The sequence below is a fragment of the Roseivirga sp. genome (assembly GCF_034669765.1).
Lineage (GTDB): Bacteria > Bacteroidota > Bacteroidia > Cytophagales > Cyclobacteriaceae > Roseivirga.
In genome coordinates this window covers 56832-114502 of the sequence record NZ_JAXMOQ010000001.1, presented here as the reverse complement: position 1 = coordinate 114502, position 57671 = coordinate 56832, and the positions used below count along the sequence as shown (strand labels likewise).

Genomic DNA, 57671 nt, shown 5'->3' with positions numbered 1-57671 from the left:
TTACTGCCTTCCAATTGAGCACCCGCTGCCCCTGGGCCAACCAATAGCACATTCTTTAGTTGACTATCCTTTTCAAAGTAGTCACGAATGCCATTTACCAAAGGGTCTTCTGGTCCAACGACTACTAAGTTGATCTGGTTGGTAATTACAAATTCACCAATGGTTTTAAAGTCGGTTACTTTAATATTTACGTTTTCGGCAATGTTTGCTGTGCCCGCATTTCCAGGAGCTACAAACAGTTTATTACATCGTGGGCTTTGCGAAATTTTCCAAGCAAAAGCATGTTCGCGTCCGCCACTGCCCAACACAAGAATATTCATGAATATTTGAAATTTTTGAAGCGCTAAAGGTAATTAATTTGCGTATTCTGAATGGAATTTTATTCTGACCAATCGGAGATCTTCTTCCGAAACATCCTCATCCGCGAACTCTTCCAAGGCCAATTGAATGTCATCACTTTCGGCATTTAAGAAGTAATCAAGAATGTCTTCCTCACGGTCTTCATCCATAATTTCCTCTAAATAGTAGTCGAGATTGAGTTTGGTACCTGCAAAACAGATGATTTCCATTTCGTCCAATAAAGTATCCATCGTCCAACTTTTCATTTCCGCTACTTCTTCCAAGTCAATTTTTCTATCGATTTGTTGAATGATGTAGATTTTGTTTTTGGATTTTGACCCAGAGGATTTTATCACTACCACATCTTCGATATCAATGTCGTTGTCTTCAACATATTTACTGATGACTTTAAGGAACGGTGCTCCAAACTTTTGAACCTTGCCCATTCCAATGCCATTTACATTGCTCAGGGCTTCTTCTGTAGTTGGGTAAGTAGTGGCCATTTCTTGAAGTGATGGTTCCTGAACAATCGCATAAGGAGGTAAATCGTGTTCTTTGGCGACTTTTCTTTGTTCTGCTTTCAGTAAATCGAATAAGGTTTTATCGAAAGACTGTCCTGTTGTTGACTGATGTGTTACTTCATTACCATCATCTTCTCCTAAATCAATATCACTAAAGTCATGATCTTTAGTAAGCTTAAAGGAGTAAGGTTTTTTCAGAAAGTCTTTACCCTTTTGAGAAAGCTTTAAAACGCCAACATTTTCAATGTCTTTGGTTAGAAACTCATAAAGTAAAGTTTGACGAACTACAGATTTCCAAAAGCTTTCTTCTTCCGTTTTACCAGCTCCAAAAACAGGAAGTTTATTGTGCTTATAGCTTTTGATGTATTGGTTTTGAGATCCGCGAATGACATTCACAATATGCCCTAAGCCAAACCTTTCATCGGTTTCTGTTACGGCTTGAATGGTTGTTTTGATATAGTCTTGTGCTTCGTACTCCTCTCGTTCGTATTTACAATTGTCGCACATGCCGCTTTCACGACATTCAGTGTCATCATATTCTTCTCCAAAATAGTGTAGTAGCTGTTTTCTTCTACACACTGTGGACTCGGCATAAAAGCTCATTTCGTCCAACAGAATTTTCGAGTTCTCTTTTTCGGTAACGGGCTTGTCTTTGTTGAATTTCTCCAGCTTCATAATATCTGAATAGCTGTAGAACATAATGCACTGTCCTTTTTGTCCATCTCGGCCAGCACGTCCCGTTTCTTGATAATAGCCTTCCAGTGATTTCGGCACATCGTAGTGAATAACAAATCTCACGTCTGGTTTGTCAATCCCCATTCCGAAGGCAATGGTGGCCACAATTATATCTACTTCTTCGTTCAGAAAATCGTCTTGATTTTTGATTCTAACATCTGGATCGAAGCCTGCGTGATAGGGCTTGGCGTTAAACCCATTTACTTGAAGGAAATTGGCAATTTCTTCTACCTTTTTACGACTTAAGCAATAGATAATTCCTGACTTACCTTTGTTTTCCCTCATGAACTTGATCAATTGTTTTTTGATCGATTTCTTGGGTCTAACTTCGTAATAAAGGTTTTCACGGTTAAAGGACGACTTGAAAAGGTCGGCTTCTTCCATTTGCAAATTCCGCTGAATGTCTAACTGTACCTTTGGAGTAGCCGTAGCCGTCAGTGCAATAATGGGTAAGTTCCCTAACTGGTCGATTATACTTTTAATCCTTCTGTACTCTGGCCTGAAGTCATGCCCCCATTCAGAAATGCAATGAGCCTCGTCAATAGCTGCAAAAGAAATATTTGCCTGCTTAAGAAACTCTACGTTTTCTTCTTTGGTGAGCGACTCTGGTGCAACATATAGTAGTTTCACTTCTCCAGCGAGAACTGCTTTTTTAAGTTTGTTGATTTGACTCTTGGTTAAAGTCGAATTCAAAAAACGGGCGTTAATACCTACAGCATTCATCTGATCTACCTGATTTTTCATCAGGGCAATCAAAGGCGATATTACGATGGCCGTTCCTGGCCTAACAATCGCTGGCAACTGATAACACATTGATTTACCTGCCCCAGTGGGCATAATCACGAAGGTATTTTTACCTGCGAGAATATTTTTTATGACTGGTTCTTGGTTGCCTCTAAAGGTATCGTAACCGAATACTTCCTTTAATTTTTTTCTTAATTCCTCCACACTTCCTATAAATATATCCAGTTTTCAAAAACGTTTGAGCGAATCCTTATCTTTGTCGCGTATGCTTCAAACGCCATTAAGTTGAAATTAGCAAAAAATATTCAAACCACAGCCAAAAATACACTTCTCAAAGAAGCGGATGCAATTCGACAGATTTCTGAATTCATAGACGGGAGCTTCGAAGCGATTGTTTTATTAATCTTAGAATTGAAAGGAAGGGTAGTTATCACAGGGGTAGGAAAAAGTGCAATTGTGGCAAATAAGATTGTAGCGACCCTAAACTCAACGGGAACTCCTTCACTTTTTATGCATGCCGCAGATGCCATTCATGGTGATTTGGGAATGGTGCAGCCAAATGACGTAGTTATTTGTATTTCGAAAAGTGGAAATACCCCTGAAATTAAAGTGTTGGTTCCGCTAATTAAAAGGACAGGAGCCAAACTTATCGCTTTGGTGAGTAACCTAGATTCGGACTTGGCTAAGCAAGCGGATCACGTATTAAATGCAACCATTGACAAAGAAGCAGATCCAAATAATTTAGCCCCTACTACAAGCACTACTGTTCACATGGCATTGGGTGATGCTTTGGCTGTTTGCCTCCTAGAGTGCCGAGGGTTTACCAGCGAGGATTTCGCCAAGTATCATCCAGGAGGTTCATTGGGCAAGCAGCTATACTTGAAAGTAGAAGACATTTATCCTAAGAACGGTTTGCCAATTGTTAAGCAAACAGATTTAGTAAAAGAGAGTATTCTTGAAATTTCGAAAAACCGTTTAGGCGCTACAGCCGTTGTCAATGATACTGGGAAGTTAACAGGGATTTTTACTGACGGGGATATTAGGCGAATGATCGAAAAAGACATGAGCTTTGAGCAAAGGACCGTGGCAGAGGTAATGACTAAGCACCCTAAGACAATACTAAAGGGAGAGTTTGCATTGCGAGCTATGAACCAAATGAGAGAGTATTCAATCAATCATTTGGTGGTTTTAGATAGCGATGAAAATATAGTTGGCTTTATTCATATCCAGGATTTGATTAACGAAGGAATAGTATAGCATGAAACATCATTATGTAGTGATTATGGCTGGCGGCATTGGAAGTCGTTTTTGGCCTTATAGTCGTGCGGAAAAGCCAAAACAATTTTTAGATGTTTTGGGTACTGGGCGTACTTTGCTCCAAATGACATACGATCGTTTTTTGACCATCTGCCCAGAAGAGAATTTCTACATAGTTACGAATAACCGATACCACGATTTAGTCAAAGAGCAGCTTCCTATGCTTTCTGAGGATCAAATCCTTCTAGAGCCAATAGGAAGAAATACTGCTGCTGCTGTAGCTTATCCAGCGTTTAAAATCAAGAAGAAAGACCCTAAGGCAGTCATGGTGGTTGCTCCATCTGACCATGTTGTTTTTAAAGAAAGCTTGTTTACTCAAAACTTGAACACTGCTATAAAAGCAGCAGAAGGCTCAGATAAGTTGATTACGCTAGGGATTGTCCCAACAAGACCAGAGACGGGTTACGGCTATATTCAGTACCATTCTAGCCCTTTGAAAAAGGTAAAAAGAGTAAAAACATTTACTGAAAAACCAGAGCTTGAGTTGGCTCAAAAGTTTGTTGAAAGCGGAGATTTTGTCTGGAATGCGGGGATCTTTATTTGGTCTGTAGAAACCATTATTGCGGCCTTGCATGAGCACCTTACTGATTTAGCAGTGATTTTTGAAGAGGGTAATGATGCCTATTATACCCAAGATGAGCAAAAGTTTATCAATGGCGCTTATGCTCAGTGCAAGAGCATTTCAATTGACTATGGCATTATGGAAAAAGCGAGTAATGTCTTTATGGTGAAAGGTACTTTCGATTGGTCAGACTTAGGGAGTTGGGATTCCTTACATGAGATTAAGGCCAAGGATGATCAAGGAAATGTAGTGGATGGAAAGGCGCTATTGTATAACACTAAGAACTGTTATGTAAAAGGCCCGAGCAATACATTAATTGTGGCTCAAGATCTAGACGGATATCTAATTACTCAAAGCGACAATGTGGTTCTGATCTGTAAGAAAGATGCCGAGAAAAAATTCCGAGAGTTTTTACACGATGCCAAAGCTAAAGGAGAAGAGTTTAGCTAGATTTAAGCACTAAGACCAAACAAAAAGTGGCTACTCTAAATCAGGGTAGCCACTTTTTGCTTTATAGTTGATTTTTTTAGCTGCGCTGTCTCACTACTTCGTATAACACCACTGACGTAGCTACCGAAACATTCAATGATTCTATATTTCCCTTAATAGGAAGTTTACAAAGTTGATCTGCAAGCTTTAGGTACTCAGGCGAAATACCATCTTCTTCCGAACCCATTAGTAAAGCAATAGGCACTGTAAGGTCGTGTTGATAAACCAAATCAGTAGCTTTTTCAGTACAAGCCAGGATAGTAATGCCGTTATCTCGAATTTCTCTCAGGGTGGTTTTTAAATTATCTGCACGGCAAACAGGGATGAAATTTAAAGCGCCTGCAGAAGTTTTCATTGCATCGCTACCTATTTGTGCACTTCCCCTAGATGGAATCACGATACCATGAGCACCAACACATTCGGCAGTTCTGGCAATGGCACCAAAATTTCTCACATCAGTAATACGATCTAACACAATCAATAGTGGCACCTCGCCTTTGCTGTAGGCTTCGGAAATAATGTTGTCTAAAGAAGCATATTCTACAGATGAAATAAAGGCAATTACCCCTTGATGATTCTTTCGCGTAATGCGGTTGAGTTTTTCAATAGGTACTTTTTGCACTGGAATATTAAAGTCGCGCGCTGCGATCAATAGTTCAGTAGTAAGCTCGTTTTTAACGTCCTTTTGTAAAAGCAGCTTATCTATTTCTTTCCCAGCATTTATGGCTTCAATTATTGCTCGACTTCCATAAATGAAGTCCTCTTTCGGTTGGCTTATCATCATTCAATTACTTTTCCACTACGCCAACTGGTCACAGCGTCCATCCACGATTCTTTGTACTTACTTTCTCTTATTAAACTATATTTCAAAAGATTATTTTCTTCTGAAATAATTTCAAAGTTAAAGCGTATTCTCCCTCCATTTGGAGCAGCGAATACCCATAACTCTTGTTCTTCATTACGGAATACCTGTAAGGGATTTCCATAAATCTGATATACCATTCCTCGGTCGGTTTTCCAGCCGTCTTTATTAGAGGTAAAAAGATGTGCCGATTTCCTGACTCTCCCATAATAATATTTCACAAAATCTTGAGCTACTCTTCCTCCATTTGAAATACGGCTGGTTATAAAGTCTTCGAAGCCCATGCGTGAATCAGAAGCTGTTTTCATGGTTCTAAACTCATCGTTTGTACAAATGAAAATCAGCGGTTCAATCATTTTTTCAAACTGCCCAAAATAGGGGTAAAGGGGATCTGTCACTAGAACTCCAAGGCCATTTGATGGTTCTGTAGCATTATTAATAACATAATACCCAGGTGTTGAAAATTTTATAATCTCGTTTTCTACTGGGCTATAGAGCGTATCAATTTCGATTTTAGCGGGCGCTTTTATTTTCGAATCGTCAAAAGTAGGAATGGCTACTGATTGGTTGTTAAGAACCCCTTGAATTTGATATTTACCATTGTTTCCAAAAACATTTACTAATCTAACAGATTGATCTAGGTTAATAAAGCGAGAGAAATAAGGTACATTTCTTTGCGCCTCAAAAATAAGGAAAGGCTGGTTTTTGGTTGTTTTGTTCTTTTCAATTGGAATGTCAATTAAGAACTTTCTATTCCGTAACACATTGTTGACCTCAATCACAATGAGACTTTGGTCGACAGTTTTTTCAAATTCAAATAAGTAAATGAACTCACGAAAGCCAGTTGCAATCAATGCGGCAGAGTCTAGTCTTATAGAAGCATTTACGTGCTTTTCATCAATGTAGCTGTTGCGAATATCATACTGAATTTCGTAATCGCTGATTTTAACCACGCCACTGTTCAGTATAAAACGAAGATATACCTTTACACGGTTGCCATCTTGGGCAAGCCTGTGGTCAATCAGAAATTCATGGTCTTGGTTGTAAAGAAAACTAACATCCGCAGAGCTCATTCTGCTTTGTGAAAACAGCCATTGAGTGCAAATGGTAAGAATTAATGTGAGTACTAGCCTTTTCATGCGAAGCAAAACTGACAACAAATGTAATCAAATTGTAGGGAATGCTGTCCTGATTAGCTCATTGTAAGCTAAATGGTTTATTTTTGGGCAAAAGTTAAGAATGGCTACCTACACTACAGAAATCGCTTCGGACAAAATTGCCTCTGATAACCCAATACATCAAAGATTATTGAGGGCTTATTATTTGGCTATACCTTATGTAAAGGGGGATTTATTAGAGCTGGGCTGTGGCGAGGGACGTGGTGTAGAACTACTAGCGCCTTTGGCAGATAGCTATGTGGCCTTAGATAAAATTCAATCTGTAATTGATGAGCTGAAAAGTAAATATTCTGATCTGGATTTTCGTCAGGCAGTTTTTCCGCCATTCTCTGATTTAACCGATAACAGTTTCGATTCTATCGTTTCTTTTCAAGTGATTGAACATGTAAAGCAGGATAAGGAGTTTTTGAAAGAAATTTATCGTGTTCTAAAGCCAGGGGGCAAAGCCATTTTGACCACTCCGAATATTAAAAAAACACTGACCAGAAACCCATGGCACGTTAGAGAATATACTGCTCAGCAGCTGACAGATTTGGCTTCAGAAATTTTTACTAAAGTGGAAATGAAGGGGGTAACGGGCAATGAAAAAGTAATGGCTTATTACGAAGAGAATAAGCGATCGGTGCAGCGAATTACTCGTTTCGATATTTTCAATTTGCAATACAATTTACCTGCGCCTTTGCTCCGAATTCCCTACGACATTCTAAACAGGCTCAACCGTAATAAGCTGAATGACGGCAACACAAAGCTTGTAAATGAAATCAGTCAGGAAGATTACCTCCTGACTGATGATGCAGATGCTGCATTAGATTTATTTTTGATTTTAGAGAAATAACCGATTCCTCGGTCATCTCAATACTCTCCATTTAGAAATTACTTCGGTCAATGGACAGCATGGTATTCTGTCCATCGAGCATCTCTCTAAGTCTTGCTGCTTGCTCAGGATGACCATATTGACTAAAGATTGATTGCAAGTACTGAAGTCCATTTAAGTACTTTCTGAACTCGTAATCGTATCGCATTTTCTTCTGCTGATATGTAGCCATGTCGTTGAACATTTCTGCAATCTCCATACCCATAGCAAGTGCTTTTTCTTCTTCGCCAATATTCAAATAAGCTTGAACAAAACTCACAGAAGCGATATCATATGGAAGCGATTCTTTTGGCATCACCTCCATACCATAGTCCAAAACAGTTTTGGCCCTGACGGTATCTCCTTCAGTAATTAATGCATCTGCCAAGGTGGTAAACATAGACCTGTGATTTTGAGCAAAACCTCTATAATCTCCATTTAGGTTGGCTTTTGGATTGTCTAATCCCCTGAACTGGAACTTGTTCATCACATTGTCATACATCAAATCTGTATTCACTATTTCTCTCATGCTTCCAGGTTTTTGAACTGGAAGAAGTCGATAGGCCATTCCTTCTTGCACCAAAAAGTCATCCAAATCAAAAGGTATCGAACTCACTGATGTATAATTGAAATAGATTGGTCTTTTCCAGTTGTTGGTGGCAATCAAATCAAGCATCATCAAATGCGCTTTCTCTAAGAAGTTCTCTCCCTGCTTAAAGGTGAAAGTAATACGATTGGTCTCATATTTCTTAAGGCTATTCGGGATAACTCCAAGATTCGATACTTGTGCTGAATCAATATTCAGGAATAATGAACGGGCTGGTACAGTATTGATTATGGTGCCTGAACCAAGCTGTCTCTGGATAGCCGGACTCTTGCGTTGTACCAAAGAAATATAATCTTTAAGACCAATGGCTTTGCCTTTATACTGAGGGCGTTCATCTACATATAAATAGTCATTTGTGCCTTGTCTGTAATTCTCAATCCCCAGAGTGTAAGGGAAGGCATCAGATTCATTCATCTTCACCTTGGTTTGATCTACATACCAATCTGTATTATAATAGCTGAGAACAATTACTCGCACATCGGTTCTAAAGCCTTCTACTTCCTGTACATACCAAAGCGGGAAAGTGTCATTGTCACCCCCAGTAAATAGTATAGCATTTGGAGCACATGAAGCCAAGAAGTTTCTTGCAGAATCTACAGAGAAGAATCTGCCTGTTCTATCATGATCGTCCCAGTTTTCAGAGGCCAATATGATTGGCGAAACTAGGCAAAGCGCCAGAGCACCGTAAGCCAATGCCTTACCACGCTTCATCGCTGCACTGCCAATGGCCAATACAGCAAAACCGATCCAAATGGCAAATGCATAGTATGATCCAGTATAGATATAGTCTCGCTCCCTTGGTTCTATTGGTGGCGAATTCAGGTAGATGACCAACGCCAAGCCTGTTAGAATAAAGAAGAGGAGTGTGGCTGAAAAACGTTTTGGGTCTCGATTAAACTGGAAGAAGAACCCGATTAAGCCAAGAATCAATGGAATCATATAATACTGATTCCGTGATTTATTATTTTTAATAAAGTCGGGAACATCCTTATTGCCATCTAGGGCTGTTAAGTAGTCTGCATCTTGAATATCACTTTCTCTACCTGAAAAATTGAACATAAAATAGCGGACATACATATGGCCAATCTGATGGGAGAACAAGAAAGCCATGTTGTCTAAAAATGTCGGTTTTTCTCCTTCTCTTAGGCCTGTAATAGCCATGTATTTTTGAATATGGGCAGGAGAAGAACTGTACATCCTTGGTAGAAATGTAGACCAAGCATCGTCATAGGTGGTTTCTACTTTATAATCAGAGATTTTATATCCGTCTTCGTCTTTATAATATATTGGAGCCCCCTGTTTCTGCTCTGGCTGTGGGGCATTATAATACTGACCGTATAGAAGTGGTCTGCTACCATATTGCTCTCTTTTTAGGTAAGAGATGAATGTCATTACATTCTCTGGGTTGTTTTGATCAATGGCAGGGTTTTCCTTAGAGCGAATTAGAATTACAGCATAACAAGAATATCCGATCAACACGAAAGTGATTCCTAGCATCAAAGTGTTTAGGGTAACAAATTCTTTTCTTCGCGTCCATTTTAACCCAAATACAATTGCCGCGATCAGCAAGGCAATCATAAATAAGGCGCCTGAACCAAAAGGTAAACCAAGGGTGTTTACAAAGGTTATCTCAAATTTTCCAGCCAAGGTGGGTAAGCCAGGAATGATAAAGGAATTAATCAACATCACTAAAAAGAGTGATATACCCATGGCGGCAAAAGCGCCTTTCCAATTTGGGTTCTCGTATTTCTTGAAATAGTAGATTAAGCCCAGTGCAGGCAAAGTAACCAAACCTAAAAGGTGGGCTCCTGTAGAAAGACCGAGCATGTAAAAGATCAATATGATCCATTTGTTTCTCCCGCTTTCATCTTCCACAATTTCCCATTTGAGCATGGCCCAAAACACAAAAGCGGTAAAGAATGAAGACATTCCGTATACTTCGCCTTCAACAGCAGAGAACCAGAAAGAGTCTGTAAAGGCAAAACTCATTGCCCCCACCACACCCGCTCCAGCAAGTAGTATTTTTTGAATATTGGTTTCGTTACCAAGTTCAGCATTGATTAATTTTCTACCCAACATTACGATGGTCCAATACAGAAAAAGTACGGCAAAAGCACTCGATACCGCACTCACCATATTGATCCAATAGGCCACCTGAGTCACATCACCAAAGGCAAAAAGTGAGAACATACGCCCAATAAGCATATAAAGAGGTGCGCCTGGAGGGTGAGATACTTCAAGTTTATAGGCAATGGCGATAAACTCTCCTGAATCCCAAAAACTAGCGGTTTCTTCGAGGGTCAAGATGTAGACAATCAGCGAAGCTATAAAAACCGCCCATCCGGTGAGATTATTGAATTTCTTAAAGTCTGTCATTTCAGTATTTTTAATGGTAGGTTCATTCCTTAAAAAACAGTAACGAACGGGATACCATGAGCAATTGTAAACCTATTTGCAGGGCGTGAAATTAGTAAAATTTAGATTGAACAAGGGTTAAATTTTATTAATACGGTGAAAGGCGAGTTGCAGTGTTAAATTCTGACAGAAAATCGAAGGAGTTTCTATGACCTTTACTTGTAGACACCTAAGTAAAACCAAAGCCAAAGTAAGAATAGAGGTACATAAGAAGTAAAGACAATGGCATTTGCGATGGATTTCTTTTTTCGTGCAGCAAAGTTCACTCCATAAGTAAGCAATATCCAATAGCCAATCTCAAAAACATTAAGAGAAGAATTTACATACCAATATTTTTCCGCGACTTGTTCATGGTTGAAGAAGTTCATATACGAAAGAGGCTCAAAGGCAAGGAAATCTTGGTAGGTTGGGTCGACATCAATAAAAAAGAACCAGAGAATCGTAAGAATTTCAGGAATAAAAAAGATCATTTCAGCAAACATGGCAATCTGCCAACATTGTTTATAAGTTACCCTGTAGCCCCAAAGAAAACAGCCTGTCCATAAAATGAAACCAGTGACGGTAAACTTCAAGGCAAACATTATTGGTATCCCAAGGTATTTTAGTCCGGAAATTGCCTTTAAAATCATTAGGTCAACCCCGTCCATGAATTTAAATGCGGTAATCTCATATAAAATAAAAGTTTGCTGAATGTATAGAAGCAGAGTAGAGATGATACACATAAGTATAAACACCACCGTTTTATTGATGGAAGTGTACTCCTTCATTTTAGCTTCTAACGGGGTGTATTCTCTTGGCATAGCAAAACAATTTCGACAAATCTACGATTAATGGCTAAATGCAATAATAAAATTAGTTAAGCGTATTGTGAATCGGCTGTGTGGCAGTACTTTTGCACCTCTGTTGCACATAAATCAATTGAAGGGTTTGAAGAAGGTAATTATTGGGGTATTTGTGCTGTTTTTATTCGTGCCTAATGTGGTGAACGCACAGGTACAGAAGGACAAGGTTTTGGGCGATACTGCCAAGTATCTTTTGCTCAACATGAATCTTCAAAAAGAGATTTCAGATGCAGTTGACTACATGTACAACTTCGATTTTCGTAAAGCAGAAGTTGAATTCAATTGGATAAAGTACAACTTTCCGGAACACCCCCTTGGTTACTTTTTATATGGTATCAGTACTTGGTGGCAAATGATGCCCAATTTGGAAAAAGAATCTCCGTTAGGGGAGGAGTTTTTAGCCTACATGGATACCGCCATTACAAAGGCAGAGGCCATGATAGACATTGATAAGGATAATATTGAGGCTAATTTCTTCTTGGCGGGCTCTTATGGCTTTCAAGGCCGATATCATTCTGAAAAAAAGAATTGGGGGCGAGCAACCAACACAGGAAGGTTGGCGCTGAAGTATTTGGAAAGAACACACGGCAACGAAAGCTTTAGCCCAGAAATCCTCTTTGGCGATGCCCTTTTTAATTATTACTCGATTTGGATTAGGGAAGAATACCCTCTTCTGAGGCCTGTTTTGTTTTTCTTCCCTAAAGGAGATAAAAAACTTGGGGTGGAGCAAATGCAGACAGTGGCTACCAATGCATTTTATACCAGAGTAGAAGCTATTTACTTTTTAATGAAAATTAAAGCATTTGAGCTTAACGAAACTTCTGATGCCTTGAGGTGGGCAGAATACATGAATGAACAATACCCAAATAACCCATATTTTCATCGCTTTTATGCTCAAATGTTATACACTACTGGGCAATTTCAAGGTGCTGAGAAAGTCTCGCTGGAAATTATGAACAGAATCAAGGCTGGGGCTGTTGGTTATGAGGAAATGAGCGGAAGGTATGCCAGTTTTTTCTTAGCTGATATTAATAGGAAAAGGAACGAATGGAATAAAGCAGAAGATTATTATCTCCAGACCATTGCCTATTCAAACTCATTAGAACTTGAAGAATCTGGATATTACATCTATTCGTTACTTCACCTCTCAGAATATTACGTTCAAGAACAGCGCTACGATGAGGCTTCACCGATGCTCGATAAGATAAGAGACAACACCAAGCGTAGGGAAGACACAAATAAAAAGGCTAGAGAATTAGAAAAAGAAATTAAGAAGAATAAACGTTGAAAGTACTCCGTTTCAGTAATTTCATATTGTTTTTATTTTAATAAATGCTTAGTATACAGAATATTATTTCGTCAAAAACTTAAAGATGGGTCAGAATATCAAACTTGATAAAATTGACAGAAAAATCTTAGAGATTCTTCAGTCAAATGCAAAAATCACTAATGCTCAACTTTCGAAAGAAATAGGGCTATCTCCAGCGCCAACCTTAGAGCGTGTAAAGAAATTAGAAGTTTCAGGAATCATCAAAAGCTATCATGCAAAGCTTGATACAGATAAGATTGGCCTTGGGGTGAGCACTTTTGTGTATGCTACACTCAAAGGGCATAACAGAGGAAATATTGATATTTTCTTAGAAGAGATTAACAAAATAGATGAGGTAATCGAGTGTCATCACGTGACTGGCTCTGGCGATTTTGTGTTAAAAGTGATTGCTGCTGATATTTCGGCCTATCAAAAACTAATGTTGGAGAAAGTGAGTGACATATCTGTGGTAGATAACTTGCAGTCTATGGTCATACTCTCTACTTTTAAGGATAGCAAAGTAATGCCACTATCCGCTGGGGTGTAGGCAGAAGTTTATGTTGAAAAAGAAAAAGCAGATTCTAGATAAAAGCCAGATTGAACAAAAAATCAGGCGAATGGCCTACGAAATCTATGAGCAGAATCATGAGCTCAATGAGATTGTTTTAGTAGGAGTGGCAGAAAATGGGCAGAAAATTTCTTCAATATTGAAAAGAGAAATTGAGGCAATTTCATCAATTAAGGTGCACATAGCAGCATTAAATGTAGAAAAAGACGCACCAGTTCAGCCTCAGGTAGAGTTTTCGGACTTTCCCAAAATTGAGCAGTTTACCATGGTACTTGTTGATGATGTGATGAATTCAGGGAGAACCATGATCTATGCCCTTGATCCCTTCTTGAAAATGGGGGCAAAAAAAATACAAACTGCGGTATTGGTAAACAGAAGTCACAAACGCTTTCCAATTTCGGTAGATTATAAAGGCCTAGAATTGGCCACCACCATTCAAGAGCACATACAAGTGAATTTGACGGACTCTGATTTTTCCGCACATTTGTATTGATTTTTATTATTAGGGCTAGCCTAATACCAGACGAATTAAACCTTAAACGATTAATAAAAAATATAATGGAATCTGATTTACAAGAAAGTGTAGAAGGTGTATGGGATCTTTTAGTTGGTTATGTGGTAAGCTATGGCCTACAAGTGTTGGGGGCATTAATAACCTTAATAGTTGGAGTTTGGATTATCAAACGACTTGTAAAGCTTGCTCATAAAGCACTCATTAAAAGAGAAACCGATCCGATATTAATTCCTACCCTTGTAGGAGTGGTTAAAGTTGGTTTATATGCTGTTTTGCTTTTTGCAGTTATTGATCAAATTGGAATTGAAACCGCAAGCTTTTTAGCTGTTTTTGGTGCGGCTGGTTTGGCTATTGGTTTAGCCCTTCAAGGCAGTTTGGCCAATTTTGCTGGCGGAATATTGGTCTTAACGCTGAAGCCTTTTAAGGCAGGTGATTATGTAGAAATAGATGGTACAGGGGGCGCAGTAAATGGTGTTTCAATTATGAATACTGTTTTGAAAACACCTGACAATAAAACTATTTTTCTTCCAAACGGGAAAGTGGCGGGAGCCAATATTGTTAACTTTTCTATGGAGGAAAATCGTAGATGGGACAAAGTTTTTGGGATTGGTTATGGAGATGATTTCGAAAAAGCCAAAGGCATTATCCTTAGAATTATTGAAAGCGATAGCCGATTTTTACAAGAGCCAGCACCAATGGTAAGGGTAGGTAATCTTGGGGACAGCAGTGTAGACATTACGGTACGTGCTTGGGTAGAAACTCCAGAATATTGGAACGTGAACTGGGACATGATTGAGAAAGTGAAAAAAGCATTTGATGCCGAAGGAATTTCAATTCCTTTCCCACAAAGAGATGTACACATCTTCAATGAAAAATAACTGTAAGTAGCCATCGCTATTCTTTACAAAACAAGAAGGGGTAAATGTTTATATTTACCCCTTTAATTTTATCGACATGTCAATACACAAATCGGAAATAAAGAAAATTACCACGCACCAGCTTCAAGCCATGAAAGACCGTGGTGAGAAGATCTCCATGCTAACGGCTTATGATTATTCAATGGCCTCTTTGGTGGATGAAGCGGGTATAGATATAATTCTTGTGGGTGATTCAGCCTCTAATGTAATGGCTGGGCACGAAACCACTTTGCCTATCACACTCGATCAAATGATTTATCATGCCAGTTCAGTGGTGAGGGCGGTCAAGCGCGCTTTTGTAGCCGTAGATATTCCCTTTGGTTCGTACCAAGGAAACAGCTCTGAAGCTTTACGTTCTGCCATCAGAATAATGAAAGAGTCTGGTGCGCACAGTGTGAAGATGGAGGGAGGAGCCGAAATCAAAGAGTCAGTGACCAGAATTTTAAGTGCTGGTGTGCCGGTGATGGGGCATTTGGGCTTAACGCCTCAGTCCATTTATAAATTTGGGACTTACTCCGTAAGGGCAAAGGAAGAAGACGAAGCCGATAAGCTCATTGAAGACGCAAAGCTCTTAGAGGCTTGTGGTTGCTATGCAATCGTGCTAGAAAAAATCCCTGCTGAACTCGCCAAACGTGTTTCGGAGGAAATTAATATTCCAACCATCGGTATTGGTGCTGGGCCACATGTTGACGGTCAGGTTTTGGTAATTCACGATATGCTGGGCATAACTACGGAGTTTAAACCACGCTTTTTAAGGCAATATGCCGATTTGGGAACCACTATTAAAAACGCGGTGACAAACTATGTTAAAGATGTAAAAGCTAAAGACTTCCCCAACGAGAAAGAAAGCTATTGAAGCAGCTTAATACAGAGGTTTAGAAATCGTAGGTAAAGTCCAAGTTGAGGAACTTTCAACCTAGATAATTTCTTACCTTAGCACTATTAATTCGAATTACGAATCACATAACCGTTTAACGAAATGAGCGAACAAAAAATAACCATTAGTAACGGGGTTCTAAATGTACCCAACAACCCTATAGTTCCATTTATTGAAGGAGATGGCATTGGTGTAGATATTTGGCCAGCAGCCCAAAAAGTATTGGATAGCGCTGTTGAGAAAGCCTACAATGGTGAAAAAAGTATAGCCTGGAAAGAAGTATTGGCTGGAGAAAAGGCCTTTAACGCAACAGGTGAGTGGATGCCAGCTGCCACGTTAGATGCTTTTAGAGAATATTTAGTAGGGATTAAAGGTCCATTGACCACTCCAGTAGGAGGCGGAATTCGTTCATTGAATGTTGCCCTTCGTCAGGAATTGGATTTATACGCCTGTGTTCGCCCGGTAAGATGGTTCGAAGGAACACCTTCTCCAGTAAAGGAGCCAGGTCTTTGCGACATGGTGATTTTTAGAGAAAACACGGAAGATATTTACGCGGGTATCGAGTTCGAACAGGGAACTGATGATGCTAAGAAAATGAATGACTTTTTAAAGTCAAACTTCCCTAAAAAATTCGCGAAAGTTAGATTTCCAGAGTCTTCAGGTTATGGTTTAAAACCAGTTTCAGAAGAAGGAACACATCGTTTGGTGAAAAGTGCCATCGATTATGCTTTCGAGCAAAAAAGAGATTCAGTTACCCTTGTGCACAAAGGTAACATCATGAAATATACTGAAGGTGCTTTCAAAACTTGGGGCTACGAATTGGCTAAAAATGCCTACGGAGCCAAAGATTACCAAGGTGGCCCTTGGCAAATCATTGAGAAGGATGGACACAAAGTGATCATTAAAGATGTGATTGCTGATGCTTTCCTTCAACAAATTCTTTTAAGGCCAGCTGAGTATTCTGTCATCGCAACATTGAACCTGAATGGTGATTATGTTTCTGATGCTTTGGCTGCCATTGTTGGTGGTATTGGCATTGCTCCTGGGGCAAACATTAACTACCTGACAGGAACTGCAATTTTTGAAGCTACTCATGGTACTGCTCCAAAATATGCTGGTCAAGACAAGGTGAACCCAGGTTCAGTAATTCTTTCTGGTGCTATGATGTTAGAGTATTTTGGCTGGCAAGAAGCTGCTAACTTGATCTACAAAGGACTTGAAGCATCAATTGCTAAAAAACGTGTAACCTACGATTTCGAGCGACTGATGGACGGAGCAACACTCCTTAAATGCTCTGAATTTGGAGATGAAATTATAACGAATATGTAAACAAAATGCCCCGAAAGGGGCTTTTGTTTTTCATACCAACCCATTCAGTAATGGAAGAATTTCTCCCCTTTTTCCCCTTAAAACTTGTCGTTTTTCCTGACGAAAAACTCAACCTTCACGTTTTTGAACCTCGCTATAAACAGCTAATCAGTGAATGTGTGGCCGTAGGTAAAAGTTTTGGGATCCCTGTTTTCGATACAGGTATTATGGAGTTTGGCTCTGAAATGATCGTTGAGAAGGTGGTCAAAACTTACCCCAATGGAGAAATGGACATTGTGGCGCGTTGTACACGGGTTTTTGAACTGGTTACTTTTCAAGAAATGCTGGAGGGAAAACTCTACGCTGGTGGCAAGGTTACTTTTATTGAGAACAATAAAGATGGTGAAGCTGCGCAATGGTCTCGTTTGAAGGAATTAGCTAAACAATTGATTGAGTTGCTTAGAATGGATCACAAACTCAATGTTGCGGATTTGACCGAGGAATATCAACTGGCTCATAAATTGGGCTTATCTTTGGAACAAGAATACGATATGTTGCAGATGGAAAACCAGTCGCAGCGATACGAATATTTGATCAGCCATATGGAACGTGCCATTCCTTTTGTGAAAGAAATGGAGCGCGCCAAGGAACGAATTCAGTTGAATGGTCATTTCCAGCATATCGACCCATTGAAGTTTTAAACTAGAATGATAGAGCCTAACCTTACAGAATTCGGAACGGTATTGATTTTTATTTTGGGTGCCATCACCTTCGTGTCGGTGGGGCTTTTGGTGGCGAGTATTGTTCGTCCTAAAAAACCCAATTACGAAAAACTCACAACCTACGAATCAGGTGAAGAAACCATCGGTAGCGCTTGGGGTCAGTTCAATATCAAGTTTTATATTGTAGCCATTATTTTCCTTCTTTTCGAAGTGGAAATTATCTATCTATTTCCGTGGGCTGTCATTTTTGGCGACAAGGAATTGATTCAAGGTACTGATTATGCCTGGGCTTGGTTTGCGATTACAGAAATGTTCATCTTCATCTTTATATTGGCTTTAGGTTTGGCCTATGCATGGCGAAAAGGTTATTTGGATTGGGTAAAACCTGTCAACCGAGTTTCCGATTTCAAATCGCCAATACCTACAGAAGCATATCAAAAGTATAAAGACTAATGGGGCTTTTAGATCGAAACATACAAAAGGGTGGAATTGTCATTTCAAAATTGGATGACCTCATCAACTGGGCACGACTGTCTTCCATGTGGCCTATGGCTTTCGGGACGGCTTGCTGTGCCATTGAATTTATGGGTGCTCAATCCACGCCCTATGATTTAGATCGATTCGGTATTGTGCCTTTTGCTAGTCCGCGCCAAGCTGATGTAATGATTGTGGCGGGTACCGTAACCTTCAAAATGGCCGACCGTGTAAGAAGACTTTATGAGCAAATGGCCGAACCGCGTTATGTGGTATCCATGGGCTCTTGTTCAAATTGTGGAGGCCCTTATTGGGAACACGGCTACCACGTGGTAAAAGGTGTGGATAGAATAATTCCTGTTGATGTTTATGTGCCGGGTTGCCCACCAAGGCCAGAAGCTTTGATTGGTGGTTTGCTTAAGCTTCAAGAAAAAATAAGACGAGAAACTATTGTGGCGCCAAAAGCCATTGAAAAGTTGTTGGAAGAGAAAGCTAAAGTCGCATGAATTTCGAGCAAATCGTAAGCAATATTAAAACTAGTTTAGGAGAAGAAATCATTCTTTCTACGGATGAGAATGCCTCACCAAAAGCCATTATTATTAATGCTGAAAACTTGGTGGAGGTAATGGGTTTCCTTCAGAAAGACGATCAACTTTATTTCGATTCTCTTTCCTGTATTACTGGCCTAGACAACGGCCCAGAATCAAATACAATGGAAATGATCTATAACCTCTATTCCATTCCTTACGATCACCATTTGATGATGAAGGTAGAATTGTCAAGGGAGAAACCTGTGATCGATTCGCTTTGTAGTTTATGGAAAACGGCCGATTGGCAAGAGAGAGAAGTGTACGATATGTACGGAATCCATTTCAATAATCATCCGGATTTGAGAAGGATTTTAATGCCAGCAGATTGGGACGGTTTCCCGCTCAGAAAAGACTACCAAGAACAAGAATACTATCGCGGAATTAAAGTAGAATATTAAGTGGCGAATCAGGTACAATATATCTTCGATAAGGAGAATTTGCGCAAGTCGGCTCCTCAAAAATTCAAGTCTGAAGATTTGAAAAGAGAGGAGATGATTATCAATATTGGTCCGCAACACCCTTCCACCCACGGGGTACTTCGTTTAGAGGTTTTGGCCAAAGGTGAAGAGGTCATTGAAGTGGTTCCGCACTTGGGTTATTTGCACCGCTGCTTCGAAAAACACGCTGAAAATCTTCCATATAATCAAGTGATTCCTTTTGTGGATCGAATGGATTATTTGGCCGCTATGAATACAGAACATGCTTATGCCATGGGCGTTGAGCGCATGTTGGGCATCGATAAAATTATTCCAAAACGGGTAGAATATATCCGGGTTTTGGTGGCGGAACTGAACCGATTGGCCTCTCACTTTATTGCGCTGGGCTCTTACGGAATGGACATTGGAGCCGTTACCGCATTTTTCTGGATGACCCGAGACAGAGAGCATATTGTTCGCTTATTGGAATGGGCTTCTGGTGCGCGTATGCTCTACAATTACATTTGGGTAGGTGGCTTGTTTTACGATTTGCCCGTAGGTTTCGAAGAAAGATGCCTTGAGTTCACTACCTATTTAAAACCTAAAATTAAGGAGCTAGAAAGGGTAGTTATTGACAATAAAATATTCATTGACAGAACTGCCAATGTGGGTGTTTTACCTGTTGATTTAGCGATTAACTATGGCATCACTGGCCCAATGCTGCGTGGTTCTGGTTTAAAGTATGATCTGCGAAAAGTGGATGGCTATTCAGTTTATCCTGAAATAGATTTTGATATCCCAGTAGGCAAGGGCGAAGCAGGAACCTTAGGTGATTGTTGGGACCGGACTTGGGTGCGTGTGCAAGAGTGTTACGAGTCGATAAAGATTATTGAGCAATGCTTAGAAAAACTGAAGACTGAGCACAAGAGAACCCGTGATTTCGATCCGCGAGCCTTAGCGCCAAAGAAAATCAGACCTAAAGCACAAGATTTCTACATTCGAGCCGAAAATCCAAAAGGTGAAACTGGCTTTTTCTTCCGTGCCGATGGAAGGTCTGATGTGCCTTTCCGTTGCAAGGCACGGGGTGCAAGTTTCGTGAACCTCTCCATTATCAACGAACTCGCCAAGGGCGGTTTGATCTCAGATTTGGTTGCCGTAATCGGTTCAATTGATATTGTTTTGGGAGAAGTAGATCGCTAGACGATCCTTGCAAATTTAAAGTGCAGTTTTAAATTTGCAAGGATGATTTATTCCCCTAAGGCAATTCTTTAAGGTTGTTTTCCCTGATATAAGCCCTGGTGTTTTTCCATTTGATTTCTACCCAAATGTCTTTCTGACCCACAATTTCTACTTTGTGGCCTTCTCCAGTGATTTCGATTAAATCGGCACCAGCCGAAGGGCCGCTCATTAAATAAGCATTGGCCGAAGTGATAATTCCTTTGGTAGCCAATTGCGAAAAATTAAGCAAATAGACGGCAAGCAGAAGGGTGAATACCAAGCCTATGGTCAGCCCAGCCGATTTTTCCTCTAGCTTTTTCTTCCTTTTTAAAATCATGCTGAGAATAAGAACGCCCAGTGCAATAGACACCAACACAAAGTAATTTCGGTTTTCATCGAAGAACTTTAAAAAGAGGTTGAAGTCATTTGTGTCATAACCTTCCAGATTATTTTGCTGCGCCATTTCATTCATTTTGACCAGCACTTTTTTATCCGAAGTGAGTTTGTAATAGTTGTTCAAAGTGTAAAGTGCATTCCCTAAATCCTCCAAACTTTCGTATACAAATGCCATCTTTAAGAGCATTGCAGGTGATGCTACCTGTTCTTCGCGTGCTATTCTTTCGTAGAGCGTGAGTGATTGCGTATATAGTTTCTTTTGAAACAAAGAATCTGCACTTTTTAAGTCATTTGTAACCCCTTGAGAATAAGAGGGTTCTTGGATGCATAAAAGTCCCAGAAAAATGAATATCAGAATTTTAAAATTTCGTTCTTGCATTTAATTATTTACCTCTTACCTTTGCAGTCGCAATTAAGGAAAACGTCCTTAATACAACAAGAAAAACATTTTGATTTGGTAGCTCAGTTGGTAGAGCATCTCCCTTTTAAGGAGAGGGTCCTGGGTTCGAGCCCCAGCCAGATCACTTTCCAAAGTCTCAGCGAAAGTTGAGACTTTTTTTATGCCTCTACTTTTTTGCTTCACACTCGTGTTTTTTCCATGATTTAGCATCCATAAAGATACTAAGGTCAAACGGCAGTCTACTCGCCTTTCACATTATTTAACGGCAGGTAAAAAAATAAATGCACGGATTCGCTCATTCTGAAAAGCCAATAATAATTTAGTGCTGCTGCGTTAAGTTTTTATTCGAAACAAATACCTTAGCAGTTATACATGACAAAAAATCAACCCATAGGAATTTTTGATAGCGGAATGGGAGGCCTTACCGTAGCGCATGCGGTAAAAAACCTGCTTCCGAATGAGCAACTCATCTATTTTGGTGACAGTGCTCATTTACCTTATGGTGATAAATCTGCGGCTACCATTCAGGCCTATTCTGTCAAAATTTGCGATGTATTATTGCAGCAAGGCTGTAAGGTGATTTTGATCGCCTGTAATTCGGCTTCTGCGGCCGCTTATGAGCTTGTTAAAGCTTATGTGGGCAGCAAGGCTCAAGTGCTTAATGTTATCGACCCTGTGGTGGCTTATGTGGCTGAAAAATACAGTACTGATGCAAACATTGGTTTGATAGGTACAAAGCAGACGGTGGGTTCTGGCGTTTATGAACGAAAACTAAAAAACGAAAACCCGAAGATCAATTTTGGAGCCTTAGCAACCCCGCTTTTGGTGCCCATGATCGAAGAGGGCTTTTACAAAAATGATATTTCAGAGCAAATCATCAATCAGTACTTAGGAAGGGAAGAACTTGAAGGTATCGAAGCATTGATTTTAGGCTGCACACATTATCCTTTGATCAAAAAACAGGTGTCGGCATTTTTCCAGGATAAAATCGAAGTGATTGATTCTTCCACCATAGTTGCTCATGCTTTGCAAACTATGCTTCTGGAAAGCGATTTACTTGCCACTGAGCGTTCAGGAAAGAACAGGTTCTTAGTTTCTGATTTTACTCCTTCTTTTCAGGCCGCTGCCGAACTCTTCTTTCAAGAAGAAATTAAATTGGAGAAACACGTTTTGTGGGAGTAACTGGGCTAAATACTCCTTTGAGTTACTTTCGTTTCAAACTGACACACTTTATCCTACACAACTTGTAGACTTTACTTTACGAGTTAACGAATTATATACTTTCTTTGCAGTGAACAAGGGAAATTCGGATCGTGTACGCATTTTTATTCTTTTTAAATTTTGTGCTCATCTATACCATTTTTGCGGTGTATGCGGAAAGAAAAATCTCTGCATTCATTCAGGACAGGTATGGCCCAATGGAAACAGGCCCTTATGGTTTACTTCAAACCGTGGCCGATTTGCTCAAACTGCTTCAAAAAGAAGATATCGTTCCCTTAGCAGCCGATAAAAGGATCTTCAAAGTAGCTCCACTCATTATTTTTACTTCGGTATTTGCTGGTTTTGCCGTGCTTCCACTCACTTCGGATTTTGGCGGTTCTCAAATCGAAACGGGAATTTTCTACCTATTAGCCATCGTTTCGCTAGATGTGATTGGTATTTTGATGGCAGGATGGGGTTCTAACAGTAAATATGCCTTGCTGGGTGCCATGCGTTCTGTGGCCCAAATTATTTCTTATGAAATCCCGTTGGGACTGTCCGTGGTTTGCGTCATCATGGTTTCACAGTCGCTGAACTTACAAGAGATTGTTTATCAGCAAGGGATATTTATCAATGCCATCGACCCGAATGCTCAGAACTTCCTTTTCGGCATTAAGGCTTTGGGAATTGAAACCACCAACATTGGCGGCTTCCTGACTTGGAACATATTCAGAATTCCATTTTTCTTCTTGGCTTATCTGATCTTTTTCATTGCCTCTTTGGCCGAAGCCAACCGTGCTCCATTTGATATTCCGATTGCAGAATCGGAATTGGTCGCTGGTTTCCATGTAGAATATTCAGGCTTCAGATGGGCCATGATCATGCTCTCAGAATATGGCATGATGCTCTTGATTTCATTTTTAGGAGCGATACTGTTTTGGGGTGGTTGGAATACTCCACTACCCAACATTGGTTCGGTAGCTTTGGCCGATTGGACCAGTGGTGAACCGGGTACGATTGCAGGGCATTTATGGGGTGCATTTTGGTTGGTGTCGAAAGCTTTGCTTACCGTTGGTTTGCAGATTTGGATTCGTTGGACCTACCCTAGATTAAGGCTAGATCAGCTCATGAATTTGAGCTGGAAATACCTGACTCCGGGCGCTATAATTTTGGTTTTGGTGAGTGCTTTGTGGAGATTGCTGATGATATGAGTAAGTACTGGAAAAATATCGCCATTGCTACAAAAACCCTGAAAGAAGGGCTCAAGGTTACTTTTGAGCATATGAAGGATGCTACTACTCAGCGCGATCCATTGTATGTGGACGATGAAAATTACTTCGAGAAACAGAACGGAATTTTTGCCACACAATACCCTAAAGAAATTATTCCTGTGCCAGACAATGGGCGCTATAAGCTTCACAATGAAATTGAAGACTGTATTGTCTGTGACAAGTGCGCTAAAATTTGCCCAGTAGACTGTATTGACATTGAGCCAGTGAGGGCAGTAGAAGAGATTGGAAAAACATCCGATGGCACCCCAAAACGGATTCATGCCGCCAAGTTTGATATCGATATGGCGAAATGCTGCTTCTGTGGTTTGTGTACTACTGTTTGCCCTACGGAATGCCTGACCATGACCAAGGAATACGATTTCAGCGCTTTCGATTTCGCAGAGCATAACTTTGTATTTGGCGAAATGACACCGCTGGAAATCATTGAAAAAAGACAGGCCTTAGAAGAATTCAACAAAAAGAAGGAAGAAGAGAAAGAGAAAATGGCGGCCTTTGCCAAAAGCAAACCTGCCACTGAAACGGATGCAAAACCTGCGGGTGCAAAGCCAGTTTTTAGGCCGAAAGCAATGAAACCGAAAACAGCAGCTACTTCTACTGAAGAAAAATCGGATGATGCGCCTAAGTCAGTAAGGCCAAAAGTGGTGATGAAACCGAAAATTCAGGCCAAGAAAACAGAGGAGCCAAAGGAAGAAACTAAAGCAGAAGGCGTTCCGAATGCTGCAAGACCGAAAATCCCGATGAAGCCGAAAATTCCTGCGGCACCAAAAGTGGAGACTTCAGAAGAAAAGCCTGTGCAGCGTGTGGTCATTCGACCTAAAATTCATGTGAGAAAGAAAGAGGAGGAAGGTTCTTCGGAAGAAGCCAAGCCAAAACCTCGCCCGATAATGCGGCCAAAAATCCAGCCGAAGAAAAAGGATGATGAAGATGAAAATGAGACAAACGATTAACGGATGCCAATAGAGAACATCATATTTTATGCGTTTTTAGGACTTACGGGTCTGTCGGCATTGTTTATTCTCTTGTCGAAGAATATTCTGTATTCGGCATTTGCGCTGATCGCGACCTTTATTGGAATGGCAGGCATTTTCGTTTTACTCGGTGCTGAATTTGTGGCCATCACCCAAATTTTAGTCTATGTAGGGGGCATCCTCATATTGATGGTATTTGGCATTATGCTCACCAATCGCTTGTCACAAGCCAAAGTGGAGACAGAGGTGTACAATAAGTTTTTTGGAATTTTGATCTCCGCTGGGCTGTTTTATATTTTGGCCAAAGCCATTGGTATGGCCGATTTCGCCAATATTGGCTGGATGAAAAATGCGCCTTCAGCACCTTCTAGTGTTCGAGATTTAGGAATGAAAATCATGACCGATTATGTACTGGTTTTCGAAGTCATTGGTATTTTACTTTTACTGGCTTTAATTGGCGCTGTGCGCATTGCAGGAAATACAAGAGAGGAGGGAGTCGATGCCGCTTAATACCATTTTGCTTTTGGGCGCTGCCTTGTTCTGTATCGGTTTGGCCGTTGTGGTTACCCGCAAAAATGCCATTGCCGTCTTGATTGGAATCGAACTTATGCTGAATGCTGCCAACTTAAACTTAGTTGCTTTTAGTCGTTTTGATGCAGTAGAGTTGCAAGGCCAGGTCTTTGCGCTTTTCGTGATTACCGTGGCCGCTGCCGAAGCCGCAGTAGCCTTGGCGATTGTGATCAAAGTCTATCAACATTTCCAAACGGCCAATCTGGATAAAATCAATGAACTGAAAGGATGATTGATTTGAACGACATCATATCGACCACGGAATTTAATCCTTTGATCTACTGGATCATCGCTTTGATGGCCATTCCGTTACTGTCGTTTTTCACAACCACCTTTCTAAAGAAAATAGCGCCTGTCTGGGCCACGCTGTTATTGGGAATTAACCTTTCGATTTCCATTTATCTAGCTTCCCAATACTGGGATACTACGGGAGTATCCATTCGCGGCAATTGGTTCAGCATTGGCGATACGCAACTCACCTATTCTTTCCTGATCGACCAACTGGCGCTGATTATGCTGGTGGTGGTTAATTTTATTTCAGTATTGGTGCATTTCTTTTCTATGGAATACATGCGCCATGATGAGAACAAATCCCGCTATTTTGGTTTGCTTGGGCTGTTTACCTTCTCCATGTTGGGCATTATTCTCTTTTACGATTTGCTCTTCATTTTCATTTTTTGGGAACTGGTGGGCTTGTCTTCGTTCCTGCTTATTGGTTTTTGGTTCGAAAAGAAATCAGCGTCTCTGGCAGCTAACAAAGCCTTTATCATGAACCGCATTGGTGATTTAGGTTTCATCACTGGTTTGATGATTCTCTATTCGCAATTTCAAACTTTCGATTTAGAAGGCATAAAATCATTGACGGTACTCAGCAGTATTGAAGACGAAAATTGGGTAGCAGAATACTTTAAAAATGGTGAACTGGTCAGAAATAGCCTCGATGGCCGATGGCTCAGTGCAGCAGGAATTGCGTTGTTTTGTGGGGCTGTAGGTAAATCTGCTCAATTCCCATTACAAGTCTGGCTTCCCGATGCGATGGAAGGCCCAACGCCAGTTTCTGCTTTGATTCATGCGGCTACCATGGTGGCGGCTGGTGTGTTTATGATCGCACGAATCTTTGTGATTTTAGATGCTCAGGCCTTGGAAGTTGTGGCCGTTGTTGGTGCCATTACTGCTTTCATGGCTGCCGTTGCAGCTTTCTCACAATTCGACATTAAAAAGGTTTTGGCCTACAGCACCATTTCACAATTGGGCTATATGGTTTTGGCCATGGGAGTGGGCGCTTATACGGCTGGACTTTTTCATTTGGTAACACACGCCATGTTTAAGGCTGGACTTTTCTTAAGTGCTGGAACCATCATTCACCAACTGCATCAGCTTGAGGGCAAGGATGTCAATTTCGATCCGCAAGACATGCGCGTGATGGGTGGACTTCGGAAGTACATGCCAGTCACCTTCATCTGCTTTATGATTTGTGCATTGGCCTTGGCGGGTTTACCAGGTTTTTCTGGCTTCCTTTCCAAAGATGCCATTTTATTGAACACTGCGGTGTGGATTGACGAAAAGGGTGGAGGCTTCTATTTTATTGAAGTACTGGCATTTGCTACGGTATTGATCACTGCTTTCTACACCTTCAGAATGATCTTCTTGGTATTCACTGGCGATTTCAGGTTACCTAAACTTATTCCAGCGAGTGCTACCCTAAAGCCTTTACAGGAAGGAAATGTTTTCTTGAAGTTGCCAATGGTGCTATTGGCCATTGGCTCTCTGAGCATAATCTTTGGCTTTACCATGAAGGCAGAAAACACATGGTTTTATCAATTAATTCAAGATCCAATTTTCTTGGTGCCCGAAAGTTATGCGGCATTCAACCTGATGGATTTGCCTCATGAGTGGTTCGAGAATTTGCATTCCCAGGTGGTAGTTATTTCAATTGGTTTGGCATTGTCGGGGCTAGTTATTGCCTATTTCTTATTCAAACCAGGAGCAAAGTTTTCGGCTTCTTTTGCAGAAAAGCGCGAACCAATTGGTTTAGTTGGTCAGATTTCATTTTACCACTGGTATCAGAATGCGCTTTACGAAAAAGTTATATTGAAATTTATAATTTGGAAGGCGAGGCGCATTGCTTGGTTCGACCGCGTGATTTTAGATGGGTTCATCAACTTTATCGCCAAGTTTCAGGTGGTGTTTGCGCACCTCATTGCTTGGTTCGACAGGAATATCATTGATGGATTCGTACATTTGACGACTTATACCACAGGGCGCGTTGGGCAACTGACGCGTTCGGTGCAGTCTGGCAATGTACAAGCATATATTATGGCTGCTTTGGCCTTTTTAATTCTCATGTTAATCTGGCTTCTATTTTAGTGAAATGATAGAAAATCTTTTAACCTATATCATATTTACCCCGCTGCTTGGCGCACTTGTGGTTTTGTTTTTACCACAGTCTAAAACCAGTAGTTTCAAATGGGTGGCTCTTGGCGCATTGGGTGTTACGCTTGTACTATCCGTATTGGCAGTTACTAGTTTCGATGCTTCAGTAGAAGGTCTTACCAATTCCGAAGATCAGCTTCAGCTGGTGGATAAAGCCAAATGGTTTTCGGTTGAACTGGGTTCCCTCGGTAAATTCTCTGTCGATTATTTTGTAGGTGTCGATGGATTAAATCTGTCTTTACTGCTCCTAGCGGCTATTGTGCTTTTTATTGGCGCTATTTCTTCCTTTGGAATTAAGCAAAAACAGAAGGGCTATTTTGGATTGTACTTACTGCTTTCGACTTCGGTTTTAGGTTGTTTTGTTGCCCTCGATTTCTTCCTTTTCTACCTCTTTTTTGAATTTATGCTTTTGCCCATGTATTTCCTTATCGGAATTTGGGGCGGACCGAGAAGAGAATACGCTGCCATTAAATTCTTTCTTTATACCCTAGTCGGTTCCATCCTGATCCTGATCGTTATGATTGGTCTTTACAATTCGGTTTATGACCCAGTAAAAACCGGCATGGAAGCGGGAGTGATTGAAAATGTTTCTGAGGCTTCTCCAGAGGTGATCAGTAATATTCAGTTTGCGGTGCAATCGGGTCAAATAGAAAGTGAAAATATTGTGAAGTCGTTTAACATGATTTCAATGGCGGATGATGCCAATTACTTGCCTGATTCATTTTTGGGTAAAAATAGTTATGGCGAAATTTTCGGCCAATCTGCCCGATGGATGGCGTTTTTAGCTTTGTTGATCGGTTTTGCGATTAAGCTGCCAGCTTTCCCTTTCCACACTTGGTTACCCGATGCACACGTAGAAGCACCAACCGCAGTTTCGGTAGTGCTGGCAGGCATCCTCTTGAAAATTGGAGGTTACGGAATCATCCGAACGGCTTTTAGTTTCTTCCCGGATAGCGCTTTTCACTATGCTTGGCTCATTGGCTTTTTTGGCTTGTTCTCCATTTTATATGGCGCCATGAACGCTTTGGCGCAAAAAGATTTAAAGCGATTGATCGCTTACAGCTCTGTTTCTCACATGGGCTTTGTGCTACTTGGCTTAGCCGCTATGACAGTGGAGGGGGTCACTGGCGCTATTTATCAAATGTTCAGTCATGGATTAATATCAAGTATGCTCTTCCTTTTGGTGGGCGTTTTATACGATCGAACGCATGACCGTGGAATCGAAAACTATGGAGGTTTGGCTTCTAAAATGCCTAAATTTACCATTCTCATTACCATCGCTTTCTTTGCCTCATTAGGCTTGCCAGGCTTCTCGGGCTTTATTGCCGAACTTATGGTGTTTATCGGAGCCTTCAAATCTTCAACTGTAATTGGTGCCATTCCATATTGGATGCCAGTGGTGGCTACTTTAGGTTTAGTATTGGGCGCAGGCTATTATTTATGGACACTCCAGCGAATGTTCTTTGGTAAGTTCTGGGTAAAGGACAAGGCATGGAGAGAGACTTTGGTAGATTTGAATGCCAGAGAATATGTGATGCTGATTCCGTTGGTAATCCTGATCATTTGGTTTGGTATTTACCCAGCAACCCTGCTCGATCTCATTAATAATTCAGTGGAAGGTTTCACACAACTCTTAATCCTTTCGGTTGAATGATGTTGCTGCAATCCAATATGGCACTCGGGCTGAAGGAGCAAATTCAAGGCATTTCGGCTGATATTGCTTGGTTAGCACCAGAAATCACTTTGGTCATCACCGCAGTGCTTCTGCTTATTTACGATCTAATTTTCAAAGAAAATAAGTCTGTTGGCTTGGCTGCGATTGCCTTTGTAGGAATGGCCTTCACCTTGGCTTTACTCTTTTCTGGTTGGGGAAATGTTGGGGATGGTAGAACGCTTATGGGCGGAATGATTCGTCTGGATGGAGCAGCCGTTTACTTAAAAGCACTTTTCAGTATTGGTGGATTGATCGGTTTAGTAATGATGCTTCGTTCTAAGAAAAAGGAGCAATTCTTTAAATCAAGCGAAATGCTTCTGCTGTTCTTCGGTTTGGTTTTGGGCACATTCTTGATGACCATGTCCATTAATTTTTTAATGGTGTATGTGGCCATCGAACTGGTTTCTATTTGTTCTTATGTGCTCACGGGGCTTTTTAAAAGCAAAAGAAATTCTGAAGCAGCCATGAAGTATTTGCTGTTTGGCGCAGTGGCTTCTGCCGTAATGATTTACGGGATGAGCTGGCTGTATGGTTTTACTGGCACATTAGATTTTACTTCAATAGCCTTTGCAGAAGGGATTTCTCGAGTGGCTGTGTTTCCGCTTTCATTGGCGTTGATCATGACTATTGGTGGTTTCGTTTTCAAATTGGGCGCTTTCCCTTTTCATATTTGGTCACCCGATGTATACGAGGCCAGCCCAACACCTATTGTGGCCATATTCTCTTCGCTACCGAAATTGGCGGCCTTGGCTATTTTATTCCGCTTTGTAGCAAGCCTTGATTTAGCATTAGTTGATTGGCAATTGTGGTTAGGTATTATTGCCATTGCCAGCATGACGGTGGGTAATTTTTCCGCCTTATGGCAAAAGGATGTCAAACGAATGTTGGCTTATTCTTCCATTGCCCACGCGGGTTTCCTTTTGGTTGGGGTTTTGGCTTTTTCTGAAAGCGGTGCAACTTCTGCCTTATTCTACGGAAGTATTTATCTCTTAATGAATTTTGGGGCTTTCTTCCTTATTCAAGTCTTCGAAAATAAAGAAGGGCAAACGTCCTTCAATTCATTGAGAGGAATGGGAACAAAACTGCCTTATTTGGGCGTATTGCTACTCATTGTAATGATCTCGCTGACAGGTCTTCCGCCTATGGCTGGTTTTAATGCCAAGCTCTATATTTTCTCAAGCCTGTGGGAATCTTGGCAAATTATGGGTTCGAACATTTTAATTTGGGTCTTTATTTTCGGCTTGTTGAACACCGCGGTTTCGCTCTTTTTCTATCTAAAAATACCTTATTACATGTTTTTTAAGGGTAGAGAAGAAGTTGAGATCCCAGTATCAGGAAATTTGACTGACAAAATCTTGGGCACTATTTTAGTCTTGCCCCTGTTGTTGTTATTCTTTAAATCAGATTGGTTGTTGAACGTTTTGAATAGTATTAACTTTGCCCCTTGAATCGACTAAATGAGCGAACAAATTAAACACGAGTGCGGGATTGCTAAAATCCGTCTTCGAAAACCCCTCCAATACTACATCGACAAGTATGGCTCAGCCACCTACGCCATAAGCAAACTCTACATCATGATGCAAAAGCAAGCCAACCGTGGTCAAGACGGGGTTGGAGTGGCGAACATCAAGCTAGGAGTAGACCCGGGAATTCGATACATAAGTCGTTATAGGACGATCGAGCAACAGCCAATCACTAGTATTTTCGGGAAAATCAATAAGAAATTTGAGAAGGCGAAGAAGAAAGAAGGTTACAATCTTAAGGACGCCCAGTGGTTAAAAAATAACATGGGTTTTACTGGAGAGCTTTGGTTAGGACACCTTCGATACGGAACGCACGGCAAGAATAGCATAGAAAGTTGCCATCCCTTTTTAAGACAGAATAATTGGAGAAGCCGTAACCTTGTCATGGCGGGCAACTTCAACATGACCAATGTAGACGAGCTCTTCGATCTGTTGGTAAGCCTTGGGCAGCATCCGAAAGAAAAAACCGATACCGTTACTGTAATGGAAAAAATCGGGCACTTTATGGACGAGGAGAATCAGCGCCTTTTCGATAAGTACAAAAAGAAAAAAAGTAACGCTGAAATTACGGAGATTATAGAAAATGAATTGAATATTCAGCGCGTGCTGAAACGTTCATTCAAAGATTTTGATGGTGGTTATGCCATGGTAGGCTTGTTGGGCCACGGAGCCTCTTTTGTGGTGCGTGACCCTAACGGAATTCGGCCAGCCTTCAAATATATTGACGATGAAGTGATCGTGGTGGCCTCTGAAAAGCAGGCGATCAAAGCGGCCTTCAATGTAAACTATTCCGACATTTCTGAAGTAGAGCCAGGCCACGCGCTAATTGTGCACAAGGATGGTGAATGGGACGAAGTGCCGATCATGAAGAAGCGTGAACTTAAGGCTTGTTCTTTCGAAAGGATTTATTTCTCGAAAGGCACCGATCCAGATATCTATCGTGAAAGGAAAGAGCTTGGTAAGCTGTTGATTCCTCAAATTTTGAAAGCGGTAAATTTCGACCTAAAGAATACCGTTTTCTCTTATATACCAAACACGGCTGAAACTTCTTTCTTGGGAATGATGCAGGGAGTTGATGAATACCTACTTCGCAAAAGGAAAGACATTATTATTGACGGGAAACCTCACATTGATGATGTAGAAGAGCTTTTGAGCTTTCAGCCTAGGGTAGAGAAACTGGTAATTAAAGACGCTAAACTCCGTACTTTCATTGCGAGTGATGAAAGCCGTGATCAGTTGGTGGCCAGTGTTTACGATACGACCTACGAAGTGATTAAAAAGAAGATAGACACTATCGTTGTGGTAGATGATTCGATTGTTAGAGGAACTACTTTGGAGAAAAGTATTCTGAAAATGCTCGATTTATTAGAGCCTAAAAAGATCGTGATTGTTTCTTCGGCTCCGCAAATTCGCTACCCAGATTGCTACGGAATCGATATGTCTAAAATGAAGGAATTTGTGGCTTTTAGGGCTATGCTGGAATTGTTAGATGAGAAATATGGGAAAGGTCATCAAGAGCTAAAAAAGGCATACGATATAGCGGCTCAAAACATTAATAATAAAGAGCAGACAAACTACATCCAGGGGCTTTATGATCAGTTTACTGACGATGAAATTTCGGCTAAAATCACAGAAATTGTGAGGCCAAAAGGGATGAAAGCTGAACTAGAAGTCGTTTATCAAACGGTTGAAAACTTGCACAAAGCCTGCCCAGATAATTCTGGTGATTGGTATTTCACTGGCAACTATCCAACTCAAGGTGGGCATAGAGTAGTGAATAAATCGTTTATGAATTTCTTTGAAGGAAAAGAAGGAAGGGCTTATTAAGCCCTTTTTTTATGTCTCAATTTTCTAAGGCAATAAGCTAAAGTCAATTTTAGGGGCAACTCTCAACGGTTCACGTTCAATCATGCTGTCAATGATTGTCCAGCCGCTAAAGAAGCCACAATTTTGCATAAAGAAAGAAGTGCCTTCAGCACCACCTGCATAGTCCATTCTAGATTCTTTTCTGGCCGTAGCATCAGCTGTAAACTTCGCGGTGGTCATTTCATGCCAGTTACCATTGGTGTCGTACACCCATTGATTTGTATAGAGTCCTTTGCGGGTCTGGTTGCCCGTTTCGGTATGGAAATTCTCTAAGAATGAATGAGGCCTTTTTAGATAAGTGTTGGTTTTGGGTCTTCTGAAAGAGGCGATCAATTCCCACCTGCCTATTTCGGGAGCAAAGAAATAAGCCGTGTAATCAGTATTGTCATTTCCTGCTGGTTCGGCTTTTAAAAGGAAACGATAGCTGGTTCCGGCTTTCCACATGTACTTGTGGTAACTTTGTCCGCCAGAACCTTCATTGCCAAATTCGCCTGTATAAACGCCATCTCCTTTTTTTAGCATTTTAATCTGTTGGTCTTCGGGAATTTCTTTTGGGTTATCGGTTTTGAATGGGCTCCAAACTGAGAAAAGAATTCTTCTTTCGTCAGCGCCATTTACTTGCATGCCAAAGTAACCTTCAGCAAAACCATTGGCCATAAAGTAACTGCCCAATACATCTTCGCCTTTGGGCACATTAATTTCATTATAAAAGTACAGCACATCAGATGCTGCTTCCGGTACTTGATAAGTCAAATGAACAGATGGTCCTCTTCTGCCCCAATAGAAATCATCTTTCGCGAAATAGACTTTGTCTTCGGTTGCTGAACCACCGATGAGTACTTCCGAAATATCTATTGACGCAGCGTTGTCTTCTCCTGTAATTTTGAGCGTATGATAGCCAGGGTTATCAATGTTGAAAGTGGCAATTGAAACCAAATCGAGTTCAGTATTAGAGAGCTTTACACTTTGTTTTTCACCATTAAAACTGACGTTCAAAGTTGTAGCGCTGGCCGATTTTGCTCTCATTCCAATTTTTATTTCGCCTGTTTCAGCCGTATAAAAATAGGTTTTGGCCGAGGCACCATTTGGGTTCCAATCCTTTACTCCATCATTGAGTAATTGCCTGTCTTGCTCTGATTCCAGTCCATCAATCCAAGTGTTTCCTTTGGTTGGTATGGCTATTGGTAGCTCTTCCAGAGTAAATTTTTCCGCTTTCGGGGCACATCCAAACACTGTAGAAACGATAAATAATACGACTAATCTATACATCGGGATATATTTTAAGATTCGAAAGTAACGATTGAAAGCATAGGGAAAAATGATTATCGTTCCTGTGGAAATGGCCCGTCATTAAACCTTGCTTTTACAAGCACAATTTCTCTCAATTACGGTTTCCATGAAAATTCAAGAAGTTGTTTAGCCTCTACCGTTTTAAAATGTATACCTGAAAAATAAGTGTAGCGTTTGGGGGTACTTCACGAGTGCCTTCTGAGCCATAGGCCATTCTTGCAGGCACTTTTATAAACCCATTGTCGCCTTCTTGAAAATATTTGAGACCGTCCTGAAAACCATCAATCAAGTCACTCTTTTTTAGGTTGATGCCGATTGGCCTTTTTGTTCTAAAAGAGCTGTCAATCTCTTTCCCATTCAGTAAATAAGTAGCGTAATGTAAAACCATGTCACTGGGCTCTAATATAGGTTCAGTATAGATTTCTCCTTTCACTTTCGAAAGCCCCAGGTTATTTTTAACCTCAATCCATGTCATGCTGTTAAATTGATATTCTCTTATTTTTTCAAATTTTTCTTCTGGGTTTTCATTGGTTATAACTTCACCGCTTTCATCCCATTCTTTTAACTGAACTAATATCCCACGATCGTTATATTTCTCCTCTCGTTTTTTAGAACCGTCTTCATACCAAAAGGAATGCTTGCCAATTTTTATTCCGTCTGCCATTCTGCCCTGGTACTTCTTCTCACCATTTTCATACTTCTCTACCGTTCTTTGAGCAAGGACCGATGTTGTCTGAAAGGTCAGGAATAGGCAAATACTGAAGGTGTAAAGGAATGACTTCATGGTTAAATTCTTTTTTTCAAAATAAGAATAATTTACAGAAAGGTCTCAGAAAAGAGAGTTTATGACTTTAATGCTTGAGAGAAGAGTTCATTATTCTCCACTCAAACAAAAAAAGAGCAGCCATTGGCTGCTCTTTTCGAGGGTCAATACATTTAAACTTCTAAGCCCTTATAAATCGAACTTAATGCCTTGCGCTAAAGGTAGCTCAGTAGAATAATTCAACGTGTTGGTTTGTCTACGCATGTAAGCTTTCCAAGCATCTGAACCAGACTCTCGTCCTCCGCCAGTTTCTTTTTCACCACCAAATGCACCACCAATTTCGGCACCCGAAGTACCAATGTTTACGTTGGCAATTCCACAATCGGAACCTACCGCAGAAAGGAATTGATGTGCATCACGCATACTGTTGGTCATAATGGCTGAAGACAATCCTTGCAAGACTCCATTTTGAATAGCAATGGCATCATGTACATCACCTGTGTACTTTATGATGTATAATATGGGTGCAAAGGTTTCTGACTGAACGATCTCAAAGCTATTTTCAGCTTCAATGATACATGGCTTTACGTAGCAGCCGCTTTCGAAACCTTCACCAGAAAGCACTCCTCCTTCAACCAATACCTTGCCGCCTTCAGCTTTTGCTGCTTCAATGGCTTTATTATAATTATTTACTGAATCTTTGTCGATAACAGGACCAACGTGGTTCTTTTCGTCCAATGGATTCCCAATTCTCAACTGACCGTAAGCACCAACAACAGCGTCTCTTACCTTATCATAAATATCTTCGTGAACAATCAATCTACGAGTTGAAGTACATCTTTGACCAGCAGTTCCTACAGCACCAAATACAGCACCGATTACCGTCATTTTAATGTCAGCATCTGGTGTTACGATAATTGCATTGTTACCTCCCAACTCCAGAATAGACTTCCCTAAACGAGCCGCTACAGTCTGACCTACGATTTTACCCATACGTATTGATCCTGTTGCCGAGATTAATGGCACACGCCCATCTTGTGTCATCCATGAGCCTACTTTGTAGTCACCGTTAATTAAACAGCTGATACCTTCTGGTAAATCGTTTTCTTTTAATACTTCAGCAATTATATTTTGACAAGCGACACCTGTTAATGGTGTTTTCTCTGAAGGCTTCCAGACACATACATCTCCACAAACCCAAGCCAAAGCGGTATTCCACGCCCAAACCGCTACAGGGAAATTAAAGGCTGAAATTATCCCTACAATACCAAGTGGATGATATTGCTCTTGCATATGGTGCAATGGTCGTTCTGACTTAATAGTAAGCCCATGCAACTGACGAGAAAGGCCCACGGCAAAATCGCAGATGTCGATCATTTCTTGTACTTCGCCTAAACCTTCCTGATAAGATTTGCCCATTTCATAGGAAACTAGCTTACCCAAGTCCGCTTTACGCTCTCTTAATTTTTGACCGAATTGTCGAACAATTTCTCCTCTTAAAGGTGCCGGAGCGTCTCTCCAATTCTTAAAAGCAGCCTGAGCTGTTTCAATCACTTTATCGTACTGAGCTTGTGTTGTCACACTCACCTTACCTATTAGCGCGCCATCTACAGGGGAATAAGATTCTAAAAAATCATTTCCGCCATGAGACTGCAAGCCTGTAGAGGTTCCATTGTTTTCAGCTGCTACACCTAGGTTTTTTAGGGCCTCAGTAAGACCAAATTCAGTTTGAATATTCATAATATTTTATCTGTCAATTAATAGAATCCATAGTTACGGGAATTTTCAAAGGACTGCAAAAAAGGCCTCGACTAATTCAGAATAAAACAAAAAAGCCAAACCTAGATAGGCTTGGCTTTTGAATATTTGGCATTAACGTTTACCAAGTAATTCTATAATATTCTTTTTCTCCGTTAGGGTATTTACCCATTACAAAGAAGTCTTTTGTTTTAGTGTCAATAATTTTCTGAAACTGCTCTAAGCTTGTTATGTCGTCATCACCCACCTTAGTTATGATAAAGTCTTCTTTCACACCACTTGCCTTCCAAGCTCCTTCTTCCAGTTTTGATAATTGAACACCAGCCTCAATTTTCAAACTCCGTTTCAACTCGTTGGTCAAGTCCTTAAATTCGGCTCCTTCTATTTCGTATTTTAATGTGTTTTCCGAAAAATCTCCTTCTTTTTCTAAAACCAACTCTGGCTCATTAAGCTCTATGGCCGCTAAAGATTCTCTATTCTGAAGTTTAAGAGAGGTTTCCTTGTCGTCACCTTTTCTTTTAAAACTAATAGAAACCGCGTCTCCTGGTCGTTTTCTAGCAATTAATTCCTGTAACTGACTTGTGGTTTTCACGAGCTTCCCATCTACTCCAGTAATCACATCCTCTTCTTTTAAACCGGCTTCATCTGCCGCTCCTCCAGGCGAAATCCCCATAATGCGGACACCCGAAAGTTCTACCGTACCTACACCATCTGCATCTCGAATGGTAACACCCAATAGTCCTCTTTTCACCTCTCCAAATTCAAGTAAATCATCCATTACTTTTTTGACTAGAATGGATGGAACAGCAAAAGAATAGCCACTAAACGTACCTGTATTTGTAGCAATTGCGGTATTGATACCAATAAGTTCTCCTTGTAAATTTACCAATGCTCCTCCACTATTGCCGCGATTTACTACCGCATCGGTTTGTAAAAAAGACTCAATTCCATAACGATTCTGATTCTCTACTCCTGAAATCAGGTTGATATTTCTTGCCTTGGCACTAATTATGCCTGCTGTCACTGTGTTATTCAAATCGAAAGGATTGCCCACTGCCAAAACCCATTCTCCAACCTCCAGTTGATCTGAATTACCAAAATCTATATAGGGCATATTCTCCGCCCTTATCTTGATAAGCGCTAAGTCAGTATCAGGATCAGTGCCTATTATTTCAGCCTTAAGTCTTCTATTATCGTCCAGCCTAACCTCAAGCTCATCGGCCCCTTCCACTACATGATAATTAGTGGTAATATATCCATCTTCTGAAATCAGAACGCCTGAGCCTGTTGATTCTCTAAATTTAACTCCATTCCTAAGCAATCTTCTCCAGCGACTGGATGTTCCTTTAATTTCTTCTCGATTGGTAATATGAACTACAGCTGGAACAATTTTTCTAGAAGCTTCAATAAAATTAACCCCAGCTGGCACCGAATAATCGTGAGGCTCATCGCTGATGGTACCAAAACTAGTCGCTACTGAATTAGAACGGCTTAATGAAAAAGAGCCATTAATACCATCACCACCGCCCAAAAAACTAATCCCTACCAAAACAACTAGGCCGCCTAGTAGCGAAGAGGCCAACATGCCCAGAATAAACTGTCTCTTACTCATAAAATCATGACTTTAAGATTTACCTTTTCCAAAATCACTAACGCAATCTGAATACAGGTGTTCTAATTTATTTAATTTAAAGCAAGAATTAACCCCTTTTAACAAAAAAAGAACCCCAATTATTGAGGCTCTTCAATCTACACAACCAAACTCAATTACTTCACTGTTATTTTAGACTCTACTTTTTTTGTTTCATCCTTAGGGATTCTTAACGCTAGGATTCCATTCTCATAAGCAGCCTCAATTCCTTTTTCATCAATGTTATCTGGAAGCTGGAAGCTCTTAAAGAACTTTCCATATTCAGTTTGAATAGAAATGAAATTCTTCTCTTTGTTTTCCTTTTCTAGCTTACGCTCACCAGCAATACTCAACTTTCCTTCTTTCAAATCAATGTTGAAATCGCCTTTACTAAAACCAGGTACTGCTACCTGAATCTCAAATGCCGAGGCTGTTTCAGCGATGTCTACTTTTGGGGAAAAAGCATTCGGGCTTTTCTGTGAGGAATCATTAAAGAATCGATCAAAAAGAAGATCTACTGATGCCGGACCAAACCATTCTGGATTTCTCTTAACTAAGTTCATATCGTTTATATTTTTAAGTTTATGTTTCATTTTCTCTCCTATAATTCAAAACTGTACCAATCGGTTTTTGCCCTAAATTTACGCCACTATGTCCGAATTAATTGATCTTGGTTTTATTTATAAGACATAATGTCTTGAAATGATAGTTTTTTAGGCGGTTATGTTGATACGAAAAGAATCTCTATTTTTAACTTTTGCGAGTTTATGAAATCAGAACTTAGTAACAAGCTAAAGGCTTTTGGCCCAGGAATACTTTTTGCCAGCACCTGTATAGGCGTTTCTCATTTGGTTCAATCAACGAGGGCAGGAGCCGACTTTGGCTTCCAGTTGGTAGCCTTCATTTTGTTGGCTAATCTTTTTAAATATCCCTTCTTCGAATTCGGTTCCCGCTTTGCGGCAGCCACAAAAAAGAACCTACTCGAAGGTTATTTGGCCGAGGGCAAATGGGTATTGTGGGTGTATTTCATTTTGAGCTTGGCCTCCATGTTCACCGTTACCGCAGCAGTTACTTTTGTTACGGCTGGTATGTTTAACAACCTTACTGGAGTGATCTTAAATCCTGCTTATGTTTCGGGAATCATCTTGGTCATCTGTACCCTGATTTTAGCATTGGGAAAATACAGCATACTCGACACACTTCTTAAAGTAATAGGCTCAGTATTATTGATCTCAACCTTGGTTGCGTTTTTTGGAGCGCTTTCTAAAGGACAAGTTACTCCTGTTGAGAATTTTGTTCCAAAAGATATTTTTGAACGCGACAGTATTATTTTCATTATTGCCCTGATGGGATGGATGCCAACCGCAGTCGATCTTTCCACTTGGAATAGCCTTTGGACGATTGAAAGAATGAAGCAAACAGGCTACATCCCTAAGTTAAAAGAAGTGCTTGCCGACTTCAACTTTGGATACATCATTACGGCAGTCTTAGCCATTTGCTTCCTGACATTAGGGGCAAAAGTAATGTATGGAACTGGCGTAGAGTTATCTGATAACTCAACTGTTTTCTCAGACCAAGTTGTGACGCTTTACACTTCAGCACTAGGCGACTGGGCTTATTTCATCATTGCCATTGCAGCCTTTAGTGTGATGTTCAGTACTACCATCACTGTTGTGGATGGCTTTGGTAGGGCCATGGGAGAGACTACGCGATTGCTATTTTTCAAAAAAGCAGATGCTAAAAGCACTTATACATGGATGATGATTATTGTTTCGGCCATTTCTTTTCTATTTATTCTGCTGCTGTCATCCAATTTAAAAGACTTGGTTGACCTCGCCACCACACTATCTTTTGTTATCGCTCCTATTATCGCAATAATTAATTATCGAGTAATTACTTCCAAGCAGGTTCCAGAAGACTATAAACCAGGGAAGAAACTGCTTTTACTGGCCAAAAGTGGCATTGTCTTCCTCACCGTTTTTGCGATCATTTATATCGTGGTGTACTTCTTTTTATAATCTTGAAAAAAAAGTCAATAAGGTATTGGAATATATTTAACCAAGCACTAATATTGCACTCCGTTTCGCAAGAAGAGTGAGACAAACCAGGAAATTCCTCCTTAGCTCAGCTGGTTAGAGCATCTGACTGTTAATCAGAGGGTCCTTGGTTCGAGTCCAAGAGGAGGAGCTTAAAAATCAGAAGGGTCAGCAGCAATGTTGACCCTTTTCTTTTGTGGATACATTCATCTTAATTGGCTTTTCTTGTTTTAGCCCTGACTAAAGAAATACTCCCATATTTTTTTCGTTATTTTTGAGCGATGCAAAAAATCATTCTTTTCATATTCTTAATTGCCTCCCCGGTACTCCTCGTTGCGCAAAATGCGAAGGAAAAAAAGAATGAAAAGGCGAAAACCGAAGAAATAGACAAACCCGATATTTCAATAGACTTAGCCCCCGAAGACACACTGGCCGATGTAGACTTGAAAGTTAAAAAAAACACCTTCTATGGTGAAAAAACCAAAAGGAGATGGACTGTGGCGGATGTGCAAGGACGTACTCAAATCGAAGATTTTTATACCCTAAAAGAAGCTGTTGAGGTGGATGCATACGCTCCCAATGTATATGTTTATGATCACGATAAAAGGCAAATTGTAAATGCGAAAACACGGGCAGGTTTGGTAGAAGATGTGTTACATGGCCCTTATAAAAGACTCATCAACGACAAAGTGGTGGAAGAAGGCATGTACTTTCACGGAGTAAAGCATGAAAGGTGGCTGAACCTAACAAGAGATCAAATGCTAACTGACAAAGAGCATTATTCAAAAGGCTGGTATAGAGACTCAGAGATTACCTATTACGATCCTGAAAAGACCAAGGTAAAGGAAGTCATCCCTATTCAGTACGGAAAGAAAGAGGGCACCTATTATTACTTTTATGAAAATGGGCGTGTTGCAGTGCGTGGTTATTATGAGTTTGATAAGAAAATAGGTATTTGGACAGAGTACTATAATACCACACGGGTGATTGCCAAACGCGAAATCCAGTTTGCTCCCGATCCTTATCAAAAGCGTTTTAGAACGTATGTTCGAAAAGAATGGGATAGGTTTGCCAATCCGCTTTACGAATCTCCTAAAATAAAATAAGTCCTACCGTCTAATAAAAGGCATCTTCAAAGTGCTCAACCTCTTCAGTGGCTCCCTTTTTATAAATGGCTATAATGTCAAAGCGAATATCGCCATGCCAGTCTTCATCCAATATGAAAGCCTCAGAGGCCTTTAAGATCGACTGCTCTTGGCGCTTTGAAACGAAGGTTTCTGGCGGGCCAAAAGCTTTACTCGACCTAGATTTTACTTCTACAAAAACCAACAGCCCAGACTTTGAGCAAATAATATCAATTTCAGACTTTTTATGTCTGAAATTCCGATGTAAAATTTGATAGCCCTTCTTCTCCAGAAAGGCTACGGCTAAATCTTCTCCTTTTTTTCCAAACGATTGCATTGTATCGAAACAAGTCCTCCTTAATTTAGGGATTATATAGTTGATGTCAATTCAAAAACACAATGATGCTTCAATCCATTAATCCTACCCAAACTAAATCGTGGACAGCGCTCTCCGAGCACTATAGTGTATTGGCTGATACGCACATGAAGCAATTGTTTTCTAAAGATCCTAAACGTTTTGAGAGATTCTCCATTCGATTTAACGACATCTTAATTGACTATTCTAAAAATAGAATTACTAAAGAAACACTAAAACTACTGCTTAGCTTGGCAGAAGAATGTCAATTGAAAAATGCAATTGACGCAATGTTTAACGGAGAAGCCATCAACCAAACCGAAGGCAGGTCAGTGCTCCATACTGCGCTTCGAAACCAATCAAAGGAGCCAGTATTAGTACACGGTAAGGATATAATGCCCGAAGTCAAAAGTGCCTTGGCCAAAATGAAGGTTTTCGCCAATAAAGTAACCGAAGGCAAATGGATTGGGCATACCGGAAAGCCGATTAAGTATGTTGTTAATATAGGCATTGGAGGCTCAGATTTGGGGCCAGTAATGGTTACCGAAGCACTAAAGAGTTATAATGTTTTTGGTATTGAGGCACATTTCGTTTCAAATGTAGACGGCACTCATATTTCTGAGGTTTTAAAGAAGGTGAATGCAGAAGAAACCTTGTTTGTGATTGCCTCAAAGACTTTTGCCACTCAAGAAACCATGGCCAACGCCAATACGGCAAAAGCATGGTTTTTAAGACAAGGAGGAAATCAAACTGATATAGCCAAACATTTTGTTGCCATTTCCACCAATGAAGAGTCAGTGGTGAATTTTGGTATCGACCCAGATAACATGTTTGTTTTTTGGGATTGGGTCGGTGGCCGTTATTCTTTATGGTCGTCTATTGGGCTTTCCATTGCCTGCACCATTGGATACAATAATTTTGAGCAGTTATTGATTGGTGCCTTCGAAATGGATGAACATTTTAGAAAGACACCTTTCGAAAAAAATGCTCCAGTCATTCTCGCCTTGCTTGGTGTTTGGTATGCCAATTTCTTTGGGGCCAACACTGAAGCAATTTTACCCTATGATCAATACATGCACCGTTTTGCTGCCTATTTTCAGCAAGGAAGTATGGAGAGTAATGGAAAGTCGGTGGATAGATCGGGACAGAAAATCAATTATCAGACAGGTCCAATTGTATGGGGAGAGCCTGGCACAAATGGCCAACACGCCTTCTACCAGCTTATTCACCAAGGCACAAAATTAATTCCTTGCGATTTTATTGCTCCAGCCATTAGCCAAAATCCAATAGGTAATCATCATTCCATTTTGCTTTCAAATTTCTTTGCGCAAACCGAAGCACTCATGAATGGTAAATCGTATGATGAAGTGGCCAATGAGTTGGCCAAAGCTGAAAAATCAGAAACTGAAATTAAAGAAACAGCACCATTTAAAGTGTTTGAAGGAAATAATCCCACCAATTCAATTCTGGTCAAAAAACTCAACCCAAAAACACTAGGCTCCCTTATCGCCCTTTATGAACACAAAATCTTCGTGCAAGGAATTATTTGGAATATCTTTAGTTTTGATCAATGGGGGGTAGAATTGGGCAAAATGTTGGCATCAAAGATTCTGCCTGAACTACAAAATGAAAGTCCCGTACAAAGCCATGATAGTTCCACCAATGGTTTGATCAACACATACAAATTAATGATTCGAGATGATGGCTGATAAAAAATACCTCTACCCATTAAAGTTCGATACCATTTTCAAAGAGAAAATCTGGGGAGGGACAAAAATAAGAGATGTATTAGGCAAAGATTTTTCGCCTCTTAAAAATTGTGGTGAAACTTGGGAAATATCAGGCGTTGAAGGAAATCTATCTAAAGTAAGCGAGGGACCGCTTCAAGGCATGACTATCCCAGAAATAACTGCCTTGTTTAAAGAAGAATTCGTTGGCAAGAAAGTTTACAAGAAGTATGGCAATAGTTTTCCATTACTCATCAAGTTTATCGATGCTGCTAAGGATTTAAGCATTCAAGTTCATCCGAATGACAAACTCGCCAAGGAAAGACATAACTCATTGGGAAAAACAGAAATGTGGTATGTAATGCAAGCCGATAAAGGCGCTAAACTCATTAGTGGCTTCAGCAAGAATACTTCAAAAGAAGAATACTTAGATTACTTGAATAGCGGTAGCTTACTAGATATTCTGAATGAAGAGCCAGTTAAGACTGGAGACGCATTTTACTTACCCGCAGGAAGGGTGCACACCATTGGTAAAGGGCTGTTAATTGCTGAGATTCAGCAGGCTTCAGATATTACCTATCGAATATATGATTTCGACAGAATAGATAAGCAAGGAAGCAAACGAGAACTACATAGGGAAGAGGCCATTGAGGCTTTAGATTATAATGCATATTCCAACTACAAAATTCAAGTTAAAAAAAGCCTCAACGAGGTGGTTCCTTTGGTGGAATCTGAATACTTCCAAACCAACCTTTTAGATTTTTCAACTGGTATTATCCGCGAGCATTACAACAAAGACTCGTTCGTAATATATGTATGCGTTGAAGGTGAAGCAGAAATCACAACTTTGGGTCATACAGCAAAAATTAGCATTGGAAATGCAGTTTTAGTGCCACAAAAGTTTCCAGAAGTACACATTAAAACAAATTCTGGCTTTAAAATGTTGGAAACCTTCTTCCCTTAAGCTACTTTTGGCAATGGCTGGAAAAAAGAATATGAAAAACTTCGAAGCCACCTTCTTAAACCTAAAGGATGAGACTGTGGTGAAGAAAGAGTTTCCAGCGCGAAATCATACTTCAGCCCTACGTAAGGCGAACCGATTGATCACGAAAAATGTTCGTGTTTTATCTGTTGATCAAGTAGAGGCTACTGAAGTATCAGCTCAATAAATTGTGTGTAAAAAAGCTGTTCGCGTAAGACATGAATATTCTAACTAATAAGGCTGTTGAGGTAATCAATCTGGGTGCAGAGGATTATCAACGTGTATGGGATTACCAGGAAACTGTTTTTAAGAAAACAGTCGATCGGAAAATTGAAAATAGAAAGCTTGAAAAAGCTGAATTACAAACTCTTACAGACAACTATCTTATTCTGTGTGAACATCCTCATGTCTATACTCTTGGCAAAAGTGGGTCTATGGAAAACCTGCTCTTAGATGAGCATGGATTAGAAAAGCATTTTGCGAAATTTTATCGGATTAACAGAGGCGGTGATATTACATATCACGGTCCCGGTCAATTAGTTGCTTATCCGATAATTGATCTCGAAAATTTCTTCACAGATATTCATAAATATTTGAGATATCTGGAAGAAGCAGTAATCCTCACTCTACGGGAATATGACCTGAAAACGGGCCGTATTGATGGGCTTACAGGGGTCTGGGTAGACTTTGAAGAAGGCGCCCAAAATCCGCGTAAGATATGTGCAATGGGGGTAAAGACAAGCCGCTGGGTAACCATGCACGGCTTGGCCCTCAATGTTAACACCGATTTAAGCTATTTTAGCCACATAGTTCCTTGTGGCATAGACGACAAAGAAGTTACTTCTCTAAACAAAGAATTAGGCCATAACGTAGATATGGCAGAGATTCAGCAAAAATTAATTCACCATATTGCTGAAGTATTCCAAATGGAAATTCTTTGAGAAAGCATTACAAAAAACTTGGCATTACAATTACCCCAATCCTTTTGATTGCGGCTTTTTATTTTGTTTTCTCAGGTTCTTACTTCACTCCCAAATCATTAATCAATATTGCTAAACACGAAAAACACCGTGGCGTTTGCTGGGTGGGTAGCTCAAGAGAAGTTGCTGAATCTGAAATAAAAGCATTAGTTAAAAAAAATATTAACTGGATTTCGCAAACACCTTTTGGCTGGCAAAGCGGATATGACAATCCAGAAATTGGTGGAAACCACAGCCGAGGAGAACAAAATGGATGGTGGGGAGAAAGGGATGAAGGACTCAAAATGACCACCCAATACGCCAAAGAAAACGGTATTAAAACCATTCTAAAGCCTCATATATGGCTTCGCGATCAAGAGGGGAAATGGCGAGGCGAAATCAAAATGAAAACCGAAGAAGACTGGCTAAAATGGTTTTCGGCATATGAGGGATTTATACTTCACTATGCTCAAGTAGCGGAAGACGCTCAAATGGAAATGCTTTGTATTGGCACTGAATTACATCAAACCTGTATTGACAGAGAAGATGATTGGAGAAAGCTTATTGCTAAAATAAGAACCATTTATTCAGGCCCACTTACTTATGCTGCCAACTTTTCGGACGAATATCAAGATGTTAAATTTTGGGATGCACTGGACTATATAGGGGTTCAGGGCTACTTTCCACTAACAGACAAGGAAAACCCTACTGTAGAAGACCTTAGAAAAGGCTGGGCAAAACCACTTAAGGATTTGGAGGAATTCTCAATTCAGTATAATAAACCCATCCTCTTTACCGAAGTAGGCTATAAAAGCACCAAAGATGCTGGCATCGATCCTTGGGAATGGCCACAAAGAATCAATGCTGAAGAGCGGGAAAAGATATTTTCAGAAGAAACTCAGGCCAATGCTTATCAAGCCCTTTTTGATGAAGTAATGGATAAACCTTGGTTTGCGGGGGTACACATCTGGAAATGGTACCCAAACTATACGAACTCTAGGAATTCTAGCGAATTCAATATCGATTTCACCCCCCAACAGAAACAAGCCGAACAAGTCATCATCGATTCCTTCTCGAAATTCAAATAACCTACGGGTTTTAGTTCCTGATTATTAGTTTTGCATTCTCAAAAAGAAAGTCCTTCAAGAACTTGTTATGAAAAAAGACATCTTATTCCCTGAAGTAACCGGTGTTAAAATAGCAATTGCCAAAAGCACAAACAGTTTAGGTGAAAGCGAATGGCATGCCTATGTCATTAACAAAAACCTGATTGAACTGACGGATGTGCTCATAGTGTCCAAAGGACTAGAAAAAACAAATGGCGAAGGAAGGAAGACATCAACACTAAGGCATACTTTAGGAACCATCGAGGCCCAAAGCACAGCTCCTATTGAAATGATAAGCCCTGAAGTGTTTTCATTTCAAAATGAATTTTGGATCAGCTATTACATTGTTGGAGAGCTGTTCGATAAAAAATTCATAGTTGCTCCATTTATCGAATTCCAACTGGTAGACATTGAGGAGTTAGGCCTCAAAGGTATTTACGCCCAATAAATTTTGATAGGGTGTTGACGAAGCTAACCTTATTAATAACGTAGTTTGGAGAAAGCAAGCTTAGCCTTTTAAACTGATCGAAGATCATAAAGCACTATTGTCAGCAAAGTTTGATTGCCGCTTCTAATTTCATACATTCATTAGAGACTCAACCCGTTTGTTAAATTTTAAGCAATAGTTAAAGAAAAACTAATGGAACAATTTAGCCCAAACCACAAGCAGAATGAGTCTGGTAGAGAAAAAGTAAAAGTCACTTCTCAAAATTACAGTAAGCCGTTATCTACCGAAACAATGGCACATAAAAGAGTATCTGTTCAAGATATTATTGACGCCCATTATAAGCGAAGTAGGTAATACGCTATTTACAAGCATCCTTTCTTCTGGTGTCTACCAAGTAAATGATCTTCCAGCCCTTCTCTCCTTTATAAAGTTGAAAAGAATTGACTCCACAGTGTGAGAATTTTCCACCAAGATGAAATTCATAGGGTGTCCAAACGGATGCCATTGCACCATCAATCAAAATGCTGCTAAATTCAATCTGCTCATCCCAAACCTGATCATGCGGAGTTCCTACAGCATTTAAAAAATTCTTCAAGCCTCCGCCATCTCTCACTACTGTTTTCCCTGTTCTATCTTTGTCAATGCCTTGCATAATGGCATTATCTGCAAAAGCGAAACGGACCAAAGTACTATCTCCTTTTCTCATTCCGTCAAACATGGCCATGATGGTCTCTTTGATCATAGATTCATCCGACTGTGCTTTTAGTGGTGTAGTTTGGGTAAAGGCCAACATGATAAAGGTTATCCCCAGCGTTAAAATCGTTTTCATAATTTCTGCATTTCAAACAAGTTAAACATTCGTTCGAAAATAGTTGCCGAGCGTAAACCATTTTGATCGCTTTCTTAGTATAATATTTAGGTCGAAAACGTTTTAGGTTTACCTTTGCACAAACAAGTGAAATGGCTGATCCTTACATTAAAGCATTACACATAATTTTTATAGTCACCTGGTTTGCAGGGCTGTTTTATATTGTGAGGCTCTTTATTTATCAAGTTGAAGCTTCAGAAAAGCCAGAGCCAGACAGGTCCATTCTTGGCACTCAATTGAAGTTAATGTCCAACAGATTGTGGTTCATTATCACTTGGCCGTCAGCAATACTCACACTGTTTTTCGGAAGTTGGATGATCATCAGTAATCCCGCTATGCTCTCGCTTCCATTTATGCAGATTAAGCTCAGCTTTGTTCTGCTGTTATATGTTTATCATTTCGCTTGTCATAAGCTCTATAAACAGCTTCAAAACGACATTATAAAATACACTTCAATCCAACTGCGAATCTTTAATGAAATCGCCACAATTATCTTAATCTCAGTCGTCTTTTTAATCGTATTGAAGAATGAACTCAACTGGATTAAGGGGACGATAGGCTTTGTATTGGTAGCAGTACTTTTAATGTTGGGCATAAGAATTTACAAAAGAATAAGGAATCAAAACGAAGGAAGATAGTAGGTATGAAAAAGCAATTGGCAGTGATCATTTTAGTGTTTGCATTCGGATTTTCGGCATGTAACTCTCAGCAAAAATCTAAACTCCCTATTTTAGGAAGAACAGATTATATAGAAGCCAACGGAACAATAGACACGGTTTACCACACCATTCCAGATTACAGCTTTGTAGATCAGGATAGTGTAGAGGTAACGCCTAAAACCTTTGAAAACAAAGTGTATGTAGCCGACTTTTTCTTCGGTACTTGCCCAACCATTTGCCCTATTATGAAGCAGCAAATGCTTCGTATTTACGGCCGCTTCCAATCAAACCCTGAGTTCGGAATTATATCACACACCATCGATCCAGACCATGACACCGTTGCTTATTTAAAAGACTATTCGGAGCGACTTGGCATTATGGACAACAAAGTATGGCACTTTGTAACGGGTAATAAATCCGAAATCTATGAGCTGGGCACTGCAGCTGGGTACATGGTACAAGTGGGCGAAGATGAAACAGCAGAAGGCGGATACATCCATAGTGGTGCTTTTATTTTGATAGACAAAGAAAGACGAGTCAGAGGTTTTTATGATGGCACTGTAGCCTCATCTGTCGATATTCTGATGAATGACATCGACCGATTACTAAAGGAATACGAAGACGAATGAAAAAGCAGCTATTCTTATTCTCCCTCATTGTAGGTTTGGCTACGAGCTGCTCAGACAGTAAAAAAGCAGCAGATAACGAAACGCCAAGTAGTACGCTGAGCGGCTTTGATCAAAAGGAGACGCAGTACTATTCCAATGGGCGAAGGCTTTACAAAACCATATGCCAAAACTGCCACATGGAAAATGGAGAAGGGCTCGGCAGACTAATTCCGCCTTTGGCTAAATCTGATTTTCTGAAAAATAATAGAGCCGATTTACCTCGCATAGTAAAGTTCGGATTGCATGGCCCAATTTCGGTAAATGGGGTGGAGTTTAATCAGCCAATGCCAGCCAATCCTAAATTAACTGACATTGAAGTGGCCGAAATACTTACCTATGTAGGGAATACTTGGGGAAATGAGGTTGGAAGTTTCACTACTGAAGAAGTGATCAGTAGTCTTTCAGAAAAAGAGTAATCTTAGTTGTTTAAGGCTTTCTTGGCTTCAGCTATACTACTATTGATCTCTTCTCTCACCTTCTTCACTTTTTCTATTTCAGCATTAATAAAGGTTAGTTTCGCTTCTTCTGTAGATTCATTATTGACGTGCGGAGTAGAGTTGGTGCCCCAGTCGTTCATCCATTTCATCATGCCTGACTGCGCTTTCTCCAAGCTCAAGGCAATATCTCTAAGTTCATCAGGGTTTTCGCTGCCTTCAACTTTATCAAGCACCTTCTTTTTCAGTGACATTAACTCACCCATTTTGGGCATCACTTCATCGTGAATGGCAAAAACTTCCGTTTTCAGCGTTTCAAACTTGTCTTCCTTCTTGGCACAAGCAAAAACGAACAATACAATTACGAATAACGAAACAACTCTTTTCATAACAGGGAATAATTTTGCGTAAAGCTAACTTTTGACAAGTGAAGCCCCAAGCAATTTCATGAAGAATAAGCTAGTAACTATCGTAAGCCAAACCTGCAAAAACACCATCTGTTAAGATGTACATCAATTTGTCAGGATCTTTCTTATTCAATGCCAGTTTACCCCTAATTCTAATCCGTTTAGTGGTGTATTTGATTTGCTCTTTCATAGTCACTTCCATTACGGTTTCTGGGCCACCAGAACCACAAAAGAAGCATTCACTTATGGGCAGTGATGAAATAATTAATTGGGTGGGTTTAAACATCCCCTCAAAAGGGATGATATAACCGTCAATCTCCACTTCTTGACCTTCTACTGCCTGAATTTCTTTGCTAAATACAGGAAGGTACACATCGCCATATTCATCCTTAGAGATTTCATAGGTTACCTCTGTTAAGGTTTTCCATAGTTTCGCTCCAGAAATTTTCACCTCTTGAGCGTTAAGCCCAACCGATACAACTGTGGTTAATAGTACTGTCAATAATTTTTTCATGTCACTCTTGTGCTAATACTTTCGAAATATCTGTTCTGTATGCATTAAACGCTGGCAGAATTGAAGCCAAAACCCCTATGCCAACACTAATTAAGAAAACGTAGAATTCACCCTTCACCAAAACCATTCCTGAAATACCAATGGCATCGGATTTCTCATAAAGTCCCGTCAAGAATTCTACCAAACCGTGACCGAGAATAAAGCCTAAAACTCCACCAATCGTGGTGATGATGATGCCTTCAAAAATAACATGTACAAACAGCTTGCTTTTTGAAGCACCCAACGATCGCATAATAGCCAAATCGTACTTCCTGTCTTTCAGGGCATTATAAAGGGAAATGAAAATACTCAATCCCGCTATAACGATGATAATATACGCAAAGCTTTTGATCATGTTTACACCAATCCCCATTAACGAAAACAACCTTTGGGTTTCGAAAGCTGGTGAAGCAGCCTGCATATTGGTATTGCTGTTAATCATTCTGGGCATGGTAACTGCCCCCATGGCCGACCTAAACTGAATCAGCATAGAAGTAATTTCAGCATCAGGTCCACCTTCTGGCATGCCCGTTTCATAAGCAGAACCTAACACAGGTTGGTGGTCATGATCTGCTTCTTTCTCTCCCTCTTCTTCTGTATGATCATGCACCTGCCAAATGCTTTCAATATTGGTCAAAATTAGGTTGTCCAAGGCGGTGTTACTAGGTTCGAGAATGCCCACTACTTTATAGCTGGCCTCATCATGGTCAAGGTCCGTATCGCTTAAACCATGTGCTCCGAAAAACACATCACCTACCTTCAGTCCCAACTGCATGGCTACATTGGGTCCAATGGTGCATTCTAAATTGTATTTCCATAAAGCTCCTTCCGATAGAGCTCCCTCATAAAGCTTTACATAGTCATGGTTAGTCCCCACAATTCTAAAACCTTGATAATTGTCACCCAACGCCAAAGGAATGGCAGATTTCACCTGACGATTTCGGGTCAAAGCTTTGGCTTCATCTAATTTTATATTGCCTGTAGGGAAGTCAATGTGATATACATTGGCCAAAATCAACTGCAAGGGACTACCCTTAGCACCAACTACCAAATCAATTCCTCTCTTGTTCTTGGAAAGATTTTCCTCCAACTGAGAATTGAGAATCAACAATACCAAAATGATTGCAATCCCTAAACCCATCAGCAACACATTCAAAAATGTATTGAGGGGTTTGTCCTTTATGTATTTCCAACTAAGTAAAAACAGGTTCATTGCTCGTCCAGGTTTAGTTGTAAATCAAAAGCAGCCTTCACACGCTGATCGTGCGTGGCAATAATCAATGAGGCATTGTGATTTTCGGCCTGCTCTTTCAGCAGCTGAATTACACTGTTTGCATTGTCATCATCTAAACTTGCGGTAGGTTCATCGGCCAAAACCAAACGAGGCTTGTTCAGCAAAGCCCTGGCTATCGTCACCCTTTGCTGTTCTCCTTGGCTCAACTGTCTTACTTTAGAATTCAGTTTTTCGCCCAAATTCAAGGTGTCCAAAACTTCTTTGATACGCTGCTTATCCTGAGTCGTTCCAGAAAAATACTGCGCCAGTAAAAGGTTATCCTTTACGGTAAGTGCCGAAATTAAATGTGCTTTTTGAAAAACAAGGCCAATGTTTTGACCTCTGTACTTGTCCATTTCAGTGCCTGAAAGACCATATAAATCGGTATCGTCAATGAGCACCTTGCCCTGAGCAGGTTTTAATAGCCCACCAAGAATGTGGAGCAAGGTCGTTTTTCCGCTTCCTGACTTACCAAGAATCATCAGATGCTGTTTTTCCTTTATTTCCATATGGGAAATGGACAGAATTCGCTTTTCTGAATATCCGAAATTTAGGTTTTCTATGGTGATCATATCCCTTTCAAAAATTCAAATGCTAAGTAACCAACTTGTGCCTTAAAACGGTAACCGATGGTGGATTTCTAGCCAGAATAACCATTATAGCGCTCCTTCGTTTCAATGAAAGTCATTCCCCTTTTGAATGTCTCGAATTTTTAAGAATAAATAATACCTTTACAGCTTACTCAAAATTGAAGATTTATATGTTGGATTTCTTTAAAAAGAAAAAAGACAAGGCGCCAAAACAGAAGAAGGGTTTCTTTAGAGAACTCTTCAATGACGTGCTTTTCGCGCTAATAGCGGTCACTATTATCCGAGGTCTATTTATCGAAGCCTATGCCATTCCTACGGGATCCATGGAGAACTCCATGCTCATTGGCGACCACCTTTTTGTTAGCAAATTGCACTATGGCGCCCGAACGCCAAAAACACCTATAAAATTTCCTTTGGCGCATCAAGACTTTTGGGGATCTGGAATTCCATCTTACTGGGACGGTATCCAACTTCCACAATACAGACTACCGGGTTTTAGAAAAGTAAGAAGAGGGGAGCCTGTGGTTTTTAACTACCCACCAGATTTAAAGTACCCAACCGACATTAAAACGTTTTACGTAAAGCGTTGCATAGCCATTCCTGGCGACACTTTGGAAGTAAGAAACCAACAAGTATACATCAATGGCGATCCTATGGAGAACCCTCCACACATGCAAACCAGCTATTTTGTTGAAACTCAAAATGGTATTGATGGCGTTCATGCAAAATTCATGAGGGAATTGGGTATTACCGACTATACCGATGACAACCCAATGGATACCTATGCTACTTCAGCTTCTTCCAATTATCAATACAATGGAAAATTGGGCTTTTATATGAACACCAGCCAAGAACAGGCCGATGAACTGGCCAAACTGAACTTCATTAAGAGTGTTGAAAAAGTAGTTTACAGAGAGGGTGAAGGTTATACTGCTTTTCCTGAATCACAACAATACTTAGGGGCGGAATATACTGCCTATAACCCTGTAACGGACTTTGGTTGGACAATCGACTTTTTTGGCCCTTTGGCGATGCCAGAAAAAGGACAAACCATTCAGCTGACACCAGAGAACGTAGATTTATACCGCACTCCAATAGAGCATTACGAAGGGAATGACGATGTAGAAATTAGAGGAAGTGAAGTATTTATCGAAGGGCAGAAAATTACGGAGTACACCTTCAAACAAGGGTATTACTATATGATGGGCGATAACCGACACAACTCTGAGGATTCTCGCTCATGGGGTTTTGTACCCGCAGATCATATTGTAGGTAAACCTTTATTCATTTTCTGGTCTATTGATAGAACCAATCCAGATGCTGGATTCTTCGAAAACATTCGTTGGAATAGAATATTTGATTTGATAAAATAATGCGTAAAGGACTTATTTTCATATTCTTCGTTTTAAGTATTTCATTTTCAAGCTTTGCTCAAGAGCAAAACATGTGGAAGACACTTTCGCACGTAACTGTTGAAAAGAGCTTTGATGAAGTCTTGAGTATCGATATTGAACATTATGATTTTGCTAGTCAGGTAAAAGCCCTTGACGGAAAGAAAATTAGTCTTGAAGGCTGGATGATTCCTTTGGATGAACTAAGGGGTGAAAACTACTTTGTATTATCGTCTTTGCCTTTTGCCAATTGCTTTTTTTGTGGAGGCGCTGGTCCAGAAACAGTAGCCGAAGTGTTTAGCAAAAAGGAAGTAAAGTACACCGAAAAGAAAGTTAAAGTAACGGGAGTACTTACCTTAAACTCAGATGACCCTTTGCGCTTGATGTACATACTCAACGATGTAGAGGTACAAGACGCAAAAGACTAGCCACACCACTTATACGAACTTAATTGTATGCTTTCATTTCAATAGTCATATTGAAGAATGAAAGCATTTTTTTCTTTGGCCTTTCTGGCCTTATTCCTCGTTTCTTGTGACACCAAACCTCAATATGTACTTACTGAATTTGATTACGCACAAAAAAACGACACTAACGATAAAGAAATAGCCCCGCAGGAAAAGCGCAGTTACACCCTTATGGGGGAAGGCGTAACAGCCGATAATCTATTTGACGGTGCCCGAATGAACAACTTCAGTTCAGTAGGTAAAAACCATTATCAAGTTGAAATTAGTCCAGAAAACACGCCCATAAACCCCAGCGCTTGGTATGCTTTTAGAATTTATTCCGAAGATGAAAAGACCGTTGACATTACACTGAAATACGGGTTTGGCAGACATCGTTACTGGCCAAAAACCAGTACCGATAGAGAAAATTGGACCGCGTTGGACAGCACCAAGTTTACCGTGGCAGAAGATCGTCAAAGTGCCACCATGACAGTAAACCTTAGTGCAGACACGCTGTACATTGCAGCTCAGGAAATCATAAATTCTACCGATATGCTGGAATGGACACAGACTTTTACTTCTGCAAAAACTCAACACGAGGTCATTGGGAAATCTAAACTGGGCCGTGACTTGCTCAATATGGACATTACCAATGGGAGCGCAGCAGGCAAAGACATTGTGGTGGTGCTCAGCAGGCAACACCCGCCAGAAGTAACCGGCAACTTGGCCATGATGGCTTTTCTTGAAGAAATCGTGAACGATAGCGAGCTTAGTAATAAATTCTTAGACCAGTACCGACTGATCGTTTACCCAATGCTTAACCCCGATGGTGTAGACTTAGGGCATTGGAGGCATAGTACTGGCGGAGTAGATTTAAACCGCGATTGGGCTTTTTACAGACAGCCAGAAATTGAGCAGGTCTGTTCTGATATTGTTGAAAAGGTAAATGCTTCTGGTGGTGACGTAAAACTCGGTCTCGATTTCCATTCTACTTTTTCCGATGTCTATTATACGTATCACGATACTGTTGAATCCGTCATTCAAGGTTTTGCTAAGGAGTGGATTGAAAGTATTTTCACCCGTGTTCCGCAAGACCAAGGCAGAATCAGTCCCGCAGCAGTGGGTTCAGCCGTTTCAAAAAACTGGTTTTATAGCCAGTTCAAAGCCGAAGGCATTACCTATGAAATTGGCGATGACACCCCTAGAGATTTGATCAAAGAGAAAGGCAAAGTAAGCGCCCAGGAAATGATGAAACTGCTTTTAGAGGAATATAATGGTGCGGATCAAAAGTAACTATAGCTGTAACTAGCGCTTACTTGTCCACTGCCGAAACTGGTGCTGGCCTGTGGCGAGTGCCTATCTTATTTTGCGCTTGTAGCGCATTGCTTCTATTAGGAAAAGACCATTGTGAACTAGTGTAAAGCGTTGAAAGTAGCGGTTTCTTCTATCACAGCTGAAATCCTCCCTCTCCAAAAAACTTCGCTACTCCAATCTATCTATTTCAGGTTGAGGGGGACAGCGGTTACCGATGGTTTTGAGAATTCATCTGACAGACTCTTTTGATGCAGCCTGTTTTTTAGTGATTTATATCTGAGATCACTACCTTGTATTAAAAGGTACTGGTTAACACAACATATTTGATACTCATTACGTTGTTCTTCCAACAACCTAAAAACGGACGGTCAAATAGTCCAAAGGTCACCAACACAAACAACATGCAACAACTCAAAGAATTTTTCTGGTTCTGTGCGGGGGTCAACCGCTCATTATTGAATCGATGCCCCACCGATGCTTCAAAATACACAGGAATAGGCGCTTCCGTTTTCTTCACTGGCGTTTTAGCTGCACTTTCAGGCGGATATGCCTTTCATACCGTTTTCGAAAACGTTTGGTGGGCACTGGCCTTTGGCCTACTTTGGGGCACCATTATTTTCAACCTCGACCGCTTTATTGTTTCTACAATGCGGAAAAATAAAAAAGGTTTTGCACGCGAATTCTTCACCGCTTCTCCCCGAATATTATTGGCCATTATGCTGGCCATCGTGATTTCGAAACCTTTAGAATTACGAATTTTCTCAAAAGAAATTGATCGAAAACTGATTACGCTGGAAGAAGAAATTTATCAGAAAGAGATTATTGATTTAGAGCGTAGGTACACCACGCAACTGGCAACAATAGATGGACAAATTGGTAGTCTAAAAAATGAAATCGTAGCCAAAACTGAAAAGCGTGATGAGTTAGCCAAAGCGGCTCAGCAAGAAGCGGATGGCACTGGTGGTTCTGGAAAAAGAAATGCTGGTCCTATTTACCAACTCAAAAAAGCAGATGCCGATCAGGCACAAAAGGAATTGACTGAATTACAAACCACCAACCTACCCCTAATAGCAGATAAACAGCAAGAATGGGATGCCCTTTTCGCAGCCAAGCAAACTGAAATCACCAACCTCAAGCGTAATCCTTGGAATGGCATGGCGGCTCAATTACAAGCCTTAAGAATTTTGGGAGAAGAAAACACAGCCATTCATTTCGCTAATATTTTTATTATGCTGCTTTTCATTCTATTGGAGTGTACCCCAATTGTAGCCAAACTAATTTCTGGCCGTGGGCCTTATGATGAAATGCTGGAAATCAGAGAACACTTCTACAAAAACCATAACATCGAAAAACTAGCCGAAATGGACCATAACACCTATGAAAAAGTGAAGGGCTATTCTACGTTTCATGGAAATTAACTTGGAGGTACATTCAACAGACTCTCGCGGTCTTGCCTTAATGGCAAGACACTCAGAGTGACGGTTCATTTCAAACAAAAAAGCCACTCAAATGAGTGGCTTAAATATTATCAGTCTGAGTAAATCAGATTTACCTTCTGCTGTAGTTAGGCGCTTCGCGGGTAATCATAATATCATGCGGATGGCTTTCGCTCATGCCCGCATTGGTGATTTTCACGAATTGCGCTTTTTGCAAATCTTCAATAGTGCCCGCACCACAGTAGCCCATTCCTGCTTTCAAACCACCTGTTAATTGGTAAAGCATTTCCTGAACCGTTCCCTTGTAAGGTACACGGCCTACGATTCCTTCTGGTACTAATTTCTTAATGTCATCTTCCGCATCTTGGAAGTAACGGTCTTTCGATCCATCTTCCATGGCCTCTATAGACCCCATGCCTCTGTACGATTTGAATTTTCTTCCTTCGTAAAGAATTACTTCGCCCGGAGCTTCTTCAGTTCCAGCAAGCAAAGAGCCAATCATAATTGTACTTGCACCGCCAGCAATGGCCTTTACCAAGTCGCCAGAGTAACGGATACCGCCATCGGCTATGATCGGAACGCCTGAGCCTTGAATGGCTTTAGCCGACTCATATACAGCCGAGAGCTGTGGCATGCCCACACCCGCAATTACTCGCGTTGTACAGATACTACCTGGGCCAACACCCACTTTAATGCCATCGGCACCGGCATCTAC

The 57671-nt window shown here is 40.4% G+C and carries 58 protein-coding genes and 2 tRNA genes (2 of these 60 cut by a window edge); 41 read left to right on the top strand and 19 right to left on the bottom strand.

Annotation, left to right across the window (positions count from 1 at the left end):
• Positions 1–320 carry the start of a phosphoribosylamine--glycine ligase gene (gene purD, locus VOI17_RS00590; protein ID WP_323755292.1) on the bottom strand. The gene continues 970 nt to the left of window position 1, outside the view, so only the first 320 of its 1290 coding nucleotides appear in the window; it begins with the start codon at positions 318–320; its stop codon lies off the left edge, out of view.
• A 33-nt stretch (positions 321–353) separates the two neighbouring features.
• Entirely contained in the window at positions 354–2543 is a 2190-nt protein-coding gene (gene recQ, locus VOI17_RS00585; RefSeq protein WP_323755291.1) for a DNA helicase RecQ, read from the bottom strand.
• Between the two features lie 81 nt (positions 2544–2624).
• On the opposite strand from recQ, the gene VOI17_RS00580 reads away from it, so the two are divergent.
• Both VOI17_RS00580 and VOI17_RS00575 read left to right on the top strand, forming a co-directional pair.
• The gene (locus VOI17_RS00580) at positions 2625–3596 is read left to right on the top strand and encodes a KpsF/GutQ family sugar-phosphate isomerase (RefSeq protein WP_323755290.1); all 972 of its coding nucleotides are present in this window, start codon (positions 2625–2627) and stop codon (positions 3594–3596) included.
• Position 3597: 1 nt separating this feature from the next.
• On the top strand, positions 3598–4668 hold the full coding sequence (locus VOI17_RS00575; protein WP_323755289.1) for a mannose-1-phosphate guanylyltransferase: 1071 nt from the start codon (positions 3598–3600) through the stop codon (positions 4666–4668).
• Between the two features lie 76 nt (positions 4669–4744).
• Here VOI17_RS00575 and rlmB read toward each other — a convergent pair whose 3' ends face one another.
• Both rlmB and VOI17_RS00565 read right to left on the bottom strand, forming a co-directional pair.
• A complete protein-coding gene (gene rlmB / locus VOI17_RS00570) occupies positions 4745–5491 on the bottom strand; it encodes a 23S rRNA (guanosine(2251)-2'-O)-methyltransferase RlmB (RefSeq protein ID WP_416376038.1) in 747 nt (248 codons plus the stop codon).
• Entirely contained in the window at positions 5488–6708 is a 1221-nt protein-coding gene (locus VOI17_RS00565; RefSeq protein WP_323755288.1) for a GWxTD domain-containing protein, read from the bottom strand. The genes rlmB and VOI17_RS00565 overlap by 4 nt, the downstream gene beginning before the upstream one ends.
• A gap of 100 nt (positions 6709–6808) precedes the next feature.
• Between VOI17_RS00565 and VOI17_RS00560 the strand changes: the two genes are divergently transcribed.
• Positions 6809–7582: a class I SAM-dependent methyltransferase gene (locus VOI17_RS00560; protein WP_323755287.1), complete on the top strand. Its 774-nt coding sequence runs from the start codon at positions 6809–6811 to the stop codon at positions 7580–7582.
• A 31-nt stretch (positions 7583–7613) separates the two neighbouring features.
• Here VOI17_RS00560 and VOI17_RS00555 read toward each other — a convergent pair whose 3' ends face one another.
• Together VOI17_RS00555 and VOI17_RS00550 are read right to left on the bottom strand one after the other, a co-directional pair.
• Positions 7614–10583, bottom strand: a complete 2970-nt coding sequence (locus VOI17_RS00555; protein ID WP_323755286.1) for a DUF2723 domain-containing protein — start codon at positions 10581–10583, stop codon at positions 7614–7616.
• A 194-nt stretch (positions 10584–10777) separates the two neighbouring features.
• The gene (locus VOI17_RS00550; RefSeq protein ID WP_323755285.1) at positions 10778–11422 is read right to left on the bottom strand and encodes a hypothetical protein; all 645 of its coding nucleotides are present in this window, start codon (positions 11420–11422) and stop codon (positions 10778–10780) included.
• A gap of 127 nt (positions 11423–11549) precedes the next feature.
• Between VOI17_RS00550 and VOI17_RS00545 the strand changes: the two genes are divergently transcribed.
• From VOI17_RS00545 to VOI17_RS00495, 11 genes are all read left to right on the top strand, one after another.
• Complete coding sequence (locus tag VOI17_RS00545) at positions 11550–12752, top strand: tol-pal system protein YbgF (protein ID WP_323755284.1); 1203 nt, start codon at positions 11550–11552, stop codon at positions 12750–12752.
• A gap of 85 nt (positions 12753–12837) precedes the next feature.
• The gene (locus VOI17_RS00540) at positions 12838–13320 is read left to right on the top strand and encodes an Lrp/AsnC family transcriptional regulator (RefSeq protein WP_323755283.1); all 483 of its coding nucleotides are present in this window, start codon (positions 12838–12840) and stop codon (positions 13318–13320) included.
• Between the two features lie 10 nt (positions 13321–13330).
• On the top strand, positions 13331–13834 hold the full coding sequence (locus VOI17_RS00535; protein ID WP_323755282.1) for a phosphoribosyltransferase family protein: 504 nt from the start codon (positions 13331–13333) through the stop codon (positions 13832–13834).
• 65 nt (positions 13835–13899) lie between these two features.
• A complete protein-coding gene (locus tag VOI17_RS00530; protein ID WP_323755281.1) occupies positions 13900–14733 on the top strand; it encodes a mechanosensitive ion channel family protein in 834 nt (277 codons plus the stop codon).
• A gap of 76 nt (positions 14734–14809) precedes the next feature.
• Positions 14810–15628 carry a 3-methyl-2-oxobutanoate hydroxymethyltransferase gene (panB, locus tag VOI17_RS00525; protein ID WP_323755280.1) on the top strand — a complete coding sequence of 273 codons (819 nt, stop codon included), beginning with the start codon at positions 14810–14812 and terminating at the stop codon, positions 15626–15628.
• Positions 15629–15751: 123 nt separating this feature from the next.
• The gene (gene icd, locus VOI17_RS00520; RefSeq protein WP_323755279.1) at positions 15752–16978 is read left to right on the top strand and encodes an NADP-dependent isocitrate dehydrogenase; all 1227 of its coding nucleotides are present in this window, start codon (positions 15752–15754) and stop codon (positions 16976–16978) included.
• A 50-nt stretch (positions 16979–17028) separates the two neighbouring features.
• Entirely contained in the window at positions 17029–17658 is a 630-nt protein-coding gene (locus VOI17_RS00515) for an LON peptidase substrate-binding domain-containing protein (RefSeq protein WP_323755278.1), read from the top strand.
• Between the two features lie 6 nt (positions 17659–17664).
• Positions 17665–18132, top strand: a complete 468-nt coding sequence (locus VOI17_RS00510) for an NADH-quinone oxidoreductase subunit A (protein ID WP_323755277.1) — start codon at positions 17665–17667, stop codon at positions 18130–18132.
• On the top strand, positions 18132–18659 hold the full coding sequence (gene nuoB, locus VOI17_RS00505) for an NADH-quinone oxidoreductase subunit NuoB (protein WP_323755276.1): 528 nt from the start codon (positions 18132–18134) through the stop codon (positions 18657–18659). Before VOI17_RS00510 ends, nuoB begins: the two co-directional genes overlap by 1 nt.
• Entirely contained in the window at positions 18656–19141 is a 486-nt protein-coding gene (locus tag VOI17_RS00500) for an NADH-quinone oxidoreductase subunit C (RefSeq protein ID WP_323755275.1), read from the top strand. The genes nuoB and VOI17_RS00500 overlap by 4 nt, the downstream gene beginning before the upstream one ends.
• A complete protein-coding gene (locus tag VOI17_RS00495) occupies positions 19142–20359 on the top strand; it encodes an NADH-quinone oxidoreductase subunit D (RefSeq protein WP_323755274.1) in 1218 nt (405 codons plus the stop codon).
• Positions 20360–20414: 55 nt separating this feature from the next.
• Here the strand turns inward: VOI17_RS00495 and VOI17_RS00490 are convergent, their stop codons facing one another.
• Complete coding sequence (locus tag VOI17_RS00490) at positions 20415–21152, bottom strand: hypothetical protein (protein WP_323755273.1); 738 nt, start codon at positions 21150–21152, stop codon at positions 20415–20417.
• A gap of 72 nt (positions 21153–21224) precedes the next feature.
• Between VOI17_RS00490 and VOI17_RS00485 the strand changes: the two genes are divergently transcribed.
• The 10 genes from VOI17_RS00485 to VOI17_RS00440 all read left to right on the top strand — a co-directional run bounded on the left by VOI17_RS00485 (position 21225) and on the right by VOI17_RS00440 (position 32700).
• A tRNA-Lys gene (locus VOI17_RS00485) sits at positions 21225–21297 on the top strand.
• A 248-nt stretch (positions 21298–21545) separates the two neighbouring features.
• Positions 21546–22355, top strand: a complete 810-nt coding sequence (murI, locus tag VOI17_RS00480; protein WP_323755272.1) for a glutamate racemase — start codon at positions 21546–21548, stop codon at positions 22353–22355.
• Positions 22356–22486: 131 nt separating this feature from the next.
• Positions 22487–23584, top strand: coding sequence for a complex I subunit 1 family protein (locus tag VOI17_RS00475; protein WP_323755271.1), 1098 nt, complete (start codon positions 22487–22489; stop codon positions 23582–23584).
• The gene (locus tag VOI17_RS00470; RefSeq protein ID WP_323755270.1) at positions 23581–24612 is read left to right on the top strand and encodes a 4Fe-4S dicluster domain-containing protein; all 1032 of its coding nucleotides are present in this window, start codon (positions 23581–23583) and stop codon (positions 24610–24612) included. Before VOI17_RS00475 ends, VOI17_RS00470 begins: the two co-directional genes overlap by 4 nt.
• A gap of 3 nt (positions 24613–24615) precedes the next feature.
• The gene (locus tag VOI17_RS00465; RefSeq protein WP_323755269.1) at positions 24616–25143 is read left to right on the top strand and encodes an NADH-quinone oxidoreductase subunit J; all 528 of its coding nucleotides are present in this window, start codon (positions 24616–24618) and stop codon (positions 25141–25143) included.
• On the top strand, positions 25133–25435 hold the full coding sequence (nuoK, locus tag VOI17_RS00460) for an NADH-quinone oxidoreductase subunit NuoK (protein WP_323755268.1): 303 nt from the start codon (positions 25133–25135) through the stop codon (positions 25433–25435). The genes VOI17_RS00465 and nuoK overlap by 11 nt, the downstream gene beginning before the upstream one ends.
• Complete coding sequence (nuoL, locus tag VOI17_RS00455; protein WP_323755267.1) at positions 25432–27570, top strand: NADH-quinone oxidoreductase subunit L; 2139 nt, start codon at positions 25432–25434, stop codon at positions 27568–27570. The genes nuoK and nuoL overlap by 4 nt, the downstream gene beginning before the upstream one ends.
• Positions 27571–27574: 4 nt before the next feature.
• Positions 27575–29290 carry an NADH-quinone oxidoreductase subunit M gene (locus VOI17_RS00450; protein ID WP_323755266.1) on the top strand — a complete coding sequence of 572 codons (1716 nt, stop codon included), beginning with the start codon at positions 27575–27577 and terminating at the stop codon, positions 29288–29290.
• Positions 29287–30798 (top strand): NADH-quinone oxidoreductase subunit N, encoded by a 1512-nt coding sequence (locus VOI17_RS00445; protein ID WP_323755265.1) that lies wholly within the window; start codon positions 29287–29289, stop codon positions 30796–30798. The genes VOI17_RS00450 and VOI17_RS00445 overlap by 4 nt, the downstream gene beginning before the upstream one ends.
• Positions 30799–30807: 9 nt before the next feature.
• Complete coding sequence (locus tag VOI17_RS00440; protein WP_323755264.1) at positions 30808–32700, top strand: amidophosphoribosyltransferase; 1893 nt, start codon at positions 30808–30810, stop codon at positions 32698–32700.
• 24 nt (positions 32701–32724) lie between these two features.
• Here the strand turns inward: VOI17_RS00440 and VOI17_RS00435 are convergent, their stop codons facing one another.
• The 5 genes from VOI17_RS00435 to VOI17_RS00415 form a co-directional block, all read right to left on the bottom strand.
• Complete coding sequence (locus VOI17_RS00435; RefSeq protein ID WP_323755263.1) at positions 32725–34008, bottom strand: DUF3472 domain-containing protein; 1284 nt, start codon at positions 34006–34008, stop codon at positions 32725–32727.
• Positions 34009–34162: 154 nt separating this feature from the next.
• On the bottom strand, positions 34163–34813 hold the full coding sequence (locus VOI17_RS00430) for an FKBP-type peptidyl-prolyl cis-trans isomerase (protein WP_323755262.1): 651 nt from the start codon (positions 34811–34813) through the stop codon (positions 34163–34165).
• A 168-nt stretch (positions 34814–34981) separates the two neighbouring features.
• Positions 34982–36532: an aldehyde dehydrogenase family protein gene (locus tag VOI17_RS00425; protein WP_323755261.1), complete on the bottom strand. Its 1551-nt coding sequence runs from the start codon at positions 36530–36532 to the stop codon at positions 34982–34984.
• Between the two features lie 139 nt (positions 36533–36671).
• A complete protein-coding gene (locus VOI17_RS00420) occupies positions 36672–38162 on the bottom strand; it encodes a S1C family serine protease (protein ID WP_323755260.1) in 1491 nt (496 codons plus the stop codon).
• 155 nt (positions 38163–38317) lie between these two features.
• A complete protein-coding gene (locus VOI17_RS00415) occupies positions 38318–38743 on the bottom strand; it encodes an Hsp20/alpha crystallin family protein (RefSeq protein ID WP_323755259.1) in 426 nt (141 codons plus the stop codon).
• Positions 38744–38947: 204 nt separating this feature from the next.
• On the opposite strand from VOI17_RS00415, the gene VOI17_RS00410 reads away from it, so the two are divergent.
• From VOI17_RS00410 to VOI17_RS00400, 3 genes are all read left to right on the top strand, one after another.
• Positions 38948–40198, top strand: a complete 1251-nt coding sequence (locus VOI17_RS00410; protein ID WP_323755258.1) for an NRAMP family divalent metal transporter — start codon at positions 38948–38950, stop codon at positions 40196–40198.
• Positions 40199–40293: 95 nt separating this feature from the next.
• Positions 40294–40367, top strand: a tRNA-Asn gene (locus VOI17_RS00405).
• A gap of 130 nt (positions 40368–40497) precedes the next feature.
• Entirely contained in the window at positions 40498–41322 is an 825-nt protein-coding gene (locus tag VOI17_RS00400; protein WP_323755257.1) for a hypothetical protein, read from the top strand.
• Between the two features lie 10 nt (positions 41323–41332).
• Here the strand turns inward: VOI17_RS00400 and VOI17_RS00395 are convergent, their stop codons facing one another.
• On the bottom strand, positions 41333–41677 hold the full coding sequence (locus VOI17_RS00395; RefSeq protein WP_323755256.1) for a YraN family protein: 345 nt from the start codon (positions 41675–41677) through the stop codon (positions 41333–41335).
• A gap of 65 nt (positions 41678–41742) precedes the next feature.
• Between VOI17_RS00395 and pgi the strand changes: the two genes are divergently transcribed.
• The 7 genes from pgi (at position 41743) to VOI17_RS00360 (ending at position 47271) form a co-directional block, all read left to right on the top strand.
• Positions 41743–43404, top strand: coding sequence for a glucose-6-phosphate isomerase (pgi, locus tag VOI17_RS00390; protein ID WP_323755255.1), 1662 nt, complete (start codon positions 41743–41745; stop codon positions 43402–43404).
• Positions 43394–44386, top strand: coding sequence for a type I phosphomannose isomerase catalytic subunit (locus tag VOI17_RS00385; protein WP_323755254.1), 993 nt, complete (start codon positions 43394–43396; stop codon positions 44384–44386). The genes pgi and VOI17_RS00385 overlap by 11 nt, the downstream gene beginning before the upstream one ends.
• 13 nt (positions 44387–44399) lie before the next feature.
• The gene (locus tag VOI17_RS00380; protein ID WP_068409948.1) at positions 44400–44591 is read left to right on the top strand and encodes a hypothetical protein; all 192 of its coding nucleotides are present in this window, start codon (positions 44400–44402) and stop codon (positions 44589–44591) included.
• A 31-nt stretch (positions 44592–44622) separates the two neighbouring features.
• Positions 44623–45345 (top strand): lipoyl(octanoyl) transferase LipB, encoded by a 723-nt coding sequence (gene lipB, locus VOI17_RS00375; RefSeq protein WP_323755253.1) that lies wholly within the window; start codon positions 44623–44625, stop codon positions 45343–45345.
• A complete protein-coding gene (locus VOI17_RS00370; RefSeq protein ID WP_323755252.1) occupies positions 45342–46451 on the top strand; it encodes a glycoside hydrolase family 113 in 1110 nt (369 codons plus the stop codon). The genes lipB and VOI17_RS00370 overlap by 4 nt, the downstream gene beginning before the upstream one ends.
• Before the next feature lie 67 nt (positions 46452–46518).
• Complete coding sequence (locus VOI17_RS00365) at positions 46519–46917, top strand: hypothetical protein (RefSeq protein WP_323755251.1); 399 nt, start codon at positions 46519–46521, stop codon at positions 46915–46917.
• A 192-nt stretch (positions 46918–47109) separates the two neighbouring features.
• The gene (locus tag VOI17_RS00360) at positions 47110–47271 is read left to right on the top strand and encodes a hypothetical protein (RefSeq protein ID WP_323755250.1); all 162 of its coding nucleotides are present in this window, start codon (positions 47110–47112) and stop codon (positions 47269–47271) included.
• Positions 47272–47275: 4 nt separating this feature from the next.
• On the opposite strand, the gene VOI17_RS00355 is transcribed toward VOI17_RS00360, so the two are convergent.
• A complete protein-coding gene (locus VOI17_RS00355; RefSeq protein ID WP_323755249.1) occupies positions 47276–47746 on the bottom strand; it encodes a nuclear transport factor 2 family protein in 471 nt (156 codons plus the stop codon).
• Between the two features lie 131 nt (positions 47747–47877).
• On the opposite strand from VOI17_RS00355, the gene VOI17_RS00350 reads away from it, so the two are divergent.
• The 3 genes from VOI17_RS00350 to VOI17_RS00340 are packed head-to-tail and all read left to right on the top strand — an operon-like array spanning position 47878 to position 49528.
• A complete protein-coding gene (locus tag VOI17_RS00350) occupies positions 47878–48423 on the top strand; it encodes a CopD family protein (RefSeq protein WP_323755248.1) in 546 nt (181 codons plus the stop codon).
• A 5-nt stretch (positions 48424–48428) separates the two neighbouring features.
• Positions 48429–49073 carry an SCO family protein gene (locus VOI17_RS00345; RefSeq protein WP_323755247.1) on the top strand — a complete coding sequence of 215 codons (645 nt, stop codon included), beginning with the start codon at positions 48429–48431 and terminating at the stop codon, positions 49071–49073.
• Positions 49070–49528, top strand: a complete 459-nt coding sequence (locus VOI17_RS00340; RefSeq protein WP_323755246.1) for a cytochrome c — start codon at positions 49070–49072, stop codon at positions 49526–49528. Before VOI17_RS00345 ends, VOI17_RS00340 begins: the two co-directional genes overlap by 4 nt.
• A 2-nt stretch (positions 49529–49530) precedes the next feature.
• Here the strand turns inward: VOI17_RS00340 and VOI17_RS00335 are convergent, their stop codons facing one another.
• The 4 genes from VOI17_RS00335 to VOI17_RS00320 all read right to left on the bottom strand — a co-directional run bounded on the left by VOI17_RS00335 (position 49531) and on the right by VOI17_RS00320 (position 52351).
• Positions 49531–49935, bottom strand: coding sequence for a hypothetical protein (locus VOI17_RS00335; RefSeq protein WP_323755245.1), 405 nt, complete (start codon positions 49933–49935; stop codon positions 49531–49533).
• A 70-nt stretch (positions 49936–50005) separates the two neighbouring features.
• Entirely contained in the window at positions 50006–50467 is a 462-nt protein-coding gene (locus tag VOI17_RS00330) for a hypothetical protein (RefSeq protein ID WP_323755244.1), read from the bottom strand.
• A 1-nt stretch (position 50468) separates the two neighbouring features.
• Positions 50469–51719 (bottom strand): ABC transporter permease, encoded by a 1251-nt coding sequence (locus VOI17_RS00325; protein ID WP_323755243.1) that lies wholly within the window; start codon positions 51717–51719, stop codon positions 50469–50471.
• Positions 51716–52351 carry an ABC transporter ATP-binding protein gene (locus tag VOI17_RS00320; protein WP_323755242.1) on the bottom strand — a complete coding sequence of 212 codons (636 nt, stop codon included), beginning with the start codon at positions 52349–52351 and terminating at the stop codon, positions 51716–51718. The genes VOI17_RS00325 and VOI17_RS00320 overlap by 4 nt, the downstream gene beginning before the upstream one ends.
• A gap of 188 nt (positions 52352–52539) precedes the next feature.
• Here VOI17_RS00320 and lepB point away from each other — a divergent pair, with 188 nt between their 5' ends.
• The 4 genes from lepB to VOI17_RS00300 all read left to right on the top strand — a co-directional run bounded on the left by lepB (position 52540) and on the right by VOI17_RS00300 (position 56938).
• Entirely contained in the window at positions 52540–53742 is a 1203-nt protein-coding gene (lepB, locus tag VOI17_RS00315; RefSeq protein WP_323755241.1) for a signal peptidase I, read from the top strand.
• Positions 53742–54188: a hypothetical protein gene (locus VOI17_RS00310; protein WP_323755240.1), complete on the top strand. Its 447-nt coding sequence runs from the start codon at positions 53742–53744 to the stop codon at positions 54186–54188. Before lepB ends, VOI17_RS00310 begins: the two co-directional genes overlap by 1 nt.
• 57 nt (positions 54189–54245) lie before the next feature.
• Positions 54246–55499, top strand: a complete 1254-nt coding sequence (locus VOI17_RS00305; protein ID WP_323755239.1) for a M14-type cytosolic carboxypeptidase — start codon at positions 54246–54248, stop codon at positions 55497–55499.
• Positions 55500–55921: 422 nt separating this feature from the next.
• On the top strand, positions 55922–56938 hold the full coding sequence (locus tag VOI17_RS00300) for a DUF4407 domain-containing protein (protein WP_323755238.1): 1017 nt from the start codon (positions 55922–55924) through the stop codon (positions 56936–56938).
• Positions 56939–57068: 130 nt separating this feature from the next.
• Here VOI17_RS00300 and guaB read toward each other — a convergent pair whose 3' ends face one another.
• Positions 57069–57671 carry the 3' end of an IMP dehydrogenase gene (gene guaB, locus VOI17_RS00295; protein ID WP_323755237.1) on the bottom strand. 870 nt of this gene lie beyond the right edge of the window, so only the last 603 of its 1473 coding nucleotides appear in the window; the start codon falls outside the window, past its right edge; its stop codon occupies positions 57069–57071.

Excerpts from the sequence above, each read along its gene's own strand:
- VOI17_RS00575 (WP_323755289.1), top strand. The coding sequence starts at position 3,598 with ATGAAACATCATTATGTAGTGATTATGGCTGGCGGCATTGGAAGTCGT.
- rlmB (WP_416376038.1), bottom strand. The coding sequence starts at position 5,491 with ATGATGATAAGCCAACCGAAAGAGGACTTCATTTATGGAAGTCGAGCA.
- VOI17_RS00565 (WP_323755288.1), bottom strand. The coding sequence starts at position 6,708 with ATGAAAAGGCTAGTACTCACATTAATTCTTACCATTTGCACTCAATGG.
- VOI17_RS00560 (WP_323755287.1), top strand. The coding sequence starts at position 6,809 with ATGGCTACCTACACTACAGAAATCGCTTCGGACAAAATTGCCTCTGAT.
- VOI17_RS00555 (WP_323755286.1), bottom strand. The coding sequence starts at position 10,583 with ATGACAGACTTTAAGAAATTCAATAATCTCACCGGATGGGCGGTTTTT.
- VOI17_RS00550 (WP_323755285.1), bottom strand. The coding sequence starts at position 11,422 with ATGCCAAGAGAATACACCCCGTTAGAAGCTAAAATGAAGGAGTACACT.
- VOI17_RS00540 (WP_323755283.1), top strand. The coding sequence starts at position 12,838 with ATGGGTCAGAATATCAAACTTGATAAAATTGACAGAAAAATCTTAGAG.
- VOI17_RS00535 (WP_323755282.1), top strand. The coding sequence starts at position 13,331 with ATGTTGAAAAAGAAAAAGCAGATTCTAGATAAAAGCCAGATTGAACAA.
- VOI17_RS00530 (WP_323755281.1), top strand. The coding sequence starts at position 13,900 with ATGGAATCTGATTTACAAGAAAGTGTAGAAGGTGTATGGGATCTTTTA.
- panB (WP_323755280.1), top strand. The coding sequence starts at position 14,810 with ATGTCAATACACAAATCGGAAATAAAGAAAATTACCACGCACCAGCTT.
- icd (WP_323755279.1), top strand. The coding sequence starts at position 15,752 with ATGAGCGAACAAAAAATAACCATTAGTAACGGGGTTCTAAATGTACCC.
- VOI17_RS00515 (WP_323755278.1), top strand. The coding sequence starts at position 17,029 with ATGGAAGAATTTCTCCCCTTTTTCCCCTTAAAACTTGTCGTTTTTCCT.
- VOI17_RS00510 (WP_323755277.1), top strand. The coding sequence starts at position 17,665 with ATGATAGAGCCTAACCTTACAGAATTCGGAACGGTATTGATTTTTATT.
- nuoB (WP_323755276.1), top strand. The coding sequence starts at position 18,132 with ATGGGGCTTTTAGATCGAAACATACAAAAGGGTGGAATTGTCATTTCA.
- VOI17_RS00500 (WP_323755275.1), top strand. The coding sequence starts at position 18,656 with ATGAATTTCGAGCAAATCGTAAGCAATATTAAAACTAGTTTAGGAGAA.
- VOI17_RS00490 (WP_323755273.1), bottom strand. The coding sequence starts at position 21,152 with ATGCAAGAACGAAATTTTAAAATTCTGATATTCATTTTTCTGGGACTT.
- murI (WP_323755272.1), top strand. The coding sequence starts at position 21,546 with ATGACAAAAAATCAACCCATAGGAATTTTTGATAGCGGAATGGGAGGC.
- VOI17_RS00470 (WP_323755270.1), top strand. The coding sequence starts at position 23,581 with ATGAGTAAGTACTGGAAAAATATCGCCATTGCTACAAAAACCCTGAAA.
- VOI17_RS00465 (WP_323755269.1), top strand. The coding sequence starts at position 24,616 with ATGCCAATAGAGAACATCATATTTTATGCGTTTTTAGGACTTACGGGT.
- nuoK (WP_323755268.1), top strand. The coding sequence starts at position 25,133 with ATGCCGCTTAATACCATTTTGCTTTTGGGCGCTGCCTTGTTCTGTATC.
- nuoL (WP_323755267.1), top strand. The coding sequence starts at position 25,432 with ATGATTGATTTGAACGACATCATATCGACCACGGAATTTAATCCTTTG.
- VOI17_RS00450 (WP_323755266.1), top strand. The coding sequence starts at position 27,575 with ATGATAGAAAATCTTTTAACCTATATCATATTTACCCCGCTGCTTGGC.
- VOI17_RS00445 (WP_323755265.1), top strand. The coding sequence starts at position 29,287 with ATGATGTTGCTGCAATCCAATATGGCACTCGGGCTGAAGGAGCAAATT.
- VOI17_RS00440 (WP_323755264.1), top strand. The coding sequence starts at position 30,808 with ATGAGCGAACAAATTAAACACGAGTGCGGGATTGCTAAAATCCGTCTT.
- VOI17_RS00435 (WP_323755263.1), bottom strand. The coding sequence starts at position 34,008 with ATGTATAGATTAGTCGTATTATTTATCGTTTCTACAGTGTTTGGATGT.
- VOI17_RS00430 (WP_323755262.1), bottom strand. The coding sequence starts at position 34,813 with ATGAAGTCATTCCTTTACACCTTCAGTATTTGCCTATTCCTGACCTTT.
- VOI17_RS00425 (WP_323755261.1), bottom strand. The coding sequence starts at position 36,532 with ATGAATATTCAAACTGAATTTGGTCTTACTGAGGCCCTAAAAAACCTA.
- VOI17_RS00420 (WP_323755260.1), bottom strand. The coding sequence starts at position 38,162 with ATGAGTAAGAGACAGTTTATTCTGGGCATGTTGGCCTCTTCGCTACTA.
- VOI17_RS00415 (WP_323755259.1), bottom strand. The coding sequence starts at position 38,743 with ATGAACTTAGTTAAGAGAAATCCAGAATGGTTTGGTCCGGCATCAGTA.
- VOI17_RS00410 (WP_323755258.1), top strand. The coding sequence starts at position 38,948 with ATGAAATCAGAACTTAGTAACAAGCTAAAGGCTTTTGGCCCAGGAATA.
- VOI17_RS00400 (WP_323755257.1), top strand. The coding sequence starts at position 40,498 with ATGCAAAAAATCATTCTTTTCATATTCTTAATTGCCTCCCCGGTACTC.
- VOI17_RS00395 (WP_323755256.1), bottom strand. The coding sequence starts at position 41,677 with ATGCAATCGTTTGGAAAAAAAGGAGAAGATTTAGCCGTAGCCTTTCTG.
- pgi (WP_323755255.1), top strand. The coding sequence starts at position 41,743 with ATGCTTCAATCCATTAATCCTACCCAAACTAAATCGTGGACAGCGCTC.
- VOI17_RS00385 (WP_323755254.1), top strand. The coding sequence starts at position 43,394 with ATGATGGCTGATAAAAAATACCTCTACCCATTAAAGTTCGATACCATT.
- VOI17_RS00380 (WP_068409948.1), top strand. The coding sequence starts at position 44,400 with ATGGCTGGAAAAAAGAATATGAAAAACTTCGAAGCCACCTTCTTAAAC.
- lipB (WP_323755253.1), top strand. The coding sequence starts at position 44,623 with ATGAATATTCTAACTAATAAGGCTGTTGAGGTAATCAATCTGGGTGCA.
- VOI17_RS00365 (WP_323755251.1), top strand. The coding sequence starts at position 46,519 with ATGAAAAAAGACATCTTATTCCCTGAAGTAACCGGTGTTAAAATAGCA.
- VOI17_RS00360 (WP_323755250.1), top strand. The coding sequence starts at position 47,110 with ATGGAACAATTTAGCCCAAACCACAAGCAGAATGAGTCTGGTAGAGAA.
- VOI17_RS00355 (WP_323755249.1), bottom strand. The coding sequence starts at position 47,746 with ATGAAAACGATTTTAACGCTGGGGATAACCTTTATCATGTTGGCCTTT.
- VOI17_RS00350 (WP_323755248.1), top strand. The coding sequence starts at position 47,878 with ATGGCTGATCCTTACATTAAAGCATTACACATAATTTTTATAGTCACC.
- VOI17_RS00345 (WP_323755247.1), top strand. The coding sequence starts at position 48,429 with ATGAAAAAGCAATTGGCAGTGATCATTTTAGTGTTTGCATTCGGATTT.
- VOI17_RS00340 (WP_323755246.1), top strand. The coding sequence starts at position 49,070 with ATGAAAAAGCAGCTATTCTTATTCTCCCTCATTGTAGGTTTGGCTACG.
- VOI17_RS00335 (WP_323755245.1), bottom strand. The coding sequence starts at position 49,935 with ATGAAAAGAGTTGTTTCGTTATTCGTAATTGTATTGTTCGTTTTTGCT.
- VOI17_RS00330 (WP_323755244.1), bottom strand. The coding sequence starts at position 50,467 with ATGAAAAAATTATTGACAGTACTATTAACCACAGTTGTATCGGTTGGG.
- VOI17_RS00325 (WP_323755243.1), bottom strand. The coding sequence starts at position 51,719 with ATGAACCTGTTTTTACTTAGTTGGAAATACATAAAGGACAAACCCCTC.
- VOI17_RS00320 (WP_323755242.1), bottom strand. The coding sequence starts at position 52,351 with ATGATCACCATAGAAAACCTAAATTTCGGATATTCAGAAAAGCGAATT.
- lepB (WP_323755241.1), top strand. The coding sequence starts at position 52,540 with ATGTTGGATTTCTTTAAAAAGAAAAAAGACAAGGCGCCAAAACAGAAG.
- VOI17_RS00310 (WP_323755240.1), top strand. The coding sequence starts at position 53,742 with ATGCGTAAAGGACTTATTTTCATATTCTTCGTTTTAAGTATTTCATTT.
- VOI17_RS00305 (WP_323755239.1), top strand. The coding sequence starts at position 54,246 with ATGAAAGCATTTTTTTCTTTGGCCTTTCTGGCCTTATTCCTCGTTTCT.
- VOI17_RS00300 (WP_323755238.1), top strand. The coding sequence starts at position 55,922 with ATGCAACAACTCAAAGAATTTTTCTGGTTCTGTGCGGGGGTCAACCGC.